Annotated in this window: 43 protein-coding genes (1 of these 43 cut by a window edge); 18 read left to right on the top strand and 25 right to left on the bottom strand. The window is 64.6% G+C overall.

The window, feature by feature from the left end:
• The 3 genes from fusA to rpsL form a co-directional block, all read right to left on the bottom strand.
• Window positions 1-1,404 (bottom strand): elongation factor G (gene fusA, locus DESPIG_RS08750; RefSeq protein ID WP_040369763.1); only part of this gene is annotated, 1,404 nt, incomplete at its 3' end.
• An 84-nt stretch (window positions 1,405-1,488) separates the two neighbouring features.
• Complete coding sequence (gene rpsG / locus DESPIG_RS08755) at window positions 1,489-1,959, bottom strand: 30S ribosomal protein S7 (RefSeq protein WP_006007647.1); 471 nt, start codon at window positions 1,957-1,959, stop codon at window positions 1,489-1,491.
• A 119-nt stretch (window positions 1,960-2,078) separates the two neighbouring features.
• Window positions 2,079-2,450, bottom strand: coding sequence for a 30S ribosomal protein S12 (rpsL, locus tag DESPIG_RS08760; RefSeq protein WP_006007654.1), 372 nt, complete (start codon window positions 2,448-2,450; stop codon window positions 2,079-2,081).
• Between the two features lie 165 nt (window positions 2,451-2,615).
• On the opposite strand from rpsL, the gene DESPIG_RS08765 reads away from it, so the two are divergent.
• Window positions 2,616-3,035: a MarR family winged helix-turn-helix transcriptional regulator gene (locus DESPIG_RS08765; protein ID WP_040369905.1), complete on the top strand. Its 420-nt coding sequence runs from the start codon at window positions 2,616-2,618 to the stop codon at window positions 3,033-3,035.
• A gap of 88 nt (window positions 3,036-3,123) precedes the next feature.
• Window positions 3,124-3,507 (top strand): cupin domain-containing protein, encoded by a 384-nt coding sequence (locus DESPIG_RS08770; RefSeq protein WP_040369765.1) that lies wholly within the window; start codon window positions 3,124-3,126, stop codon window positions 3,505-3,507.
• Between the two features lie 134 nt (window positions 3,508-3,641).
• Here the strand turns inward: DESPIG_RS08770 and htpG are convergent, their stop codons facing one another.
• The gene (gene htpG, locus DESPIG_RS08775) at window positions 3,642-5,570 is read right to left on the bottom strand and encodes a molecular chaperone HtpG (protein WP_040369906.1); all 1,929 of its coding nucleotides are present in this window, start codon (window positions 5,568-5,570) and stop codon (window positions 3,642-3,644) included.
• A 139-nt stretch (window positions 5,571-5,709) separates the two neighbouring features.
• Here htpG and DESPIG_RS08780 point away from each other — a divergent pair, with 139 nt between their 5' ends.
• The 3 genes from DESPIG_RS08780 to DESPIG_RS14110 all read left to right on the top strand — a co-directional run bounded on the left by DESPIG_RS08780 (window position 5,710) and on the right by DESPIG_RS14110 (window position 8,769).
• On the top strand, window positions 5,710-7,023 hold the full coding sequence (locus DESPIG_RS08780) for a cytochrome ubiquinol oxidase subunit I (protein ID WP_006007663.1): 1,314 nt from the start codon (window positions 5,710-5,712) through the stop codon (window positions 7,021-7,023).
• 3 nt (window positions 7,024-7,026) lie between these two features.
• Complete coding sequence (cydB, locus tag DESPIG_RS08785) at window positions 7,027-8,061, top strand: cytochrome d ubiquinol oxidase subunit II (RefSeq protein ID WP_006007665.1); 1,035 nt, start codon at window positions 7,027-7,029, stop codon at window positions 8,059-8,061.
• 270 nt (window positions 8,062-8,331) lie between these two features.
• The gene (locus tag DESPIG_RS14110; RefSeq protein ID WP_006007667.1) at window positions 8,332-8,769 is read left to right on the top strand and encodes an Lrp/AsnC family transcriptional regulator; all 438 of its coding nucleotides are present in this window, start codon (window positions 8,332-8,334) and stop codon (window positions 8,767-8,769) included.
• A gap of 206 nt (window positions 8,770-8,975) precedes the next feature.
• Here DESPIG_RS14110 and DESPIG_RS08795 read toward each other — a convergent pair whose 3' ends face one another.
• Window positions 8,976-9,761 carry an MBL fold metallo-hydrolase gene (locus DESPIG_RS08795; RefSeq protein WP_006007669.1) on the bottom strand — a complete coding sequence of 262 codons (786 nt, stop codon included), beginning with the start codon at window positions 9,759-9,761 and terminating at the stop codon, window positions 8,976-8,978.
• A gap of 489 nt (window positions 9,762-10,250) precedes the next feature.
• Here DESPIG_RS08795 and DESPIG_RS08800 point away from each other — a divergent pair, with 489 nt between their 5' ends.
• From DESPIG_RS08800 to DESPIG_RS08810, 3 genes are all read left to right on the top strand, one after another.
• Window positions 10,251-11,210 (top strand): alpha/beta hydrolase, encoded by a 960-nt coding sequence (locus DESPIG_RS08800; RefSeq protein ID WP_211204913.1) that lies wholly within the window; start codon window positions 10,251-10,253, stop codon window positions 11,208-11,210.
• Between the two features lie 500 nt (window positions 11,211-11,710).
• Window positions 11,711-12,166 carry a type III secretion system chaperone gene (locus tag DESPIG_RS08805; RefSeq protein ID WP_006007678.1) on the top strand — a complete coding sequence of 152 codons (456 nt, stop codon included), beginning with the start codon at window positions 11,711-11,713 and terminating at the stop codon, window positions 12,164-12,166.
• A 9-nt stretch (window positions 12,167-12,175) separates the two neighbouring features.
• Window positions 12,176-14,425 carry an inositol phosphate phosphatase SopB gene (locus tag DESPIG_RS08810; RefSeq protein ID WP_006007680.1) on the top strand — a complete coding sequence of 750 codons (2,250 nt, stop codon included), beginning with the start codon at window positions 12,176-12,178 and terminating at the stop codon, window positions 14,423-14,425.
• Window positions 14,426-14,729: 304 nt separating this feature from the next.
• Here DESPIG_RS08810 and asnB read toward each other — a convergent pair whose 3' ends face one another.
• The 3 genes from asnB to DESPIG_RS08825 all read right to left on the bottom strand — a co-directional run bounded on the left by asnB (window position 14,730) and on the right by DESPIG_RS08825 (window position 19,506).
• On the bottom strand, window positions 14,730-16,631 hold the full coding sequence (gene asnB / locus DESPIG_RS08815) for an asparagine synthase (glutamine-hydrolyzing) (protein ID WP_006007684.1): 1,902 nt from the start codon (window positions 16,629-16,631) through the stop codon (window positions 14,730-14,732).
• 253 nt (window positions 16,632-16,884) lie between these two features.
• Window positions 16,885-18,138, bottom strand: a complete 1,254-nt coding sequence (locus DESPIG_RS08820) for a glycosyltransferase family 4 protein (RefSeq protein WP_006007686.1) — start codon at window positions 18,136-18,138, stop codon at window positions 16,885-16,887.
• A 78-nt stretch (window positions 18,139-18,216) separates the two neighbouring features.
• The gene (locus tag DESPIG_RS08825) at window positions 18,217-19,506 is read right to left on the bottom strand and encodes an aminotransferase class I/II-fold pyridoxal phosphate-dependent enzyme (protein ID WP_006007687.1); all 1,290 of its coding nucleotides are present in this window, start codon (window positions 19,504-19,506) and stop codon (window positions 18,217-18,219) included.
• Window positions 19,507-19,803: 297 nt separating this feature from the next.
• Between DESPIG_RS08825 and DESPIG_RS08830 the strand changes: the two genes are divergently transcribed.
• The 6 genes from DESPIG_RS08830 to DESPIG_RS08855 are packed head-to-tail and all read left to right on the top strand — an operon-like array spanning window position 19,804 to window position 28,741.
• Window positions 19,804-23,481, top strand: coding sequence for an acyltransferase domain-containing protein (locus DESPIG_RS08830; protein WP_050760305.1), 3,678 nt, complete (start codon window positions 19,804-19,806; stop codon window positions 23,479-23,481).
• Between the two features lie 21 nt (window positions 23,482-23,502).
• Window positions 23,503-24,966: a TolC family protein gene (locus DESPIG_RS08835; protein ID WP_246118344.1), complete on the top strand. Its 1,464-nt coding sequence runs from the start codon at window positions 23,503-23,505 to the stop codon at window positions 24,964-24,966.
• Window positions 24,966-25,859 (top strand): HlyD family secretion protein, encoded by an 894-nt coding sequence (locus tag DESPIG_RS08840; protein WP_006007696.1) that lies wholly within the window; start codon window positions 24,966-24,968, stop codon window positions 25,857-25,859. The genes DESPIG_RS08835 and DESPIG_RS08840 overlap by 1 nt, the downstream gene beginning before the upstream one ends.
• A gap of 3 nt (window positions 25,860-25,862) precedes the next feature.
• The gene (locus tag DESPIG_RS08845; RefSeq protein ID WP_006007699.1) at window positions 25,863-27,284 is read left to right on the top strand and encodes an oligosaccharide flippase family protein; all 1,422 of its coding nucleotides are present in this window, start codon (window positions 25,863-25,865) and stop codon (window positions 27,282-27,284) included.
• Window positions 27,285-27,288: 4 nt separating this feature from the next.
• Window positions 27,289-28,263 (top strand): 4Fe-4S dicluster domain-containing protein, encoded by a 975-nt coding sequence (locus DESPIG_RS08850; RefSeq protein ID WP_006007701.1) that lies wholly within the window; start codon window positions 27,289-27,291, stop codon window positions 28,261-28,263.
• Window positions 28,253-28,741 carry a hypothetical protein gene (locus DESPIG_RS08855; RefSeq protein WP_006007703.1) on the top strand — a complete coding sequence of 163 codons (489 nt, stop codon included), beginning with the start codon at window positions 28,253-28,255 and terminating at the stop codon, window positions 28,739-28,741. The genes DESPIG_RS08850 and DESPIG_RS08855 overlap by 11 nt, the downstream gene beginning before the upstream one ends.
• Before the next feature lie 290 nt (window positions 28,742-29,031).
• Here the strand turns inward: DESPIG_RS08855 and rlmN are convergent, their stop codons facing one another.
• The 16 genes from rlmN to DESPIG_RS08935 form a co-directional block, all read right to left on the bottom strand.
• Window positions 29,032-30,105 (bottom strand): dual-specificity RNA methyltransferase RlmN, encoded by a 1,074-nt coding sequence (gene rlmN / locus DESPIG_RS08860; protein ID WP_006007713.1) that lies wholly within the window; start codon window positions 30,103-30,105, stop codon window positions 29,032-29,034.
• A 223-nt stretch (window positions 30,106-30,328) separates the two neighbouring features.
• The gene (locus DESPIG_RS08865; RefSeq protein ID WP_006007715.1) at window positions 30,329-31,663 is read right to left on the bottom strand and encodes an HD domain-containing protein; all 1,335 of its coding nucleotides are present in this window, start codon (window positions 31,661-31,663) and stop codon (window positions 30,329-30,331) included.
• Window positions 31,664-32,131: 468 nt separating this feature from the next.
• The gene (gene dsrP, locus DESPIG_RS08870; RefSeq protein WP_006007720.1) at window positions 32,132-33,298 is read right to left on the bottom strand and encodes a sulfate reduction electron transfer complex DsrMKJOP subunit DsrP; all 1,167 of its coding nucleotides are present in this window, start codon (window positions 33,296-33,298) and stop codon (window positions 32,132-32,134) included.
• 12 nt (window positions 33,299-33,310) lie between these two features.
• The gene (dsrO, locus tag DESPIG_RS08875; RefSeq protein ID WP_006007722.1) at window positions 33,311-34,093 is read right to left on the bottom strand and encodes a sulfate reduction electron transfer complex DsrMKJOP subunit DsrO; all 783 of its coding nucleotides are present in this window, start codon (window positions 34,091-34,093) and stop codon (window positions 33,311-33,313) included.
• The gene (gene dsrJ, locus DESPIG_RS08880) at window positions 34,093-34,476 is read right to left on the bottom strand and encodes a sulfate reduction electron transfer complex DsrMKJOP subunit DsrJ (RefSeq protein ID WP_006007724.1); all 384 of its coding nucleotides are present in this window, start codon (window positions 34,474-34,476) and stop codon (window positions 34,093-34,095) included. Before dsrJ ends, dsrO begins: the two co-directional genes overlap by 1 nt.
• Window positions 34,477-34,480: 4 nt before the next feature.
• Complete coding sequence (gene dsrK / locus DESPIG_RS08885; RefSeq protein ID WP_006007726.1) at window positions 34,481-36,106, bottom strand: sulfate reduction electron transfer complex DsrMKJOP subunit DsrK; 1,626 nt, start codon at window positions 36,104-36,106, stop codon at window positions 34,481-34,483.
• Between the two features lie 12 nt (window positions 36,107-36,118).
• Window positions 36,119-37,141: a sulfate reduction electron transfer complex DsrMKJOP subunit DsrM gene (dsrM, locus tag DESPIG_RS08890; RefSeq protein WP_006007728.1), complete on the bottom strand. Its 1,023-nt coding sequence runs from the start codon at window positions 37,139-37,141 to the stop codon at window positions 36,119-36,121.
• A gap of 23 nt (window positions 37,142-37,164) precedes the next feature.
• Window positions 37,165-37,692: an RsbRD N-terminal domain-containing protein gene (locus tag DESPIG_RS08895; protein WP_006007730.1), complete on the bottom strand. Its 528-nt coding sequence runs from the start codon at window positions 37,690-37,692 to the stop codon at window positions 37,165-37,167.
• A gap of 86 nt (window positions 37,693-37,778) precedes the next feature.
• Complete coding sequence (locus DESPIG_RS08900; RefSeq protein ID WP_006007731.1) at window positions 37,779-38,756, bottom strand: hypothetical protein; 978 nt, start codon at window positions 38,754-38,756, stop codon at window positions 37,779-37,781.
• A gap of 469 nt (window positions 38,757-39,225) precedes the next feature.
• Window positions 39,226-40,497: a sulfate adenylyltransferase gene (sat, locus tag DESPIG_RS08905; protein ID WP_040369768.1), complete on the bottom strand. Its 1,272-nt coding sequence runs from the start codon at window positions 40,495-40,497 to the stop codon at window positions 39,226-39,228.
• A gap of 497 nt (window positions 40,498-40,994) precedes the next feature.
• On the bottom strand, window positions 40,995-42,356 hold the full coding sequence (locus tag DESPIG_RS08910; RefSeq protein WP_006007736.1) for a cytochrome c peroxidase: 1,362 nt from the start codon (window positions 42,354-42,356) through the stop codon (window positions 40,995-40,997).
• Between the two features lie 383 nt (window positions 42,357-42,739).
• On the bottom strand, window positions 42,740-43,264 hold the full coding sequence (locus tag DESPIG_RS08915; protein WP_006007739.1) for a single-stranded DNA-binding protein: 525 nt from the start codon (window positions 43,262-43,264) through the stop codon (window positions 42,740-42,742).
• Window positions 43,265-43,301: 37 nt separating this feature from the next.
• On the bottom strand, window positions 43,302-44,087 hold the full coding sequence (locus tag DESPIG_RS08920; protein ID WP_006007741.1) for a hypothetical protein: 786 nt from the start codon (window positions 44,085-44,087) through the stop codon (window positions 43,302-43,304).
• A gap of 6 nt (window positions 44,088-44,093) precedes the next feature.
• Window positions 44,094-44,744: a biotin/lipoyl attachment domain-containing protein gene (locus tag DESPIG_RS08925; protein ID WP_006007743.1), complete on the bottom strand. Its 651-nt coding sequence runs from the start codon at window positions 44,742-44,744 to the stop codon at window positions 44,094-44,096.
• 93 nt (window positions 44,745-44,837) lie between these two features.
• Entirely contained in the window at window positions 44,838-47,081 is a 2,244-nt protein-coding gene (locus DESPIG_RS08930) for a carboxyl transferase domain-containing protein (RefSeq protein WP_006007745.1), read from the bottom strand.
• A 55-nt stretch (window positions 47,082-47,136) separates the two neighbouring features.
• Window positions 47,137-48,576, bottom strand: coding sequence for a biotin carboxylase N-terminal domain-containing protein (locus DESPIG_RS08935; RefSeq protein ID WP_006007747.1), 1,440 nt, complete (start codon window positions 48,574-48,576; stop codon window positions 47,137-47,139).
• Window positions 48,577-48,717: 141 nt separating this feature from the next.
• Here DESPIG_RS08935 and DESPIG_RS08940 point away from each other — a divergent pair, with 141 nt between their 5' ends.
• Together DESPIG_RS08940 and typA are read left to right on the top strand one after the other, a co-directional pair.
• Window positions 48,718-49,548, top strand: a complete 831-nt coding sequence (locus tag DESPIG_RS08940; RefSeq protein WP_006007749.1) for a purine-nucleoside phosphorylase — start codon at window positions 48,718-48,720, stop codon at window positions 49,546-49,548.
• Between the two features lie 67 nt (window positions 49,549-49,615).
• Complete coding sequence (typA, locus tag DESPIG_RS08945) at window positions 49,616-51,445, top strand: translational GTPase TypA (protein WP_006007751.1); 1,830 nt, start codon at window positions 49,616-49,618, stop codon at window positions 51,443-51,445.
• Between the two features lie 204 nt (window positions 51,446-51,649).
• Here the strand turns inward: typA and DESPIG_RS08950 are convergent, their stop codons facing one another.
• Entirely contained in the window at window positions 51,650-51,997 is a 348-nt protein-coding gene (locus tag DESPIG_RS08950; RefSeq protein WP_006007755.1) for a DsrE family protein, read from the bottom strand.
• Between the two features lie 91 nt (window positions 51,998-52,088).
• Here DESPIG_RS08950 and DESPIG_RS12910 point away from each other — a divergent pair, with 91 nt between their 5' ends.
• Window positions 52,089-54,233: an autotransporter assembly complex protein TamA gene (locus DESPIG_RS12910; RefSeq protein ID WP_169304822.1), complete on the top strand. Its 2,145-nt coding sequence runs from the start codon at window positions 52,089-52,091 to the stop codon at window positions 54,231-54,233.
• 80 nt (window positions 54,234-54,313) lie between these two features.
• A protein-coding gene (locus DESPIG_RS08965; RefSeq protein WP_006007759.1) for a translocation/assembly module TamB domain-containing protein crosses the window boundary here: on the top strand, window positions 54,314-57,671 show its 5' portion. It continues 824 nt past the right edge of the window; 3,358 of the gene's 4,182 nt are visible here — the first part of the coding sequence; its start codon is at window positions 54,314-54,316; its stop codon lies beyond the right edge, outside the window.

Below are 57,671 nucleotides of genomic sequence, written 5' to 3' on the forward strand. Positions count from 1 at the left end.
GCGGGTCAGGCGGTCAACGATGATTTCCAGATGCAGTTCGCCCATACCGGCGATCAGGGTCTGGTTGGTTTCTTCGTCGCCCTTGACGCGGAAGGAGGGGTCTTCCTTGGCCAGCTTGTTCAGGGCAGCGGACAGAGCATCACGGTCGGCCTTGGTCTTGGGCTCGATGGCCACTTCGATGACGGGCTCGGGGATGTTCAGGGATTCCAGGATCACCGGGCGCTTTTCGTCGCACAGGGTGTCACCGGTGGAGGCGTTCTTCAGGCCCACCAGAGCCACGATGTCACCGGCGCCGGCCCACTTGATGTCTTCACGCTTGTTGGCGTGCATCTTCAGGATACGGCCGATGCGTTCCTTCTTGCCGGTGTTGGCGTTGTACACGCTGGTACCGGATTCCAGGCAGCCGGAGTAGATGCGGAAGAAGGACAGGTGACCGATGAAGGGGTCGGAGAACAGCTTGAACACCAGGCCGGCAAGGGGTTCCTTGTCGTCGCAGGGGCATTCGATCAGGTGTTCTTCGTTGCCGGGCTCATGGCCGGTCATGACGGCGATGTCCACGGGGGAGGGCAGGTAGTCCACCACGGCGTCCAGCAGGGGCTGCACACCCATGTTGCGGAAAGCGGAACCGCAGAGCACGGGCACGATGTTGCGGGCGATGGTGGCCTTGCGGATGCAGGAAATGATCTCTTCGCGGGTCAGATCTTCGCCGCCCAGGTACTTTTCCAGCAGGGCCTCATCTTCTTCGGCCACGGCTTCGATGAGTTCGTGGCGCTTTTCTTCGTACAGGTCCTTCAGTTCGGCGGGCACGTCTTCTTCGGTGAACTGGGCGCCCTTGGAGCCCTTGTCGAAGCGGTGGGCCTTGCCTTCGATGAGGTCCACGACGCCTTCAAATTTGTCTTCAGCGCCGATGGGCAGCTGCAGGGGCACGGCCTTGGCGCCCAGGCGTTCGTGGATCATGCCCACGCAGCGGAAGAAGTTGGCACCGATGCGGTCCATCTTGTTCACGAAGCAGATGCGGGGCACGTGGTAGCGGTCGGCCTGACGCCACACGGTTTCGGACTGGGGCTCAACGCCGGCCACGGCGTCGAACACGCACACGGCACCGTCCAGCACGCGCAGGGAACGTTCCACTTCGATGGTGAAGTCCACGTGGCCGGGGGTGTCGATGATGTTGATGCGGCAGTCCTTCCAGAAGCAGGTGGTGGCGGCGGAGGTGATGGTGATGCCGCGCTCCTGTTCCTGTTCCATCCAGTCCATGGTGGACTCACCGTCGTGGGTTTCGCCGATCTTGTGGGAAACACCGGTGTAGAAAAGGATGCGTTCGGTGGTGGTGGTTTTGCCGGCGTCAATATGGGCCATGATGCCGATATTGCGCTGTTTGTCTACGGGGGTGGTGCGGGACACGTTATCCTCCAGAAAAGGGGCAGTGGGGCGGGGGGAAAAGCGCCGCGCCCTTGCGGGCGCGGCAGCAGTCACTCGGAATCGAGCTTACCAGCGGTAGTGGGCGAAAGCCTTGTTGGCTTCGGCCATACGGTGGGTATCTTCGCGCTTTTTCACCGCGCCGCCGCGACCGTTGTAGGCGTCCAGCAGTTCAGCGGAAAGCTTGGAGGTCATGCCCTTTTCGCCGCGCGAACGGGCATAGTTGATCAGCCAGCGGATGGACAGGGAAATCTGACGTTCGGGACGGACTTCCATGGGCACCTGGTAGGTGGCACCGCCCACGCGGCGGGCCTTGACTTCCAGATGGGGCTTGACGTTGTCCAGGGCCTTTTCAAAGGCGCGCATGGGTTCTTCACCGGTCTTTTCGCCCAGGGTTTCCAGCGAGCTGTAGAAAATCTTTTCAGCAGCGCCCTTCTTGCCGTCGTACATGAGACGGTTCACGAACTTGGTGACCAGACGGCTGTTGTACAGCGGATCGGGCAGCACTTCCCTCTTCGGGACAGGACCTTTACGGGGCATGATATTCTCCTTGAGAATCTCTGTGTTTCGGCGTCACCAGCCCCGCAGCGCCCCGGCGCGCCGTGAGAGGGCAGCCTGGGTGCGTTGCATGACGTACGCCGGAGTTAGCAAAAAATAACCTATTTGGGACGCTTGGCGCCGTACTTGGAACGGCTCTTGCGACGATCGGCCACACCGGAGGTATCCAGGGTGCCGCGCACGATGTGGTAACGGACACCGGGCAAGTCTTTCACACGACCGCCGCGGATGAGCACCACGGAGTGTTCCTGCAGGTTGTGGCCTTCGCCGGGGATGTAGGCCGTCACTTCGATGCCGTTGGTCAGGCGCACACGGGCGACCTTACGCAGAGCGGAGTTAGGCTTCTTGGGGGTGGTGGTGTACACACGGGTGCACACGCCGCGGCGCTGGGGGCAAGCCTGCAGGGCCGGGGTCTTCTTGCGCTTCACCACCGCAGTCCGCTCGATGCGGATGAGCTGGTTGATAGTAGGCATAGTTTCCTCCAAAGTTTCACTGCCTGCCCAAGACGGACAGGCAGCGCATGAATGCCGTAGAGCGGCAACACATACAATGCGCTGACGCGCTTGTCAAGTCCTGTCGTGCCTATTCGCAAGAGGACAGTCTTGACAATAAGTTCGATATCGAACTATATGGACGTCATGCGCTATAGATCTATCTTTTCCTATGCGAGCCGTCTGCGTGAAGAAGGCAATAAGCTCATTATCGCCGCCCTCAAGGATGCGGGACTCACGGATATCGCTCCCAGCCATGGTGATATATTGGCTCATCTGCTGGCGGAAGGCCCTTGCCATATGAGCGTGTTGGCCCGGCGTATCCGCAGGACCCGCTCCACCATAACGGCTTTGGTCGAAAAGATGGAGCGCTCCGGTTATGTGGAGCGTCGCCCCGATCCCACTGACGCTCGCGGGGTACTTGTCTGTCTGACAGCCCGGGGCAAGGCTCTGGCCCCGGTGATGGATGCCGTCTCCCGCGCTCTGGAAGAGCTGATAGCCAGTCGCCTTTCGGTGGATGAAGCCGATGAGCTGGAAAGATTGCTGTCCCGCTGCATTCGGAGATAGCGACCCTGTTCGTCTTCTGCCATTCGCATAAGGTCCGAAAGAGATTTTAGCGCCATAATGGTTCGATATCAAACAAAAGGAGAAAGTCATGTCACACTATACCTTAGTACACTTGGAAGACGCCCCTCGTCATGAATTGCATGATCTGTTGCAGCTTACCGCTGCAGAGGTGAGCCTCAATACCTTGCCGGCCGGGGGGACCGTCCCCTTCGTGCATCGGCATCAGAAAAATGAGGAAATTTATCTGGTGCTCGACGGCTGCGGTACGCTGTATATCGACGGCGAGGAGCTCCCCTTGAAGAGGGGGGACTGCTTCCGTATTGACCCGGCGGGGGCGCGTTGTCTGCGGGCTGCTGATGACAGTACGCTTTCCTTTGTTTGTGTGCAGGCCCGGGCCGGCAGCTTGGAAGGCTTCACTATGGCGGATGGTCTGTCTGTCCCGGAAGGGGAAGGAAAGCCCAGCTGGCTGTAGCAAGCTCGCCGCAGGCGCAAGGCCTGCGGCGAGCCCCACTACAGGGGAGAGGTCCGGCCCCGTTGCGGGGCCGGACCTCCTGCGAGGAGGAACGTCCGCCGGTGTCCTGCCGGCGGGCGGGGGGTGTCGGCGGGTTACAGCTTTTTCACTTCCACATACCAGGCAGCGGCCTGTTCCAGCAGATGGCTGCTGCGGCCGGCCAGCATCTGGGCATCGCGCAGGTAACCTTCCTGGAGCATGCAGGCGTCGAAGAGGTTCTCCACCATGCCGGCCAGGGTCTTGTCCTGGGGATCGGCCTTGAACATCTTGAGCAGGCTGCGCAGCAGCACGTGGTCGCGGTTGACTTCCAGCACCTTGACGGGCAGGGAGTCGTCCTTTTGCATGGCGCGCATGAGTTTTTCCATGGACGAGGTCATGCCGTCGGGCGAGACCAGCACGGCCGGGCTGTCGGCCAGGCGGTGGGAGACGCGCACGTCGGCCACGCGTTCGCCCAGGATCTCCTTGATGCGCTCCAGCAGCTTGTCGAAGCTGGCGTTGTCGTCGTCGGAAAGGGGCGCGGCGGCGGGCTTTTTGTCGGCCTTGTCGGCGAAGGCGTCCAGGGCGTCATCGGCGGCGTTCTCGATGGCCTTGAACTCCCAGTCCTTGTATTTGCCCATGCCTTCCATGACGAACTCGTCCACGGGCTCGTAGAGGAAGAGCACTTCGATGCCCTTGCGGGTGAAGCGTTCCAGGTGCGGGCTCAGGCGGGCGGCCTCACGGTTGGGCGCGGAGACGTACCAGAAGGTCTTCTGGCCTTCGGGAGCGCGGGACATGTATTCGTCCAGGCTGGAGAGGGCCTCGCCGTCGTCCAGGGCCGAGGTGTTGAAGCGCAGCAGGCCGGCGATGCGCTCGCGGTTGGCGAAGTCCTGGTAGGAGAGCTTGAAGATGCGGCCGTGCAGGCGCCAGAAGGCGGCGTACTTCTCGGCATCCTTGGCGGCCAGCTTTTCCAGGTGGCTCAGGGTCTGCTTGATGATGGTCTGGTTGATCTTGCGCAGGACCACGTTTTCCTGAAGGGTCTCGCGGGAGATGTTGAGGGGCAGGTCTTCGGTGTCCACCACGCCCTTGAGGAAGGCCAGCCAGTCGGGGATCAGTTCCTTGTTGCGGTGCTGGATGAGCACGCGGCTGGCGTAGAGGTCCAGGCCCCAGAAGTCACGGTCGAGGCCGAAGAGGTCCTGACGCACGTCGGGGATGTAGAGCAGGGCGTTGAACTGCACGGGCGCGTCCACGGAGATGTGCAGCACGTCCAGCGGCGCCTTGCTGTCGTAGGTCAGGGCCTGGTAGAAGGCATCGTACTGTTCCTTGGTGACCGAGGACTTGGGCTCGCGCCACAGGGCGGGCTGGGTGTTGACCTGTTCGCCGTCCACCAGCACGGGGAAGGGCACGAAGGCCGAATGCTTGCGGATGACGGATTCCACGCGGAACTTTTCGAGGAATTCCGCGGCGTCTTCCTTGAGGTGGGCCACGATGCGCGTGCCGCGCTGCGGGGCGTCGTCACCGGCGGGGGCCACGGTATAGGTGCCCAGGCCGTCGCTGGTCCAGGTGGCGGCGCTGTCGTCATCGCCGAAGGCCGGACGCGAGGTCACGTCCACCTTGTCGGCCACCATGAACACGGAATAGAAGCCCACGCCGAAGCGGCCGATGATGTTGGCGGCATCGGCTTTTTCGCCGTCGGCCTTGGCTTCTTCGGCAGCCAGCTGGGCGCGGAAGGCCTCGGTGCCGGATTTGGCGATGGTGCCCAGGTTCTCGGCCAGTTCGGCGGCGGTCATGCCCAGGCCGGTGTCCTCGATGGTCAGGGTCTTGGCGTCCTTGTCGAGGCTGATGCGGATCTCCAGCGGCAGGTCGTCATGGCGCGGGGTCTCGCCCCGGTTGCTGCGGAAGCGCAGCTTGTCCAGGGCGTCGGAAGCGTTGGAGATGAGTTCGCGGAGGAAGATCTCGCGATTGGTATACAGAGAGTTGGTGAGAATGCTCAGCACCTTGCGCACTTCGGCGCGAAATTCACAGGATTGAGCCGTATTTTCCGGCATGATGACAACCTCCATGGATACTTGCTGGGGAATAAGTAATCTTTCCCAATCAGGCGTCAAGGCCTTGCAGGGCCTAAACTTTGGCTTGCTTTTCGCTAAGGATAACGGTATGCAGGACGCTCCATAAGGAGGACGATCTATGGATGATGTCATTCTGCTTTCGCGGCTACAGTTCGCCGTGGCCGTCTTTTTCCACTTCATCTTCGTGCCGCTGACGCTGGGCCTGTCCCTGCTCATCGCGCTGATGGAGACCCGCTATGTGCGCACCGGGGATGAGGTCTGGCGCAAGCATGCCAAGTTCTGGGGCAAACTTTTCATCATCAACTTCACCCTGGGCGTGGTGACGGGCATCACCCTGGAATTCCAGTTCGGGACCAACTGGGCCCGCTATTCGGAATACGTGGGCGACATCTTCGGCTCCCTGCTGGCCATCGAAGCCACCGTGGCCTTCTTCCTGGAGTCCACGTTCCTGGCTGTCTGGCATTTCGGCTGGCATCGCGTGGGCAAGAAGACCCACCTGCTGGCCATCTGGCTGGTGGTGCTGGCCGGCAACCTGTCCGCCCTGTGGATCATCCTGGCCAACGGCTTCATGCAGAACCCGCTGGGCTATGTGATCCAGAACGGCCGCGCCGAACTGGCCGACTTCATGGCCGTGGTCACCAACCCCTACGCCTGGGGCATGTACGCCCACACCCTGCTCTCCGCCTGGACGCTGTCCTGCTTCTTCGTGCTGGGCGTGTCTTCCTGGCACCTGCTGCGCAAGAGCAACGTGGAATTCTTCCGCCGCTCCTTCCGCATGACCGCGCCCATCTGTCTGGTGCTGGTGCTGGCCCTCGCCCTGAGCGGCGACATCCAGGGCAAGGTGGTGTCCGAGCTGCAGCCCGCCAAGCTGGCCGCCATGGAATCCCACTGGGAGACCACCAAGAACGCTCCCTTCTATCTGGCCGTGGTGCCGGACGAAGCCAACGAGACCAACTCCGTGGAAGCCATCGGCATCCCCGGCCTGCTGAGCTGGATCTCCTACGGCGATGCCGACGCCGAAGTGAAGGGCCTCAAGGACTTCCCCAAGGAAGACCGTCCGCCGGTCACCCCCGTGTTCTGGGGCTTCCGCGCCATGATCTTCTTTGGTGTCGTCTTCCTGGCCCTGGCCGCCTGGGCCACGCTGCAGCGTAATCGCGAGAGCATCAACCCCACGCTCATGCGTGCCCTGGTGTGGTGCATCCCGCTGCCCTACATCAGCATCGCCATGGGCTGGCTGGTGGCGGAAATGGGCCGTCAGCCCTGGATCGTCTACGGTCTGATGCGCACCAGCGACGCCGTTTCGCCGGTGCCCGCCGAGCATGTGTCCACGTCGCTGCTGGCCTTCATCATCGTTTACAGCGTGCTGGGCCTTCTGGACATTTTCCTGCTGCGCAAGTACGCCATCAAGGGCCCGCAGGGGCAGGAGGACTAAGTCATGCTGGAAACCTTGCAAGTAATCTGGTTCATCCTGTGGGCGCTGCTCTGGGCCGTGTATTTCGTCCTGGACGGCTTCGACCTGGGCCTGGGCAGCCTGCTGCCCTTCATCGGCAGCAATGAAGAAGAACGCCGCATCATGTACAACGCCGCCGGTCCCTTCTGGGACGGCAACGAAGTGTGGCTGATCTCCGCCGGCGGCGTGACCTTCGCGGCCTTCCCCAAGGTCTATGCCGTGATGTTCAGCGCCCTGTACGCTCCCCTGCTGATCCTGCTGTTCGCCCTGATCTTCCGCGCCGTGTCCTTCGAGTTCCGCGGCAAGGTGGAAAGCGGCGTGTGGCGCGGCTTCTGGGATCTGGTCCACTTCCTGTCCAACCTGGTGCCCTCCCTGCTGCTGGGCGTGACCTTCGCCAACCTGTTCATGGGCATCCCCATCGACGGTGAAGGCGTGTTCCACGGCACGCTGATGGGCCTGGTCAACGGCTACGGCATCGCCGGCGCCATCTTCTTCCTGGTGATGTTCATGCTGCACGGTTCCCTGTGGCTGGCCATCAAGAGCCAGGGCGAACTGCAGACCCGTGCCGTGGCCAGCGCCACCCTGCTCTGGCCCGTGATGCTCATCCTGCTGGTGGCCTTCCTGGTGCTGACCTTCTTCAACACCGACCTGTTCAACAACTACTGGAGCAACCCGCTGCTGCTCCTGCTGCCCGTGGTGGCCCTGGCCGGCCTGCTGGGCGTGCGCTGCATGCTGCGCCGCGGCCAGCTGTGGAAGGCCTGGATGTGCAGCGCCGTGTACATCATCGGTGTGACCTTCTTCGGCGTCATGGGCATGTTCCCGCGCATGCTCATCTCGTCCATCGATCCCACCGCCACCCTGACGGCTTTCAATGCTTCCTCGTCCGAGCTGACCCTCAAGATCATGCTGGGCGTGGCTCTGGTCATGGTGCCCATCGTGCTGCTGTACCAGTTCTGGGTCTACCGCCTGTTCTCCCACAGCCTGAGCGCTGAAGACCTGAAGGACGAGCACGCTTACTAGCAGCGACGATCCGTCCGCCTCATCGAGCCCGGCAGACAGGCAGGCCCTGTCCGCCGGGCTTTTTTCATGCCCCGGGCCGGGATGCGGTGCACGAAAGACCGCCCTGTCTGCCGGGGGCGCCGTCCGTCTCCGTTCGCGGACGGGAAGCACCTGATGGACGCGGAGCAGGCGGGAAGAGGAAAAGAGGGCGGACCGAGTCCGCCATCATGGCGGAGGGGATTTGCTTTTGCCCTGCATATCCGGGAAGATGCGGGACAGAGCGGAGGCCGTATGAAGACCAAGATAGATGCAACGGATGTGAGGATCGTCGAAGAACTCAGGAAGAACGCGCGCATCACCATGAAGGAACTGGGCGCGCGGGTCTTCCTTACCGGGCAGGCCGTCAAGAACAGGGTGGAACGGCTGGAGGACATGGGCATCCTCCAGCGCTACACCATCAACGTCAATTGTCCGGTCTTCGGCTACAAGGTTCATGCCGTCATCCGGGTGCAGCTCAGGCATGGTCCGGCGGACGCCCTGAAGGCCTGCTGCCGCAAGGAGGGCAGGCGCACCATCCATTGTTACCGGACCACAGGCGACAACCTGTATTTCCTCGATATGTATTTTCTGGACATGGAGGCCCTGGACGCCTTCCTGGCCGAGGTGGAACCGCTGGGCAGCTACGAGCTGCATGTGGTCCTGAGGGAAGCGGAAGACCTGGCGGAATGAAGGCCCCCGCCGGAGGGGGAAGAGGAAGGAAGGCGTTCTGCCTGGGGACCGGCGGGGACCTGATTCGGGAAAGTGCGGGGCAGGGAGGCACCGGGCAGAGCCCGGCCCTGCCGGAGCGGCGTCACAGTGGCGGGACGGAGCCTAGCCTCCTGTCCCGCTTTGCCGTCGGTCCGTCCGTCCGCGGGCCATACGGCGTTTTCCTGTCGTTAAAAATCAGCGCTCTGGCCGTCGTCGGGCATGAAGACGGCTTCCCGGATGCCGCGACGGCGCAGGGCCTGGTCCATGCTCTGCCGGGTCAGGGAGGCATGGGCCACGGTATCCATATGGCTGACGATGATCCGCGCTTCCGGGCAGGCGGCGTGCAGGGCGGCCACATCCGCGTCGTCCATGATCAGGCGGCCTTCATCGAGCAGTTCGGCCGCGCAGGCGTTTACCATGACCACATCGGGCCGGAAGCGGCGCAGGCTTTCGGCCACGCCGTCGAACCAGATGGTGTCACCGGCCACATAGAGCGTCTTTTCGTCAGGATGGCGGAAGACCACGCCGCAGGACGGCCCGCAGGGGATGATGGTGCCGTGGCGTCCGGGCGTCTTGCTGAGGCGGATATCGCCAAAGACGGTCTCTTCTCCCAGCACCTCCACCCGGGCGAAGCCGGAGCGCCGGAGCACGGCGGCGTCTTCTTCGCTCTGCACGAACACGGGCACGTCCTTGTCCAGCGGCGCGCCCACGCTGCCGTCGGCGGCCATGTCGATATGGTCGGGATGCACATGGGTCACGATATAGGCATCCACACCGGCCAGGATGTTCGCCACCGGCATGGGCAGGTCGCACAGGGGCATGGGCAGGTCCAGCTGCTCGGGGCGGCAGCGGAACATGGGATAGTCGCGGAAGGTCCCCATGCTGCCCCTGGCCGCCAGCCAGGGGTCGGTGAGGAAGGTCTTGCCGGCGTAATGGATGCGGACCATGGCGTTGCGGATCTGCTGTATCTTCATGCTGAGTCACCTCTCTGGATTGTCGTTGCGGAGTCCCGGTATCCAGAGGAAAAGGTAACAGGGGCGCCGGGGCCGGGCCAGAATCCGGGCCAAGAAATGCGCGCCGTTTTCTTGAAAAAATCAAGTGGCGCGCACGAACGCCACGAGCCGCATCCGTCTGGGGGCGATGGCTTTTCTTACAAGGCGATGCTGGGGCCTTCCGTGCCGGAACGGTGTGCCCGGGTGGGACATATGTCGGCTTATCCATGCTTTGCTTCTATGGTAAAGTATTCGATATAGGTATTTGTCATGGATGTGTACTGCGGCTAAAGAGGAAGGAACAGCGGCAGGCTCGTTTTTGCCTGCCTGACCTCAAGCCGGAGAGACATGATGAGCATATGCAGAACACTGGCGGCGATGATCCTGGCAGGCACGATGCTGTTTGCAGGAGCGGCGGCCGCAGCGGACAAAGGCCCCTCTGGCACGACTGCTTCCAAGGATGGTGACGCTATGGAACTGGTACAGGAATGGGACAAGGTCTTTCCCCAGAGCGACAAAGTGGAACATCGTAAAGTGACCTTCCGCACCCGTTACGGCACTATGCTGGCGGGCGACCTGTACGTGCCCCGGGGCACCAAGGGCAAACTGGCGGCCCTGGCCGTGAGCGGTCCCTTTGGCGCGGTGAAGGAACAGGCGTCCGGGCTCTATGCCCAGACCATGGCCGAGCGCGGCTTCCTGACGCTGGCCTTCGACCCCTCCTATACGGGCGAGAGCAGCGGCGAGCCGCGTCACGTGGCCTCGCCGGACATCAATACCGAAGACTTCAGCGCTGCGGTGGACTTCCTCACCACGCTGGACGCGGTGGATGCGGAGCGCATCGGCATCATCGGCATCTGCGGCTTCGGCGGCATGGGCCTGAACGCCGCCGCCATGGATACCCGCATCAAGGCCACCGTGGCCGTCACCATGTACGACATGAGCCGGGTCACGGCCAACGGCTATTTTGACGCCATGGATGCCGAGGCCCGCTACGCGCTGCGCCGGCAGCTGAACGCACAGCGCACCCGGGACGCACGCTCCGGCAGCATCGCACCGTCCGCCGCGGGCCTGCCCGCGGCCCTGACGGGCGACGAGCCGCAGTTCGTCAAGGACTACTTCGACTATTACAAGACCAAGCGCGGCTTCCATCCCCGTTCCATCAATTCCAACGGGGCCTGGAATGCCACCTCGGCCCTGTCCTTCCTGAACATGCCGTTGCTGGCCTATGCGGGCGAGATCCGCAGCGCTGTCCTGCTGGTCCACGGCGAAAAGGCGCATTCCCGCTATTTCAGCGAGGATGCCTTCAAGAAGCTCAGCGGTGACAACAAGGAACTGCTGATCGTGCCCGGGGCCTCGCACACGGACCTGTACGACCAGGTGGACATCATCCCCTTCGACAGGATCGAGGCCTTTTTCAAAGCCAACCTCTGATACATCTCTCCTTTCCTTGACGCACGATGCGAAGCCCCGCTGCCGGGGCTTCGCTTTTTTTGTCCCTGCCGACGGACGGTGGCCTCGCAGCACGACCCTCCGGCCGGGATGGGCCAGATTGCCGGGCCGTCGCCGGTACGGCTTCCGCCGGGGCGTCTTGCCGGACATGCAGCCTGTTTTCGGCAAGGCCGCCGGGTGGCGGGCACATTGAAAAGTCCGCGTCCCTGGGGGATAATGACACATCCACTCCCTTCATCCCTGCCGCGGGAGTGTACGCGCTTTCCCCGTTCCTTTCGCAAAGGGCAGGGAAGGGGCCCTGTCCGGGAGCGCAGGGGAGCGGCGCCCCTGTAACGCCGCGCCGCATTGCCCTCTGGCACCTTTTTTGCTCATCCGTACATGTATCCTGTCCGCTGCCAACGCTGTCGGCAGTACCACCAACGCTGCGGGCAGGCCGAAGATATGCCCTGAACTTTTTAGACCTCTGTACGAAAGGAGGCATCATGATAAGCCGCGAGACCGCCAACACGCTTCTGGAAGAATTTTCCCGCCAGCAGGAGATCGAGCCCCTGCAGCTCGACGATGCCAACTATTGCGCCCTGGCTTCGGCCGACGACCATGTGGTGCATCTGCGTTTCGATGAAGGGCAGGGCACGTTCATCGCCTTCGGCAGCATAGGCACGCTTTCCGAGGATGAGGAAGTGGCCCTGCGGGAGCTGCGGGCCCTGCTCACCGCCAACCTCATGTGGCAGGATACCCAGGGCGCCACCATCACCCTGGCCCCGGAGAGCGACACCGTACTGTTGCAGCAGATGTGGCTGCCCGAGCAGGCCACGGCGGACAAACTGGATGCCTTCCTGCAATCCTTTGCCCTGTCGCTGGACTTCTGGACGCAGCGCTGCGCGACCCTGGGCGACACCGTGATGGAGAGCGAGCAGCCCTTTTATGTGAAGGTCTAGGAGGGAGCTATGCCTATCGATTCCATAGCCAACCTGCGCCATCTGAGCCAGGCCCAGGGCAGCTTCGTCCGCCTCGACCAGGGCACGGACAAGCTCCAGGCGACGACCGTCAAGGCCCGCTTCTGGCAGTGGTCGCAACGGAGCCAGGAAAAGGCCGGCAACAGGGCCGCGGCCGAGCGCGTGCGCGACAGCGTCTGCGCCTATTGCGGCAAGGCCGAGGGCACGCGTTTGTTCAACCAGTACATCGGCAAGAAGTCCCTGGAGGGCAAGGCCTTCACCGGCGGGAACCTGTCCAGGCTCCTGGATGCGGCGGCGGAGCGCAATCTCGCCTGCCTGGGGCGCGGCATGGTGGCCACGGGCCGGCGGGCCCTCCGGCCGGAGCTCATGGCGGAGCTGGGCCGGGCCGGTATCGACCCCGACTACTTCGTCAGCCTCGTGAGCCAGGGCGTGCGTCTGGTGGGGAGCGATGCCTGGGGGCAGCAGGCCGTCGCGGAGGGCGAGCGGGAGCTTGCCTCGGTCTCCTGGGCGGTGGACGCCATGCGCAGGGATCTGGACGCCTTCCAGGCGGGCCTGCCCGCAGGAGCGGAGGGCGTGGACGGGCTGCTCCATTGCCTGGAAGGCCTCAAGGCACAGCTGGATGCCAAGCGGGACATCATGACAGCCCAGAAGGAGCAGAGCCCCTTCACGGCCGGGAACGTGCGCCTTGCCTTCCGGCAGACCTATGCCGCCTACGAGCGGGTCATAGGGGAACATGTGCGCCGGACAGGTGAGGAGCTGGGCAATCTGGATCCCGCTTCGGACGCGGGCATGCGTCTTGCGGAACGGGCCCGGGACCTCAGCAGGCTGATGGCGGCCATGCAGGACAAGAAGACCGATCCGCCCGAACTGCGGGGGTTGGCCGACGGGGAACGCGTCCCCGATGCGGTGATGAAGTCCTTCAATGAGCTTCCCGGGGAGCTGGGCAATGAGCTGCACCGGCTGCTGCCCGACCTGTCGGCGGGGAAGCTGGCCAAAGAGATCAAGGAAGCCCATATCCAGGTGCTCAACGAGCAGGACTGGGGCGTCATCCGGCGCGATCTGCAATATCTGGGACGCGGGGGCGCGGGCGTGACCGCCACCTCCACCATCACGCCCGCCTGCCATATCGGTGCGGGCGCGCAGCCCGGCCCCATCGGCCGGAGCATGGCCCGTCACGGCATCAACGGCGTCTCCTGCGAGGACAGGGGCCAGCCAAACCATGCCCTGAACCTGGCCCGCACGGAGATCGCCGTGGGCGGCAGCACCCTGTTCCGGGGCCTTCGGCACGGCATCAACAGCGCCTATTCCATCAAGGATCCCGCGGCCAGAAGGGCGGCCAACGCCACCCGCGCCAGAGAGATCTTCACGGCGGCCCTGCAAAGCTCCCCGAAGCTGGCGGACGTCCAGCGCAGGCTGGCGGTGAAGGCCGATGCCGTCATCGACTTGCCTCTGCTCTCCACCAGTCTGGTCACGCCCGATGTGCCGCGCGAGATCTTCGGCACGTCGGAAAAGACCTATCTGGCCGAGCAGTGCGCCTCATGGAAGGATGCCTGCGGGCCTGACGGCACCTGCACGGTGGATGTGGTGCTGCCTGACGGGCAGGAAAGGTCGGTCAGGGTCCGGCCGCAGGTATTCACCTTCAATTTCGGTGTGAACACCGGCGCGCAGGGCGGGCTCCAGGGCCTGATCGGCGGCTGGGGCACGTCCGACCGGTACAACAGGGAAGCCATGGCCCAGCTTTTCGGGGATGACATGCTCGGCGGGATGGTGGAGACCTATCTTGGACGGTCGGACATCTCCGCCCGGGACAGGCAGAACGTGCAGGCCCTGCGCTACGAGATCCATGCGCTCTGGGCCACCGGGGGCTACAGGATGAGCGGGGCCGACCCCTATCGCCTGCCTGCGCGGCTGGCCATGCTGGGGCACATCATGGGCATGATGCCGCTGTTCAACTGCAAGAGCGGCAAGGACCGCACCGGGCAGATGGACGTGGCCTGCAAGACCCTGGCCCTGCAGATGCACGAGAACGGCGGCCTGCTGCCGCCCTTCAATGCCCCGCGCAGCTCCATGGACCGGCAGATCTTCCAGCAGGTGGCCATCAACGGCGGCAATCTGGAGATGCAGCGCCTGAACACCGGGCTGGCGGGCTTCAAGACCAAGGGCGTGGCCGGTCTCGATGCCCTGTTCACGGATGAGGCCCGGGAGATCCACCGGGGCCTCAGCAGCTATGTGAAGGCGTAAGGCGTCAGCGCAAACGGACGTATCTCCTCCACGCATCCCTCTTTTTCAAATCCACATCCAGGGGCGGGCTTTGCCTGCCCCTGTCGCTTTGTACGGCGTGAATGTCGCCTACCCACCGCGATGCGGCATCTTCGGGCCTGGGCTTTTGCTGTTATATTTTCCAATCCCGTATGAGCAGTTTTTGAAGGGGTGGGGGAGCGCGAGGGGGCGGGGGAACTTTTTTCCGCCAGGAAAAGTTCCCCCGCCCCCTCGTCCATCCCGGCAGGCGAGCCTGCCGTACCGGGCCTTTCTTTTTATCTGTTCGCTACATGCCCCGGGCGCGCAGCCAGAGCTGGAGCACGAGCAGCGTCCAGAGCGGCTTGCGCAGGTCGGCCTTGCCGGAGCAGTGGGCATCCACCAGGGAGCGCACGGCCTCGGGCCGGAACAGGCCCTGGGCACGCAGGCGCTCGGGAGCGAAGAGCTCTTCCATGAGCGGCCGCATGCGTCCGCGCAGCCAGGCTGCCACAGGGATCTGGAAGCCGCGCTTGTTGCGGTGCAGGATTTCGGGCGGCAGCACGTCGGTGAAGGCCTTCTTGAGCAGGTATTTGCGCTGGAAACCGCGCAGCTTGTGCCGGATGGGCAGGCGGGCCACATATTCGGCAAAGTCCTTGTCCAGGAAGGGGGCGCGCACTTCCAGCGAGTGGAGCATGGAACAGCGGTCCACCTTGACCAGGATGTCGTCCAGCATGAACTGGCGGGCATAGACGTGGAAGGCCCGGGCCAGGGGTGAGGGACCGGCGGGCCAATGCTCGAACTGCTCTCGCGTGGGCGCGAAGAGGTTCTCGCGGCGCAGGAAGTCATGATCGGGACGGGCCAGCAGCTCGGCCTGCATCTCGGGCGTGAAGGAGGTGAGCAGGGTCTGCACCCGTTCCCAGGCCGGGGCGTGGGCACCGCGCAAGAAGGTCTCCACCGCCAGACGGGGATTGATGTAGCCGGCCGAGGCGGGCAGGAGCCGGGTCAGGGGCTCGATGACGCCGCGGCGCACGATGCCGGGGATGGCGTTGTACCATTCGGCGATCTTGAAGGCGATGTAGTGCTCGTACCCGGCCCAGAGCTCGTCGGCGCCGTCGCCGCCCAGGGCCACGGTGACTTTTTCGCGGGTCACGCCCGAGAGCAGCCAGGTGGGCGCCACCGAGGCGTCGGCCATGGGCACGTCCATGCGGCTGATGATGCTGGGCAGATGCTCGGCGCAATCCTCGGCCGAGAGCACGCGCTCGTGGTGGTCGGTGTTCCAGCGCTGAGCCACTACGCGGGCGTAACGGCTCTCGTCGTAGCTGGCCTCGGTGAAGCCGATGGAAAAGGTCTTGATGGGCGTGGAGGACTGCCGGGCCATGAGACCGGCCACGATGGACGAGTCGATGCCGCCGGAGAGGAAGACCCCCAGGGGCACGTCACTGACCATGCGGCGGCCCACGGCGCGGGTGAGCAGCTCGTGCACGTCGGCGCAGATGTCGGCCTCGGAGCGGCGGTCGTCCTCATCGGCCGGGGGCAGGTCCCAGTAGCGGCGGATGCTCAGGCGTCCGTCCTCCACCAGCAGCCAGTGCGAGGGCGGCAGGCTTTTGGCCTCGCGGTACATGGTGTCCGGGGTGGGCACGTATTCGTAGGCCAGGTAGCGCATGACGGCCTGCGGATCGAGCGAGAGCTCCAGCCCCGGTACGGCGGCCAGACAGTTGAGCTCCGAGCCGAAGAACAGGCTGCCCTGCTGCAGGGTGTAGAAAAAGGGCTTTTTGCCGAAGCGGTCCCGGGCGCAGAACAGGCGGCGGCGGGGGGCATCCCAGAGGGCGAAGGCGAACATGCCGTCGAAGCGCTGGAGGCAGTCCGTGCCCCAGACGCGGTAGGCCTGGAGGATGACCTCCGTATCGGAATGGCTGCTGTGGAAACGGGCGCCCGCCTGCAGCAGTTCCTGCCGGAGCTCGGCGAAGTTGTAGATCTCGCCGTTGAAGACGATGCAGAGCTCGCCGTCCACGTCCTGCATGGGCTGGCTGCCGCCGGAAAGGTCGATGATGGACAGGCGGCGGTGTCCCAGGCTGACGGGCCCTTCCTGCCAGATGCCGCTGCCGTCGGGGCCGCGGTAAGTGATGACGTCGGTCATGGCCCGGACATGGGACCGGGCGTCCTCGTTCAGGGGCTGGCCGTCAAGACGGCAGATACCGGCTATTCCGCACATGGCATATCCACAGGGCGTACCGGAGGTTCAGGCCGCCGGCCGCCGGTTGCAGGTGTCGGGGGAGGGGCTCCGGCCGGAAGTCCGTCGCGGAGCGGAAAAAAGAGGGATCGCTGTGTCCCCGGCAGGGGCGGCTGCCGGAGGGGACGCGCTACCGGCCGCCGCAGGGCACCGTTCGAGAATCGTGCACGGGGAGAAGGGGAACGGGGAGGGCCGGCCTTCCGTGCGGAAGGGGCTCCCTCCCCGGTGGACTTCCCTAAACGTTGGGGCCGTGCGTGGCGCGCCACTGCGTGTACTGCTGGCAGTAGAGATCCTGCAGGGCCGCGATATTGGTCTCGGTATCGAACATGCGGAAGACGAGCTCGCGCCCGGTCTGGGCCATGCGCAGGGCCGCTTCGCGGTCGGAGAGCATGCGGCGGATGGCATCGGCCAGGGCGGCGGGGTCGCGCTGGGGGATGAGGTAGCCGGTCTCGCCGTCACGGATGACCTCGCCCACGCCGCAGACATCGGTGGCCACCACGGGCATGCCGCAGGAAAGGGCCTCCATGATGACGTTGGGGATGCCGTCGCGGTCGCCGTTGGTGTGCACCACGCTGGGTACCACCAGCATGTCGTGCTCTTCCATGAAGGTACGGATGCGGTCATTGGGCACGAAGCCGGGCATGTCCACCAGGTCTTCCAGATGCAGGCGCTTGCGCATCTCCACCAGCTTGCGCTTCCAGTTGCCGTCGCCCACCAGGGTCAGGCGCACGGGGAAGCCGTCGTCACGCAGACGGGCCATGGCCGTGAGCAGCTCGGGGAAGCCCTTGGTGCGGGCAAAGCGGCCGATGGCCAGCAGGCGGTAGGGCTTCTGGAAGGGCGCGCGGCAGTCCACGCGGCGGCCCAGGGTCAGGCCGTTGTAGATGACGTGCACCTTGTCCTTCTGGCCGGCGGGGCAGAAGCTCTGGAGCCAGGGCTTGTTGGCCATGTTGTTGGTGCGGATGAAGATGGCGTCGCGGGATTTTTCGGCCAGGATGCCGTCCTGCGGGTAGATGTCGCCCGCGCGGCCGGTGAAGGCGAAGGGGATGCCCGACAGGCGCGAGGCCACCCAGACGGCCGTGGCGGGGCCGTTGCCCCAGGAGGAGTGCAAAAGCTCGATGCCGTCACGCTGCGCCTCTTCGGCCAGCAGGAAACCGGCCAGGAAACACCAGAGGTTCTCGGCATAGGCTTCCAGGTTGCGCATCTTGCGGAACAGGCCGCGGCGCATCAGGGTCTTGACGGTCTCGCGGTCGCGCTTCCAGGCACGCCAGAAGGCCTTGAGCAGGCGCAGGGTCGCCACGGAGCCGAAGCGTTTGATGGGCCCGGCGTAGTTCTTCATCTCGTCGCTGCAACCGCGCAGCTTCTCGCCGTACATGGTGTAGACGCGGATATCCATGCCGCGCTGGACCAGCTGCTGGATCTCACGGAAGACGAAGGTCTCGGAGGAGAGGGGGAACCAGAGCAGGACATAGGCCATACGGGGGGACAGCATAGGGACCTCGGATGGGCAGGATGTTGGGGAAGAAAAAAAAGGCCGGGCAGGGTGCCCGGCCTCGTGCTGTGCGACAGACTAGGCGTTCTGTTCGTCCTGGTGCTCGCGGCGGAACTTCTCCACGATCTCCCGGGCCACGGGGATCTCTTCGACCACGGTGTCGATGGTCTTGCGGATCTGCTCTTCCGTGTGGGAGGCGGAAAGGAAGAAGCGCAGGCGGGCGGCGCCTTCCTTCACGGCGGGGAAGGTGATGGGCATCACATAGATGCCGCGGGCAAAGAGGCGGGTGGCCAGGAAACCGCTGACCATGGAGTCGCCCACCATGATGGGCACGATGGCGTAGCCCTGGGCGGCGCCGGTATCCAGGCCCTTTTCCTGGGCATAGTTGAGGAAGAACTGGGAGATCTTCTGCAGCTTGTGCACGCGCTCGGGCTCACGCTGCATGAGTTCCAGGGCCTTGTGGCAGGCGGCGGCCACGATGGGAGGCATGCCCACGCTGAAGACGAAGCCCGGGGAACCGTACTTGAGGTATTCCACCAGCTCCTTGCGACCGGCGATGAAACCGCCGCAACCGCACATGGCCTTGCTGAGGGTGCTCATCCACATGTCCACTTCGTTGGCGTCGATGCCGAAGTATTCGTGCACGCCGCGGCCGGTGGCACCCAGCACGCCGAAGGAGTGGGCCTCGTCCACCAGCAGCATGCAGTCGTACTTCTTCTTCAGTTCGATGATGCGCGGCAGGTCGGGGATGTTGCCGTCCATGCTGAACAGGCCTTCGGTGACGATGCAGGCGCGCTTGTGCTTGCCGCGGTGTTCCTTGAGCATCTTCTCCAGAGCGTCGCAGTCGTTGTGATCGTAGGAGTAGCGGTCGGCGCCGGAAAGGCGGGCGCCCTGCATCAGGGAGTTGTGGGCAAGGCCGTCATAGAAGATGGCGTCGCGGTGACCGAAGAGGAAACCCAGGGTGGAGACGTTGGTGGCGTGGCCGCTCACATAGGCGATGCAGTCCTCGACACCGTAGAAGTCGGCCAGGGCGCGCTCGAGCTGGCGATGGGGCGGACGTTCGCCGCCCACCAGGCGGCTGGCGCCGGCGGAGCTGCCGAAGACCTTGGCGGCTTCGGTGACGGCTTCGGTGATCTCGGGATGGGTATTGAGGTCCAGATAGTCGTAGGTGGAGAAGTTGATGTACTCCTTGCCATTGATCACAGTGGTGGCCTTAGCCGCCCGCTCGTGACACAGGAAGAGCGGGTTTTCCATGCCCATCTTGGCACCCATTTCCACCATGCGCTCAAACGACAGTTTGGAGCGTAAGCGTGTGAAACTGCTGGTGCCGCTCTCCTGGGCGTTCTGGCTGGAGTGGTTTTCTTTCATTCCGGATCCTCTCAGATATAGTATAAAAACCGTACGTTATAGGTGACGTACAGTAAACGTTCCGGGCGAACTACCCGTAAAAATTGTTTTTAACGGCTAACCATATCCCAAGAGTTTCCCCAAGGCAAGCAGGAAAGCCCTGCGGATGGCGCGGGCTGGACAAGAGCCCTAAGATGGCCTAAAATTTGCTTTTAACATTGTGATAGAATGGCCGCGGCTCCCTTGGGCAGCGGGCTTACATACCGGACCCCTCCGGGTCCCTTACCCGCCGGTGGCGGTATTCCCGGTATCCTTACGATGCAACGACCCGAATCTTGCGGAGCGTCTGCGGCTCTCGAACTCTGGCCCCTTTCCGGGCATGAGGGCGCCGACAGCGGCGCGTCCTGCCGCCTGCTCCTCGAAGAAGCTTTCCGCCTGCCCCAGCTCCGGGGCCAGGCCCCCCGTCTCGTCCTCAGTCCCTCCGAGAGCGAACAGGCTACGGCCGCCGCGCTCGACATGCTCCGCCCTCTGGCCGCCGCTCTTTGGCCCGGCCTTGAGCCCGAGGCCCTCCCGGCCGTCCCCGGTCCTGCTGATCTGGCCCGGCTGGCCGCCGAAGGCCGCCCCGTCCTGCTCCTCCAGCCCCGTCCCGAAGGCCTCTGGGAAGGCATGCTGCTCGCCCGCAAGGCCGAGGCGGCTGCTCCCGCGCCGGAAGTCCCTGCGCCGGAAGCTGCCGTGGTGAGCATGCCCGACATGCCCGCGCCCTCCTGTGACCCCGCGGAAGGGGAGATCGCCTGCGACGGCGTGCGCTTCGCCGACCTGCCGCACGGCGGGGGCATCTGGCACGCAGGCTCCGTGGTGCCTTCCTGGCGCCAGGAACTGCTGGCCCTCGGGGCCCGTCCCGATGCCGCGGCCCTGGAAGCCATGGGGCAGCGGGGCATCTGGCTGCATCCGCAGGGCGACGTGCCGCCGCTGGCCGTCATGTGCTGCGGCCAGGGGGCCGTCTGGCCCGGCATGGGCCGCGAGCTCTACGACCACTTCCCGGCGGCCCGGGCCGCCATGGACCGCATCGCCCGCGCCGCCGACTGGGACGTGCTGGCCCTGCTGGACGAGACCGATGTGGAAAAGATCGGTCTGACCCGCTGGCAGCAGCCCTATCTCTTCCTGCTGGAATACGCCCAGTGGAGCCATCTGGCCTCGCTGGGGCTGCGGCCTTCCCTCATCTGCGGGCACAGCCTGGGCGAGCTCATCGCCCTGTGCCTGGCCGGCGTCTACGAGCCGGAAGTGGCTTGGTACATCCTGGACACCCGCTCCACCCACATGGCCGAACTGGAGGCCCGCGCCACCCGCGAGACAGGCATGATGGCCGTGCCCGCCGAGGCTTCGGTCATCGAAGAGGCCCGCAAGACCTGGCCCCAGCTCTACGTCTCCAACTACAATTCCCCGCGCCAGTTCATCATCAGCGGCCCCCGCGACGTGCTGCTGGAGGCCCGCAAGAGCCTGCGCAAACGCCGCATCCCGGCCATCATGCTCAACGTGAGCCTGGCCTTCCACCATCCCAGCATGCGCGTGCTGCGCGACATGTCCCTGCGCCGCCTCAATGCCCTGGCCATGCAGGCGCCGCAGATCCCCATGCTCAGCTGCATCACCACGCGTCCCTATCCCGACGACCAGCCCGGCATCTGCGAGCATATCGGCGACCTGGACGAGAATTCCGTGCGCTGGGTGGAATGCGTGCAGGCCATGTGGCAGCGCGACGGCATCCGGCATTTCGTGGAAGTGGGCCCGCAGGATACCCTGTGCGGTCTGGTGAACGACATCGAGCCTCAGGCCCTGTGCCTGGCCGCCGGCCGCAAGGGCAAGGAAGCCGAAGGCATGCGCCAGACCTGCGCGCGCCTCTATGCCCTTGGCCATCTGACGCATGACGGCGTGGCGCGGCACCGGCAGCGCTGGCTGGACGCGGCTCCTGCTCCGGCGGCCGCATCCGCGGAGGCTCCGGCCCCGGCGGTGCGCGCGGAGGCTCCGGCCCGGGACGAGCTGCCCGAGGCCGCCCGCAAGGTGCTGGAGATCCTGGCCGCCGCCTGCGGCCGTGAGGCGGCCTCCCTGAAGCCGGAGATGGATCTGCGTTACGACCTGGCCCTGCGTTCCAGCCGCTTCCCGCTCATCGTGCAGGAAGTGGAAGAGGCGCTGGGCATCACCGTGGATTTCGAGGCCCTGCTGCATGTGGCCACCGTGGGCGACCTGCTGCGTGTGCTGGCCAGCCTTGCCCCTGCGGAGAGGGAGCCCGGGGAGGTCGCTCCCCTGAGCGCGCCGCAGCACGGCTCTGGAGAGGATCTGCCGCCCCTGTGCTGCTTCGATCTGGGCTGCTGCGACGAGGACGGGCAGCCGCTGCCTCTGGTCCTCGACCCGGCCGCCCGGGGCATGGGCGCCCATGCCGGCGACGTGCTGGCCGTCTGGGGCCCCGATGCCCATCGTCTGCCCCTGGCCGAGCTGCTGGGCTCGCTGGCGCCCCTGGGCATGACCTTTGCCCTGCCCGAGGCCGCGCTGGAGGATTGCCTGTCGCTGGAACGGCTGGGCGGACATCTGTACGGCCTGCCTGCCTTGACCGCCCTCACGGCCCTGCCCGAGAGCGTGCACCGTGCCTGCGGGCGTCTGGACGGCATCCTGCTGTGCGCGCCCGCGGACAGGGAACCGGACGCCGGCGAGATGGAAGCCCTGTGCCGTTCGGCCAAGGCCTGCGGGGTGCGCTATGTGTATGCCCTGCGCTGGCTGTATGCCGGTGATGCGGCCCATGCCGCGCCCTGGCAGGAAGCCGGAGAGGCGGCCGCCCGTGAGCTGGGCCTGCCCTGGCGGGTGGTCTGCGTGGACGACGGCGGTCGTCCGCCCATCCCCCGCGAGCTGGGCGATCTGCTGGCCCGGGCCCTGACGCACGGGACGTCCGACAGGGTGCTCTGGCGGCGTGCCTCGGCCGATGCCCCTGTCCGTGACTGGCAGTGGCTGGAGCGGCCGGAGCTCTTCCCGCGTGTTTTTTCCGCCGCTGTGGCGCACGAGGCCATGCCCTGGCCTGAAGCCGCACGGCCTTCTTCCCGCCAGATGCTCGCCTGCGCGCAGTTCTCCCGCTATGCCGATCCGCGCCTTGATGGGCACGGTGCCCTGCCGCAAGACGGACAGCCCTGGCTGCCCCTGAGCGAACTGCTCCAGACCATGCTGGAGACTGGCCGTTTGCAGTTGCCCTGGCTGGAGCCCACCGGTTTTTCCGACCTGCGCTTCGCGGCGCCCCTGCCCCTGCCCGCGGCCGTGACCCGGGAGTGCCGCATCACGGCCCGTTCCCAGTCCTGGCTGTTGCAGGACGGCGTGATGACGCGCATGTGCCATGTGCGTCTGCAAAGCCGCGATCTGGCCCCCAACCTGCGGCGCATCAACCATTTCTCTCCCCTGGCGCGGGGCATGGTCTTCCTGGCCGCTGCCGCGGGGAGCCTGCCGCCCCTGTGGGAGGGCGAGATGACCGCTACGGGGCCTGAGCTGCCTCTGGAAGGCTTCTATGCGGACTGCGGCATGGCGGAAGGATGGCACCTGGTGGAAGAGCTGGTCCCGGCGGGCAACGACCTGTGGCAGGGCCGCTTCGACGGCAGGGCGCAAGGCATTGCCCCGGCTGGAAAATCCGGCTATTGTAGCTTGCTGTCCGCTGTGGACGCCATTTTGCAGGCAGCCTGCCGCATCATGGAAGATACCGTCCCCGGGGAGGAAACTGCCGGGGGCCGCCTGCTCTGGCCGCGGGGCTGGCGTCTGAGCGGTATCGGCTTCATCCGCTTCGCTGACACGGAGCTGCTGTGCGGTGCCCGGATGCCCTGGCGCATCCAGCTGCGTCGCGGCTGGGACGATGAGCGCCTGCAGCGCTATGACGCCCAGGTCGTGGATGCGGACGGCCGGGTGCTGCTGACATTGCACCAGATGGAATTTGAAAAGGATGTCCGGCCGCAGGAAGGCGCCGGTGCCTAATATTTTCGCAAGGGAATGACCATGACGAAAAAAATGGTTCGCTGGAAACAGGGGCTGGCTGTGGCGGCCTTGTGCGCCGGGATGGCGCTTTCGGGATGCGCTTCGCAGAAAGCCGGGTCCGATGCCCCGGAACTGCCTGCCAAGCACTGGCTGGAAGACGTGCCCGGTGTTCCGGTGGAGAACAAAAGCAAGCTTGAGGCCGTGATCCCCAACCTTTATGACCCGGCCAAGAAATTCTCGTTCGAGGACTGCGTGTTCCTGACCATCCAGCAGTCACCCCTGCTGGTCAACAGCGCCGTGGAATTGGAGATCAAGCGTCTGGCCCTGACCGATGCGGTCTGGAAGTATCTGCCCGAACCCCGCATGACCGTGGAAGTGGGCAATACCCTGACCTATTACAACGAGGGCAGCAAGGACGTGCCCAGCAACTACGGTCAGGTGGTGCCGCGCATAGGCTTCTACGCGCGCTTCCCCAACCCCGTGGAATCCTATTTCAACCACCAGGCCCAGAAGATCATGGTCAACCTGGCCATCTCCACGCACCGCAAGGCCGTGGGCGAGGCCATCTACAAGGTGGCCCAGTCCTATCTGCGCCTGGAAGCCAAGGGCGAGATCCTGCGCATCCAGAAGGAGATGGCTCCCCTGGCCAAGGAAACGACCCGCTACTGGCAGCAGCTGGAGTCCGCTGACGGCCGTCGGGGCGTGGCCCTCAACGTGGCCCAGCAGCACGAACGCGAAGTGGAGCTGACCAGCGAGCGCATGAATATGGAAGAGGTCATGGAGCGCACCAGTCTCAAGATCCTGGCCGGTGTGGAACCGCAGCAGCGCCTGAACATCGACAGCAAGAGCGCCAACGACATCCTGCGCGGCTTCAACGGCAAGGATTACCGCTGGGAAGACCGCTGGCTGGTCACGGAAGACAACCTGCTGCTGCGTTCCCAGATCCGCCTGGGCGATTACAACATCATGCTGGCCTGGGCCGAATACGTGCCCGATATGACCATCCGCGTGGACAAGAACCCTCCCGCCGGCCAGTACCAGCCCGCTGACGGCCGCGAAGACTATTTCTGGCGCCTGACCTTCGACTTCCCGCTCATCGACTGGAACCGCCGTTACCGCGGTGTGCAGGCGGCCCGCATGAAGAAGGCCCAGGCCTTCCATGAGCTGTCGCGCAAGCGCACGGAGTACTCCAACACCTGGTTGCAGTGCGAACAGCGCGTGGCCCTGGCCGAGACCAACCGCCGCCTGGCCAAGGTCCATTTCGAGACGGCCGAGATGCGCTACAAGGAAGCCAGCATCTCCTTCGATACCGGTCTGGGCGATATGCCCGCCATGAGTTCCGCCCACGAGGCCATGGTCCAGAGCCGCATCAAGCTGATCGAAGCCGAGCTGGAACTCAAGCTGGCCAATCTGGAATGGATGTACGTCGCCAACCTCTTGCAGGAACGCTTCCTGGGCCTTCCTGCTACGGAGATTGAAAAATAATGAAAAGACTGACCGTTTTCTGGGCCCTGCTGGCCTGTCTGCTGCTGGCCGCCCCGGCTATGGCCGTGGAGACCACCGCCACCGGCAAGGTGGTGGCTACCGTGACGCGTGATGTGCGTCTGCCCTTCAATGCCGTCATCGACGAGGTCCTGGTCCGTCCCGGGGATGCCATCAAGGCCGGGGATCCGCTGGTGCGCTATCACCTGCAGGACGAGGCCGAACGCGTGCTGCAGCGCGAAGTGACCACCGGTGCCGCCACGGAAGGCCTGCGCGGCCAGATCCTCGATCTGGAACGCGAACTGGTGCAGACCCGTGCCGAGCGCAACCGTGCCAGCCAGCTGGCCGCTTCCGGGCTGGGCTCGCGTCAGGCCCTGGGGCGCCTGGAGGAAAGCGTGCGCTCCCTCCAGCACCGCATCGAGCTGACCCAGATCTCCATCAAGAAGAACGAAGAGAGCTTCCGGGCCCGCCTGAAGGAACTGGAAGGCTATTACGGCCAGCCCATCCGCGAAGGCGAGATGCTGCCTGACCAGCTGGTGCTGACCTCGCCCATCGACGGCTATGTGCTGCAGCTCATGCCCAACCTCAATCCCGATGTGCTGCTGCCCGCCCAGGCCACGCCCGTGACCGTGGGCCAGCTGGACCCCGTGCTGATCCAGGTGCCGGTCTATGAAGGCGACCTGGGCCGCATCAAGGAAGGCGGCCATGCCCGCGTGGAGATCCCCTCGCTGGGCGACAAGGTGTTCTCGGCCACCATCACGGAGATCTCGTGGATCTCGACCAGCATGGACGTGGCCCAGCCCTCGTATTACACGGTGAAACTGACCGTGCCCAACAGCCAGCTTGAGCTCAAGCCCGGCTTCAAGGCGCTGGTGCGCTTTGGCGCTGCCGAGTAGCCCATGAAGCTGAAAAGCCTGCCGCGCCAGCTGGGATACATCCTGGGGGCCCAGTGGACCAGGGACCTTTCCTGGACCATCTTCACCATCCTGCTGGCACGGCGCAGCCCCGAGATGCTGGGCCAGATCGCCGTGGCCCTTTCCTGCGGCTATCTGGTCAAGACGGTCTCGGATGTGGGGCTCAACGACTTTTTGCTGTCCACTTTCGCCCGTCGTGAGGAACGCCCCCGTACCCTGCTGGGCGAGGTGACGGGCCTCAAGACCTGTTTCATGATGCTGGCCCTGATCGTCACCTGGTTCGTGACGGGCTGGCTGGGATACAGCTTCGAGCTGCGGCTCATCGTCCTGTTCATCGCCACCGGCTTCGGCCTCGACGGCGTGACGGACTCCTTCTTCGCGCTCTGCCAGGCCCGCGGGCGGCAGGACGTGGAGATGCGCATCCGCGTGCCTTCGGCCCTTTTGGGCATCGGCTACGGCATCGTCTGCGTGGTGGCCGGAGCGCCCCTGATCTTCATCGCCCTCTACAAGCTCATCGAATCCGTCCTGTGCACGGGCTTTGCCTTCCGTGCCCTGGGGCGTAATCCCTTTGTAGGCTTCGGCTACGACAATGTGCGCGACCTGGCCGTGAAGATGAAGAGCGGCTTCATCTTCACCATCATGGCCGCCTGCGCCATGTTCTACAACAAGATCAATGTGTTCTTCCTCAAGAACTACGGCGGCGACGCTGCCGTGGGCGGCTACAACGTGGCCTGGGAGACCGTGGAAGGCCTGTCCGTGCTGGTCTCCAGCGCACTGCTCGGCAAGGTCATCTTCCCCCTGCTGGCCCGCTACTGGGCGCAGGACAGGGCCGCCTTCCGCCAGCTGGCGGGGCAGACGGCCCGTTCGCTCTGGGCGGCCTCCCTGCCGCTGATCTTCCTGATCTGCGTGGAGAGCGACCGTTTCCTGCCCACCATCTACGGCCCGGGCTACGAGATGGCCGCCACGGCCCAGCGCCTGCTGACCCCCTGTCTGGCCACGGCTTTCCTGCACAATCTGGCGGCCTACGCCATGATCGGCATGAGGAAGCATACCTTGCTGCTCTTTTTCTATCTGAGCGGTCTGGTGGTCAACATCGTCTGCTGCCTGACCATCATCGAGCCCATGCCTCTGGAAGGCGCCGCGCTTTCCTTGACCGCCACCAAGGTCTGGGTGGCCATCCTTACCGTGGGCTATTTCCAGTGGGTGGCCCGGCCCATGAGCCTGGGACAGTGGCTGCTGATGCTGGCCGCCATCGCCGTGGCCGTGGGCCTGTGGTGGTCGCTGGGCATGATCCTGGCCCTGCCGCGCGAAGTGGCGGAACTGGCCGGCCTGCTGCCCCTGCTGGCCCTGTTCTGGTACTGGCGCCCGCCGCCGGCTTTTGAGAAGGAGCAGCGTCAGGAGGCCTGATCATATGGAACGACGCGGCTTTCTCAAATCGCTGGCAGGCGCCGGCCTGGGAGCGGGGATGCTCTCTGCCTGGGGAGCTGCGGCCCCGGTCCAGGCGGCCGGGCTGGAGGATTGTCTTGCGGTGGTCGTGGATGTGGATGCCTGCACGGGCTGCGAAGCTTGCGTGCAGGCCTGTCACGAGCGGGCCGCCGCCCGGGTCCCCCAGCCGGTATCGCCCATCCCGGCTTCCCGCTGGGGCCGGGACAGGAAGCCCGACTGGTGGGGGCGGCGCAACGTCACGGACCGCCTGACGCCCTACAACTGGCTGTATCTGCAATCCTGTACCGTCCAGACGGCCCAGGGAGAGCGCCGGGTCTTCATGCCGCGGCGCTGCCTGCAATGCCTCAACCCGCCCTGCGTCAGCCTGTGCCCTCTGGGGGCCGCCCGGCAGCGCCCCACCGGCGCCGTCTATACGGAGACCTCCCTGTGCTTCGGCGACAGCCAGTGCATCGCCGTCTGCCCGTGGCATATCCCGCGCCTGCAGGCCGGGGTGGGGCCGTACCTGCATCTAGCGCCCGGCTATTTGGGCTACGGCCAGACCTTCAAATGCGATTTTTGTGAAGATGTCATCAGCGACGGCAAGCCCCCGCTCTGTGTGGCGGCCTGCCCGCACGGCGCGCAGTATTTCGGCCCCTATGCGGAGATGACGGCTCTGGCCCGCCGCATGGCGGAAGAACGGCACGGCGATCTGTTCGGCTTGCAGGAGAATGGCGGTACCTGTCTGATCTATGTCTCGTCCATCCCCTTCCGGGATATCGAAGCCTCCCTGCTGCGGCAGGGGCTGATCTCCGCCGGACGGCCCAGCCTGCGCCCGGTCGGGGCCAGCCTGGAACGCGAGAACGATCTCGTGGGCACGGTGCTGGCCGCTCCGCTGGCCGGGGCCGCCCTGGCCGGTCTGCGCCTGCTGCGCGACCACTGGAGGGACAAGGATGAGGACTGAGCGCCGTCCGCTGTTCGGCTTTCTGTTCCGCCTGTTGTGGCGGATCAGCGTGGTCTGGGCGGTGGTCAGCGGCTTCGCGCACCTGCCCGTGATCTACCGCTACGCCGAAGCGGCCCTTCCCTGGTTGCGGCCCGCGGCCTATTCGGGGACGGTGGCCCATTACTGGGCGGCGGCGGCCATGCTCTGCCTGACCAGCTATGCGGCCATCGTCTGGCTGGTGAGGGGCACGCGCAGCTACAGCCTGACTCCCTTCGGCAGGCTGCGCCTGGTCTTGCTGGCCTTGCTCATGCTTTCCGGTCTGGGCCTGATCCTGCATAACTGCCAGGACTTCTCTTTCTACGGCCCTGTGTACACCCTCATCAAGCATTGCCACCTGGGCTGTGCGCTGCTCTGGGCCCTGCTGGTCCTTGTCCGTCTGGCCCGCCGCGGCCTGTGGTGGGATCGTCGCCGGGGCACGGACCGACAGGCTTGCGCGTGAGCTTGTCAGCATGCTCCATGATATGGCCCAACAAGATACCCATCGTTCCAGATAACGAAAAAAAGACGCCCTCAGGGCGTCTTTTTTGTTGGCATGACTCACTTTGCGGATAGTTGTTTTCCGGCGTCCAGAGGGGCGCTGGGAGGGCGTAAGAAGGATCTCCGAGACGGTCCTTCGACCTGCTTTCCCGGTCTGTCCGGAAAAAGCGCGTTTGGGGAGGATGGGGGCCGGGGGAAGGAGGCCCTTTGGGCGCGAGCAAAGGCCTCCTTCCCCCGAAAAATACTTTCCCTCTAAACTTCTTCCCCGGCTTCGTTCTGGCGGGCGGCCTTGAGCTGGCCACAGGCGGCCTTGATGTCCTGCCCCTTGCTCTTGCGGATGATGGCCGTGATGTTGCGGTCCCAGAGGTACTGCTCGAAGGCCAGGACCCGTTCCGGCGAGGGGGCCTTGTAGGGATCGCCCTCGGAGGGATTGTAGACGATGAGGTTGAGCTTGCCCTTGACGTCGCTGACCACGCGGGCCAGCTGCCGGGCCTGTTCCAGACCGTCGTTGACGCCGCCCAGCAGCAGATATTCGAAGGTGATGCGCTCGCGGGTCTTGAGCGGATAGGACTTGAGGGCCTGGAGCAGGTCTTCGAGGGGCCAGCGGGCGGCCTTGGGCATGATGCGGGCGCGCAGCTCCTGGGTGGGGGCGTGCAGGGACACGGCCAGATAGGCCAGGCCGCTTTCGCCCAGTTCGCGCAGGCCCTTCTCAATGCCGCAGGTGGAGACCGTGATGCGGCGGGGCGAGAAGTTCAGGCCCTTGTCGTTGTTGAGGCTCTCCAGGGCGCGCATGACGTTTTTGAGGTTGAGCAGGGGCTCGCCCATGCCCATGAAGACCAGGTTGCGCAGCACGGGCCAGTCGGGGCGGGTATCGCCCAGATGCTCGCGGGCCACCAGGATCTGGCCCAGAATCTCGCCCATGGTCATATTGCGCTCGAAGCCCATGGTGCCGGTGCTGCAGAAGGTGCAGGCCATGGCGCAGCCCACCTGCGAGGACAGGCACTGGGTCCAGCGGCGCACGCCTTCGCGGGAATCGCTGGGGATGAGCACGGTCTCCACTTCGGCGCCGTCCTGGAGGCGGAGCAGGAACTTGGTGGTATCGTCGCTGCTCTGTTCCACGGTGACGATCTCGGGCCAGCGGATCTCGGCACACTGGGCCAGGCGCTCCCGGCAGGCTTTGGAAACATTGGTCATGGCGTCGAAATCACGCGCCATCTTCTGCCAGATCCATTGCCAGACCTGGACGGCCCGGAACTTGGGCTCGCCCAGCTCGTTCTGCATCCAGTCGGTGAGTTCGGGCAGGGTATAGTCGAGGAGATTGATCATGGTCTTCGGGGATGCCACGGCAGGGCTCGGCCGTGGGTTGGAGGGACAGGCAGGGCGGCGGGGCGCGCTATAGCCCCGTGTCCGGCGCAAGGGCCGCCTGCCGGAGACATGCCGGAGCGGGAATATGAGAGGGAGAGGGAGACGGCAGGGTGCCGTGCTTCCTCTCCCTTATGGTCGTGTCGGAGCGGCCCCGTTCGCGGGCGCCGCAGGATGCGGGACGCGTCTAGCCCACGGACTTGCGGGCGTATTCGCACACGAAGTGCAGGGCCGAGGCGCGGTCCGTGACTTCGCCCGCGATCTGGGCCTGGAGCAGGGCGTCGCGGATGACGCCCACCAGCGGGCCGGGGGCCAGCTTGGTCTCGCTCATGATCTCGTTGCCGTTGAGCAGGGGTTCCAGCATCTGCTCGGGGGTCTCGGCGCGTTCCAGATACTTCATATTGTGGTTGAAGTAGGTGTAGCTGCCGTCGCGGGCCTGGATGTCGGCACGGGACATGGCGATGAGGCGCGGATACTCGTCCAGGGCCTTGAAGCGGCGGATGCCGCGGTCCGTGAGCATGAAGTGGAAGCGCATGTGGTAGCGCACCAGATGGCAGAGCAGGTCTATGTCTTCGGGGCTGAAGTGCAGACGGCGCAGGATCTTGCGGGTGACCTTGGCGCCCACGCGGTGGTGCTGGTAGAAGGTCCACTGGCCGTCGAAGTATTCGCCGGTGAAGAGCTTGCCCACATCGTGGAAGAGCATGGCCATGGTGCCCAGCCAGTCGTAGTGGAAGCCTTCTTCGGGGTAGTGGCGCATGCACTCCAGGGTGTGGTCGAAGACCGTCTCCTCGGTGTCGTCATCATCGTTGCGGCGCTGGCGGATGCAGGCCAGGGCGGCCACTTCGGGGATGAGGCCCTGGAGGATATGGGCGTCGAACATGAGCTTCACGAAGCGGTACATGGATTCGGCGGCCACTTTGCGCCATTCGTCCATGATGTCGGCGGCGGGCACGTAGTCCAGCACGCGGGTGGATGAACGCACGATGGCCAGCCAGGTGTTGGGCTCGATGGGGATGTCGAAGTTGGCGGCGAAGCGCAGGGCGCGGATGGCCAGCAGATAGTTGTGGCGCAGGGTCTCGTCCGGCAGGCCGGTGAGCTGGATGAGGCCGCCCTTGACGTCCATGAAGCCGTCATAGACGTCCCCGGTGGGGGCCGGGCTGCCGAAACCGGTCATGCGCAGCTGCAGACGCTCCTGGGGGTCCATCATGTTGGCCATGGTGGGGGTGATGCGCAGCAGGGAAAGCTCGGGATGGCTGGCATCCTCCACTTCCAGGGCATAGAAACGGAAAAGCACGCCGTCTTTTTCCATCTGGGCGATGGCACGCTGATCAGGCTCGACGTGGGCTTCGGGGAAGAGCTTGAGAAGCGTCTCGAGGTCGGGCTCACAGGCGATGTCCACAGCCAGCTGTTTGCTGTGTTTCAAAAGATGTTCCTGCACGGGCGCATTGATGACGTGGGCGTCATAGCCGTTGCGCAGCAGGGTTTTGCAGATGGTGATGGCGTCTTTTAGCGCTTTTTCCATGAAAACTCCTCAAGCGGCGAAGCCGCATCCAGGGAAATCCCCGGCATACATGCGTTGTGAAGGCCTGACCGCATTGCAGGCCGCTGATTTCAGTATCGGCGGCAATGGGGGCAAAGTCAAGCAACAGTGCGCTCCGGGCGCGATGTCTTCCGGGGCCGGGAAGGGGCTGGAAGCCGTGCCCGCGCCTGCGGGGGAGCCATGCCCGGATGCCCGCATGAGCCCTGCGGGAACCACTACAATGCCCCCGGAACGTCCTGGGGAGCGGACAGGATGAGCGTACGCGGGATTCTCATCAGCGGTGCTTTTGGGGGAACGGGACACGTCCATGAGCGGGCATGACTGCCGCCCGGCGGGGCGTTGTCCCGCTGCTTTTGCGGCAAGGTGCGGCAGCCTCGCTTGCGCGGATGCCCGGGGCAACAAAAAAGGCCCCGTGCGAACACGGGGCCTTTGGAGTGCGGGATCGTGAGACTAGTCGCTGAAGTGACCGGTCTCGCGCTTCACGCCCAGGGCGATCTTCCAGAGCAGGGAGAGCACCAGGGCGCCCACGGCGTACACGCCCAGGGCCACGATGATCTCACGGCCGGTGGGGGCGTATTCGGTGACGGTCTCAAACATGTTGGGAGTGAAACCACCGATGAGCAGGCCGAGGCCCTTGTCGATCCAGGAAGCGGCAACCAGCAGCACCAGAGCCAGGGGCAGCAGGGGGCCGGTACGCCACTGCGGCGGGATCAGGATGATCAGGGAAGCGGCGGCCATGACCACAGCGGCCCACATCCAGTTGGTCACCCAGGAAACGTGGCCTTCATGACCAGCGAACAGGAAGACCAGGGGATGCTGATGACCGGGGATGCCACTGTAGAACGCGGTGAAGACTTCCAGCAGGTAGAAGAACACGTTGATGCACATGGCATAGGTGATGATGGTCGTCAGGGTCTTGATGGCGTCGCGGCCGGGATCGAAGCCGGTGAGGCGGCGCACGATGAAGATCAGCAGCAGCAGGATGGCGGGACCGGAGCAGAACGCCGAGGACAGGAAGCGGGCGGCCATGATGGCGGTCAGCCAGTAATGGCGGCCGGGGATGCCGGCGTACAGGAAGGCGGTCACGGTGTGGATGGAGAAGGCCCACAGGATCGAGAGGTAGATCAGGGGCTTGATCCACTTGGGCGGTTCCACGTCATGGCGCTCGGCTTCCAGGGTGACCCAGCCGATGACGGCGTTGAGGGTCAGGTAGCCGATGAGCACGATCATGTCATAGAACATGACCGAATTGGGCGTGGGATGCAGCAGCACGTTCATCATGCGCTGGGGCTGGCCCAGGTCCACCACGATGAAGAGGGCGCACATGACCACGGCCGAGATGGCCATGAATTCACCGAAGATGATCATGCGCTTGAACTTCTTGTAGTGGTGGAAGTAGGCGGGCAGCACCAGCATGACGGCGGAGGCGGCCACACCCACAAGATAGGTGAACTGCGAGATGTAGAGGCCCCACGAGACATCGCGGCTCATGCCGGTGATGGAGAGGCCTTCCTGCAGCTGCTGCAGGTAGACCAGGCCGCAACCGGCGATGACTGCGAGCAGGAAGAGCAGCCACAGGTAGTAGGTCTTGGGACCGGTAAGCAATTTTTCAAGCATGGCCTGTTCTCCCTAGATGAGGTAGTAAACGCCGGGCTGGGTGCCCAGATTGGGCTTGCGGCGAATGCTGTAGTTGGAGGCGAGGGCCTTGCACACATCGGACTTGGGATCGTTGAGATCGCCGAAGAGGATGCGGCCGCCGGCAGCTTCCACGCAGGCGGGCATCTGGCCCACGGCCAGGCGCTCGGCGCAGAAAGTGCATTTTTCCACCACACCGATCATGCGGGTGGGGTAGGCGGGGTTCGGCACGGGATCGCTCAGGTACTTGCGGGGATCCACAAAGTTGAAGGAGCGGGCGCCGAAGGGACAGCCGGCCATGCAGAAACGGCAGCCGATGCAGCGATGGTAGTCCATGGCGATGATGCCGTCTTCCATCTGATAGGTGGCCTGGGTGGGGCACACGCGCACGCACGGCGGGTTGGTGCAGTGGTTGCACAGCAGGGGATAGCTGGCATCCTTCACACGGGAGGTCAGGTGTTCGTTCAGGTCGTCGGGGAAGGCGTGGTCGAACTTTTCGAGCCACATCCACTTGATGTCCTGATGGCCTTCCATGGTGGGCACGTTGTGGGCCTTGTGGCAGGCTTCGATGATGGGAGCGTATTCCTTGGCGTTCTTGAAGGCGCGGGTGTCGATGACCATGGCCCAGCGCTTGGCCTTCAGGGCTTTGGCGTTGGGTTCATAGGAGCCGATGCGCGCACCGGCCTGGGCAGAGCCGGCCATGGTGGCCAGGCCGCTGCTCAGGGCAAAGACCGAGAGGCCCGCCACCTTCAGAAAGGATCTTCTGCTTTTGTTCATTACTTGTTCCCCTTGGGAAGAATGTGGCAGGTCCAGCAGTAAGGATCGACGCTGTTGGACACGTGGCACTTGTCGCAGAACTCTTCGTAGTTGCTGTGGCACTTCAGGCAGGTGTTCTGCAGGCTGATGGTCCACTTTTTGCCGGTGGACGACACATAGGTGCGGTTCTCATAGCGCAGGGCCTGATCGCGCCATTCGTTGAGCAGGTACATGTGCTCGGCGCGCATGAACTCGACGGGTTCCACGCATTCCTTTTCATTCTGGGGCAGGACGATGGCAGGACGCTTGTAGTCCTTGGTACCGCCGAAGTTGGCCCAGAAGGGGGTGGAGAACAGGACCGCGAAAACGAGGATCCCGAGAATGACAGCTTTGGCGTTGTACATGTTGTTATTCCTCCTCGGCCTCGGCGGTCACATTGGGCAGGTCTTCCTGGCGCAGGTCCATGGTGCGCTTGCACTCGCCCTTCATGACCAGGGCATTGGCCACCAGTTCGTGCACGCCGCTCACGGTCACGCCGGGGGCCCAGTAGTCGGCCAGGGGCGGCAGGGTGGCGCGGTCGATGGCGCAGACGCAGGCCATGTGGTTGACGCCGTACTTTTCCTGCACATAGCGCAGGGCGTTGCCGCGAGGCATACCGGAGCGCATGCGCAGTTCCATGATTTCTTCGGTGTTCAGACCGGAACCGGCGCCGCAGCAGAAGGTCTGCTCACGGATGGTGTTCTCGGGCATTTCCACGAAGTTGTTGCACACGGCCTTGAGCACGTAACGGGGTTCTTCCAGCAGACCCATACCGCGGGCGGGGTTACAGGAGTCGTGGAAGGTGGTGATGATATGGTCGTTACGGCTGGGATCCAGGTTCAGCTTGTTGTGCTTGATCAGGTCGGCCGTGAACTCGGTGATGTGCACCATCTTGGTGGCAGCCGCGTTGGTGAACTTGGTGCCGGTGATGGGGGAGGTGGGCACATCCATCATGCAGGACGGGGCCGGGCCGTTGTAGGTGGCCATGTACTGGTTGATGACGCGCCACATGTGGCCGCATTCGCCACCCAGGATCCACTTGGCGCCCAGACGTTCGGCTTCGGCGTACATCTTGGCGTTGAGCTTCTTGGCCATGTTGAAGGTGGTGAAGGAACCGAAGTTACCGCCTTCAGAGGCATAGGTGGAGAAGGTGTAGTCCAGATCCAGTTCGTGGAACAGCATCAGGTAGCCCATGAAGGTGTAGATGCCGGGGTCCGCGAACACGTCGCCGGAAGGCGTGATGAACAGGATCTCGTGGCCCTTTTCGTTGAAGGGGGTCTTGGGACGGATGCCGGTGATGGTTTCGCAGTCATCGGCCAGCATTTCCACGATTTCCACGAAGGAGTGGGGCTGGATGCCCAGGTGGTTGCCCGTGAAGGAGCAGTTTTTCACCGGGTCCATGATCCAGTGGATGCCCAGGCCCACTTCGTGCAGCAGTTCACGCACGATGGCCGTGATCTCGGCGGTGTCGATGCCGTAGGGGCAGAACAGGGAGCAGCGGCGGCATTCGGTGCACTGGTAGGCGTAGTAGAAGAGTTCCTTCACCACTTCCTTGTCCCAGCTGCGGGCGCCGGCGCGCTTGCCGAGGATCTTGCCCAGCTTGGTGTAGTCGCGGCGGTACAGGGAGCGCAGCAGCTCGGCACGCAGCACGGGCATGTTCTTGGGGTCGTTGGTGCCCAGGAAGAAGTGGCACTTGTCGGCGCAGGCGCCGCAGCGCACACAGATGTCCATGAACAGCTTGAGGGAGCGGTGCTTCTGCAGGCGTTCCTCGAAGGCGTCACAGAGGATCTGTTCCCAGTTCTCGGGCAGGTTCCAGTCTTCGGCCGCCGGATCCCAATCGTGGGGATTGGGCATGTGCAGCAGCTCCATGGTTTCCTTCTTGGCCGGATAGCAGTAGCTGCCCGGCGCAAACTTGGGCTTGATGTCCAGCCAGGGTTCCGAGGGAAACTCGGGACGGCTGGCGATGAGTTCTTGTGGCGTAGGTAATTTAGCCATGATGTCAGCTCCTTACTCGGCGGCCTTGGAAGAGGGCTGCTTTTCCAGCGGCAGGCCGGCTTCGGCCATGGCATCGCGGTAAACGTCCTCATATTCGGCATAGGTGAAGTACTGCTTGGGCGGGTTCCAGGGGTTCACGTGGCGCACTTCGCGGGTGTTGGTGGGAAGGTTGCGCGTGGGGCTGAAGAACACGCCAGGCATGTGCATGAGCTTGGAGAAGGGGAAGTACAGCAGCAGCACGCTGACAAAGGCCAGATGCATGAAGAAGAGCGGGCTGATGCCGTCGGGGGCCACGGGCGAGAAGTGCACCAGACCCATGATGAAGACCTTGACCTGGGCGATGTCGGTCTTATCGAAGTAGCGCATGCAGATACCGCTCAGAACGACGCCCAGGATCAGGAACAGGGGGAAGTAGTCGTTCATCAGGGAGATGTAACGCAGGCGCTGGTTGAACAGACGACGAGCCAGCAGGAAGAGCACGGCCACCAGCAGCAGGCCGCCGGTCCAGAAGAAACGGGGGGCGCCGATCTGCATGATGCCGTCGATGCTTTCCATGAAGGTCAGCCAGCCGGGCACCGGATCCATGAAGAAACGGAAGTGGCGGATGAAGACCAGCAGGAAGCAGTAATGGAACAGAAGGGCGAAGAACCACAACCACTTGGAAGAGTAGTAGATGGTGCGGGGGCCCTTGGTCACAGGGTCGAATTCACGCACGTCGGCCGCGGTGTTGCGGAACAGCGAACGGAAGAAGCAGACTTCCAGGAACATGCGGACCACCACACCGAACTTGGTGTTGGGGCAGTCCCACTTTTCATGTTTGATGAAGTCCAGCGACTTTTCCTGCCCCCCGGTCGTGGGGATGCTGAAAGGCACGGGCGATTTGGCCCAGTAAACCATGCGCCAGATGACGCCCAGGAAGAAGGTGACTACCGCCACATAGGGCAAAACCACGCCGAACAGGTACGCCAGACCCATGGCAGAACCTGCCCAGGCAATGGCCCCGATGAGCGCCACCACCAGCAATGATGCGAACATTCCCTACCTCGCTTCGAAGAGTGTTAGCTTTTGCCCGAAACCGGGCTGCCATCCACCGATTGCGCCCAGCGCACCAGCTGGGCATGCTGATTGCGTATTTCGGCGATGCGCGTTTCCGCCAGGGTCTCGCGCGCGGCCGAATACAAATCGAAGGCCAGCAGCGTGACGCTGTCCAGCCGAGATTCCGCGTCCAGATACTCCGCCAGATCTTCCTTCTCCTGGCACAGGGGAAGGATGTGTTCGCGCAGCAGGGGCTTCATGAGGAAGAAGACCCCCAGGCCCTGGCTGGGCGTGTACTGCTGCACGGCACGCAGGCGCACGAAGCGGTCCAGGGCGTGCTTGATCTTTTGCGGTGTCACATGTTCGCCGGCGATCACGTCATAGATGAGGCCGGCGGCTTCCTTGGTCATATCCCCCACCGGATTGGTGAAAGGATCGTTCTTGGTGCGCAAAAAGCCAGTCGTTTGGAGGGGATAGGTCGCGTAGACCGCATTGATCCACCCCTCGACGATGACAGCGCGCTGCTCACGGAAAATTTTTTGTACGTTCATGGCAGTACTTTGGCAAAAGGGTAAACGGGCATTCCTATAAAGTGCCCGGCTTTTCTCGTCAAGTTTTTCATCGACCGGCAACGGGGCTACGGGCAGGGCGCCGGGCCGCCGCACTGTCCCGCCACCTGGGGTTCCAGAGGCAGGGTGGCGTCCGGGAACGTCTGGCCGCCGGCCGGTGAAAATTCGATGACCGGTTCCTGTACGCGGGCAGGAGCCGGGGGCTGGGCCTGCTTTTTGAGCATGGCCGGCAGACCGTGATACTCGAAAAACGGTACCGTACGGGAACCGGCATTGAAAATATGGGCCCGGTTGCGTTGCAGGCGCAGGCGCAGGCCCCACTGCCCCGGATGCAGGAAGGCCCAGGGGCCCGGCTCATCCACGTTCTGGCAGGCAGCCACGGCTTCCTTGAGTGTCCTGCCTTCTTCCAGCAGGAGCAGCATGCGCTCCACGAGGGCCACGTCGGCATCGTTCTCCGCCACCGGGCAGAAGGCCACGTCCACGCTGCCCGACAGGATGTCGATGCCTTCGCGGCAGGCCGAGCAGGACGGCGAGAAGAACATGCGGACCGTGGCCTGGTCGGGGTCCTCGCTGATGCTCCAGACTTCGCCCTGCGAACGCACCACCTGGCCGGCATTGACCACGAACAGCACCAGCCAGACACCAAGCAGGAGCGAACGTCCCTGGGGACGCCTGTCGTCCCGGTGCAGCGCACGACCGAAGAGCCAGTAGGTCAGGGCAAAAAAACAGGCCACTACCAGACAGCTGACGCAGGGAGAGGTCAGCGCCATGAGCAGCAGCAGAAAAATATCGCCCAGCAGGGTCAGCCCCGCCAGGAAGTGCCCCGCCGGGACAGCCCCCAGCAGCGCGAGGCAGGCCAGCACACCAAAGGCGGCCGTGCCGATCCACCACATGGAGAGGCCGCCGATGACAAGGTCCTGGTACAGGGAACAGCCGGCGGTGACGCAAAAGGCCACCTCGTTGCCCAATGCCGTCCAGATGCAGAAGAGCATACCCAGAAGGGCGGCCGCCAGTGCGCCGCCGGAGATGCCGTAGGCCTGTTTCATGGCTCTCCTTGGTAAAGGAACTACGCCCGGCAGATGCAGACGCACACCCTGTATACTCCATAATCCCGGACAGGTAAAGGCATCTTGTCACGCCTGCCGGGAGTTACGTTGTGTAATATGACAAAGAAGAGGATGAGGAAAAGAAAAGCCTGTCTTGTTTTGGAAACAAACAGAGTCAAAAAGGATGTTCTTCTGCAAGGAAAAGAGGGAAAAAGAAAAAAATTTTTTCCATTGCTGAGTCAGGATGGCCTGTTGCAGTCATAACGCGTCCCTAAAAAAAGAACTGCATCATGGTGCGGGCAGCTTTCCTCACAGGTCTTGCCTGATAAAGAACGGCCGTTGCATGAGGGAACATTGTGATTCCGTGCACGATGGCCAAACTATGGAAACGACGACGGCAGGATAAAAAAAGGGGCGCCCCCGAAGGGGCGCCCGCTGTCAGGATCTCGCTGGGAAACCCCGGCGATGCTTACATGGTGGAACCGGAAGCAGCGCGCTGCATCTTGATTTCGACCTTTTCGGTCAGGCTGCCATAGTATTCGCGCAGGATGGCGAGCACTTCTTCGCGGCCGAAATGATCCGGCACTTCAGCGCCTTCGGACAGCATCTTACGCAGCTTGGTACCGGACAGGATGACGCGGTCTTCCTTGCTGTGGGGGCAGGTGCGCATGGAGGCCATGCCGTCGCACTTCTTGCAGTAGAAGGTCCAGTCGATGTTCAGAGGCTGGCAGAGCAGACGCTTGCCTTCTTCGGCGGGCACAGGGATCTTGCGGAAGATTTCCTGGGCTTCGAACATGCCGTAGAAGTCGCCCACACCGGCGTGGTCACGGCCGACCAGCAGGTTGTTGATGCCGTAGTTCTGACGGAAGGTGGCGTGCAGCAGGGCTTCGCGGGGACCGGCGTAACGCATGTCCAGAGGATAGCCGGCCTGGATGACGAAGTCTTTCACGAAGTACTTGTCGACCAGGGTGTCGATGCATTTCACGCGCACTTCGGCCGGGATGTCACCGGGTTTCAGGGCGCCCACCAGGGAGTGGATCACGACGCCGTCGCACACTTCCACGCCGATCTTGGCCAGGTATTCGTGAGAGCGGTGCATGGGGTTGCGCAGCTGCAGGGCGGCAACCTTCTGCCAGCCGCGTTCGTCCATCTTTTCGCGCAGCTGGGCGGGGGTCATGTACACGCCGGGGAACTTTTCGGGGAATTCGCCCTGAGACAGGACCTTCACGGTACCGGCCAGGTTGTATTCCTTCTGGGCCAGGACCATCTTCACGCCGGGATGGTCATTGGGGGCCACTTCCCAGAACTTTTCGGAGTCGGGGCCTTCGCCCTTGAACACCAGTTCGCATTCCCACTTTTTGTCGGCTTCGGTCATTTCATAGACTTCTTCGACCTTCAGGGTGGCCATGATTTCGCCCTTGCGGACCAGGGCCACTTCGTCACCGGCGTTCAGGCCCTTGGCATCTTCAGCGGAGATGTCCAGGGTGACGGGCACGGGCCAGAAGGTACCGTCGGCCAGGGTCATCTTTTCGCAGACGCTCTTCCAGTCGGCTTTGTTCATGAAGCCGTTCAGGGGAGAGAAGCCGCCGATGCCCATCATGATCAGGTCGCCCTTGGCGCGAGAGGAGATCTCAATCTGCTTCAGGCCGGCAGCCTTTTTCTTTTCTTCTTCCAAAGCAGCGCCTTCCAGAAGACAACACACCAGGCCCTTGCCACCATGAGGGGGAACCAGTTTGGACATTGAGAAATCCTCCATTTGATTTGTTGCTATACCGTTGCGCAAATGGCGCATCCGTTACGTCTCTTTGTGAGTTGCATCTTGTGAATAATCTAACAAAAAGTCAACCACCTTTCCGGGTTTTTCACGGAAACAACACGCGAAAGATGCCCCATGAAACGGCTATCCAATTGATTTGCCATACAAAGAGTGCTGAAAATTTTTTATTGTGAAAATTGACGCGCACTCGTGCCCCTAGCCGCCCGGCCGGGAAAGCCCGTCACGATCCTTGCCCGAGCCCCCTGCCGGAGTTTGGGTGGAACATAGCACGGCCGCCGGAGCATGAAAAGGGGGCCTGCGGGCCTGCTGCTGTATCCTTCTTCCAGCCGTGCGGAAAACAAGGACAATTTCTTCGCGTTTCCGTCGGGCGCACAGAGGGCGGGGCCCGGCCCTGTCCGCCGGACGCAAAAAGGCCCGGCACCACAAGGTGCCGGGCCGGGGATGACGCGGATCAGGTCAGGCTAGCGGGCCACGGGGGTGCCCTGCACGGGACGGCCTTCATGCTGGCCGGTCAGGGTGCGCAGGAAGCCCACGATGAGGTTGCGGTCCTTCTGGGGCACTTCCAGGCCGGAGCAGTAGATGCCCATGATGCGCACGGCTTCGTCCAGGGTGGTCACAGTGCCGTCGTGCAGATAGGGATGGGTCAGCTCCACGTTGCGCAGGTTGGGCACCTTGAAGCGGTGCATGTCCTCTTCCTTGCCGCTGGCATTGAAACGGCCCTTGTCGGAACCCAGGGGCTTGCCGCCGCGGTCGGCGAAGTAGTCCTTCTTGAGATCCAGATATTCATAAGACTGGCCGCCCATGCCCTTGCCCACGTGGCAGGAGGCGCAGCGATAGGCCTTGAAGCGCTCGTAGCCTTCCACTTCGGCAGCGGTCAGGGCGCTCTTGTCGCCGCGCAGCCAGCGGTCGAAGCGGCTGTCGGGCGAGATGAGGGTCTTTTCGTATTCGGCGATGGCGTTCGTGATGTTCTTGCCGGACCAGCCGTCAGGATAGACGGCGCGGAACTTCTCGGTCAGCTCGGCATCGGCGGCCAGACGGGCCACGATCTCGTCCCAGTCCTTGCTGCCCATCTCGATGGGGTTCAGCGGCGGACCACCGGCCTGTTCCTGCAGATCGGCCGCACGGCCGTCCCAGAACTGCACGAAGTTGAACACGGCATTGAAGGTGGTGGGAGCGTTCACATCGCCCAGCTGCTTGCGGATGCCTTCGGAGAAGCGGGCGTTGTCCGTGCCGGCCTTGTCCATGGCATGACAGGTGGCGCAGGCCACGGTGCTGTCGGCGGACAGGCGGGCATCGTTGAACAGGGTCTTGCCCAGGGCCACCTTGGCCTCGTCCACGGGCAGACGGTGGGGGATGGGCTGGATGGGCTCGTTGGCGTGCTCGGGAGCGGCATCCGTGGCGTAGTGAGCTTTGCGGGTCTGGGCCACCCAGGTCAGGATGTCCTTCTTGTCCTGGTCGGAAAGGCGGCTGCCCCAGTGGACCACGGCGAACTTGGCGGGCGGCATGGTGTCATTGAGGATGACCCATTCCATCTTGGCCAGCACGGTCTCGCCCACGGGGCGATCCTTGCGCTGCACCAGCTCCTGGTTGAGATCCATGGCACGGATGCCGTCCCTGTAATCTTTTTCGATGATGGCGCTGATGCCGGGGACCTTGGCATAGAACGGCAGATCATAGCCGCGGGAGTGACAGGCCATGCACTTGTCCTGCACGATGCCAGAGACACTGGCGAACTTGTGCTTCACCTCGTCCAGCCCCTGCGCCATGGCAGGGGTGCAGGCCAGCAGCACGAGGGCCGCGGAAGCCAGCAGTTTTTCCTTCATATCGTCCTCCTTAGGGGGCGATGCCGGGTCGGCATCACGGGTTTTGCCGGGGGGGCAGCAGGAGCTTTTTTTCACAAGTGTTGTCAAAAGTCAACAGGAATTTTTACTATTAGTAAGATAACAGGTTATTTTTTGTATATTTTTTATGAAACATTTTTGGTCATTCCTGCTGATATGCAATTATTCCAATCAAATAACTCCTATTTGTGGCCTGGAGATTTCGCAGCCTGCGCTATCCCCGCCGGGCAGAGCGGAGCGGGCGGAAGACATCGGATCGGGATCCCGGAGAGGGGCATCGTCAGGGCCTGACGCCGTCGGGCACAAAAAAAGCAGGGCGCTCCGTGAGGAACGCCCTGCCATGTCTTCAGGAGCGGCATCCGTGCCTAGAAGGGCACTTCGTCCATGTTGGAAGCTTCGGAGGGGAAGGCGGGACCCAGGTCATCGTCGCGCTGCTGGGGCGCGGGACGGCGCGGGGCCTGGCGCTGGCCGCCGCCCATGTTGCCGCCGCGGGGAGCGCGGGGAGCGGGCGCAGGCGCACCGTAATCGTCTTCATAGCCGCCCATGTCGGCACGGGGGCCGTCGCTGCGACGATCCAGGAACTGGACGCGCTGGGCCTTGATCTCGGTGGTGTAGCGGTCCTGGCCGTTCTGGTCCTGCCACTTGCGGGTCTGCAGGCTGCCTTCCACATAGACGAGGCTGCCCTTGGTCAGGAAGTTGGCGCAGTTCTCGGCCTGGCGCTGGAACACGGACACTCGGTGCCATTCGGTGCGTTCCACCTTGTTGCCGTCGCGGTCCATGTAGGATTCGTCGGTGGCCACGTTGAGGGTGGCCACAGGGGAACCGCTCTGGGTATAGCGCAGTTCGGGGTCGCGGCCAAGGCGACCGATGATCATGACTTTGTTCAGCATAGATTCTGTTCCTCGAACGGTTGTTCGTTGTACCGTCTCAGCGCAGGCCGAAAAGGCGCCGGAAGAAGGACGGTTTTTTGCGTTTGGGGCCGGAGCCTGCGGCAAGCAGGCTGTCTTCCATTTCGGTCAGGGCGTCTTCCAGGGCCTCGCTGGCGCGGTGGGCGGCCCGGGGATCATTGGCACGCAGGGCCGCATCCAGGCTGCCGCGCTGCACGAGGGCATCAGCCAGCGCCTGTTTGAAGGGGGCCTGCTGTTCGGGCCAGCGGTTCTCGGCCATGCCCCGTTCCAGGCGGTCCAGCAGGTCGCGGACACCGGCCGCGCCCACACCGGCATGCCCGAACGCCAGCAGGCTGAGCCCGGGCCAGCATTTTTCCAGCAGGCCGGAGTTCCAGGTGACGTCCACGGTGGTGATGCGGGCCACGGGCGTGGTCAGCGGGGGCCGGATGGCGGACTGCGTGAGCGTGGCCTTCAGCGTGTCCAGCAGGGCGGCCAGGGCCTGGAGGCCCGCGGCGGCGTCCTCGGCCTGCCAGCTGCCCAGGGCGTCCTCGCAGTGGCGCGTCAGGTCGCACAGGGGGCGCAGGCTGTCCAGCGTCAGGGGCGCAAGGTCGTCCACGTTGCGCATGGTCAGGCGGCTCAGGCATTGCGCCAGTTCCAGCAGGCAGGGCTCGGCCTGTGCCTCGGGCACGGCCAGCCAGGCCGCCACGTCCTCACCATAGGGGCCGGCAGCCTTGCGGGCCAGGGCCAGCAGGGCGGGCCAGCGACGGGCCGTGAGCCCCTGGGGGCTGTCGGCGGCTTTCTGGCGGATCTGCAGTGCCTTGCCCATGACGGTCTAGCCCTTTTCCGTCCACTCGGTCTGGACGCGCATGATGACGTCCTGGATGACGGGCACCTGGTCTTCGGGGCAAACGCCGATGAGGGGGGCGTCCGCGTCCATGTTCTCGTTGTAGCTGAAGTAGACGGCGTAGATGACGCCCGTGGGGCCGCTGTAGTGCAGGGGCACCTCGCGCTTCATGCGCGACATGATGAGCAGTTCCATGCCGTCGCGCACCACCACGGAGTGGGCGTCCGAGGCGCGGATCTTCTTGTCCACTTCGGGGGTGAAGTAATATTTGGCCCGCTCGGGCGCGCGGAACAGGTACAGGGCCTTCTTGAGGATCTGGTGTTCCACTTCGCTGCGGGTGAGCATGTGGCGGATGACCATCAGGGGCGTGCCGGCTTCCACGAACATGCCTTCGAGCTGGCTGTGGATCTTGCTGACGATGCCCTTTTCAGGCGAGCAGATGGGTTTGGGGTTGCGTTCGCGTTCCAGGGTGGCCAGGCGGGTGCCGGGCTTTTCCTTCCACTGGCCCTGGGGGCCGAGGACCTCGTCGCCTTCCTTGATGTCGGCAAAGGTCACCACGCCGGTGTGGGGCGTACGGATGACGATCTCGCGGTAGGGGGAGGCTTTTATCTCATCCAGCAATGCGGAAATGTTGATCATGTGGTTTTCCCGCTTTTTCGTTTGTCGTGGGTGGGGCCGCACCGTCAAGGGCGGCGAAAGGCGGGGCGGAAAATCCGCCCCGCCGTCTGCTTGCTAACGGTAGTACAGGTTGCGGCCACCCATGGTGAGCAGCGCCTGCTTGAGGTTGGCACGGATCTGGCGGCGGTCCCAGATGCCCTGGATATGGCCGCGGGACAGGGCCCGGTAGGAGCGATGGTACTTGGGCGGGATGTCCATGCCCGTGGTCTCCTTGATGACGCCGGGACCGGCAAAGCCGATGTTGGAGGAGCGCACCGCGAACTGGTAGGGCGCGCAACCCAGGAAGCTGGCCACGGGACCGGCGAAGGAGTTGGTATCGTACAGCACCAGGTACAGGCCGCCGGACTCGATGTAGCGGCGCACGGCCACGGTGCAGCGGGGCATCTGGATGACGCCGTGGGTGCCTTCCTGGATGCGGATGCCGGCGGTGCCGTGCACGTAGGCCAGGAAGGGATAGCGCTTCTTGGCGGCGCGGGCGGCGGCTTCCACGAACTTGTAGCCTTCGGCGGCACCGAAGGAACCGCCGCGGAAGGTGCCCATGAGCATGGCCACCACCAGCTTGGTGCCGTCGATGCGGGCCTCGAAGGTCATGCAGCCGCTGCGGCAGCCGGTCTTTTCCTGGGCGGCCTTGATGCGTTCCTCGAAGTTGGGGAAGTTCAGCGGGTTGCCGGCTTCGATCTCGCGGTTGAACTCAAAGACCGAGCCCTTGTCGAAGACGTTCTGCACGTACCATTCGGGCTCCATGGGGAAGTGGTAGCCGCAGTGGCTGCACACGCCCGCGAACTCGGCGAACAGGTCGGGGCCCCAAAGGTCGAGGCAGCCGTACGAGGCGCTGTTGGGGCAGGTGATGGTACGGTCGACCTTGTAGCGCGGCGAAAGGTAGTTCCACTTGCTCACGCGGTTGTCTTCCACCCAGTTGGACAGGGTGGTCAGTTCCTTGGCCGTGGCCTTCTTTTCCGCCGGGCTGGCGATGCGCTTCCAGGGGCTGAAGAGGCGGCCCTTGAACACATCCCATTCGCTGCTCAGCTCTTCCATGATGTTGTGCAGCTTGCGCTGGTGACGGCGCACGAAGTCGTACTTGAAGTGCATCCAGGGCTTGGTCACCCAGTCGCGCAGGGCGGCGGCGTTCTTGGCCAGGAAGGGACGGTTGTCGATGGCGGCCGCGCGGGAAAGGCGCAGGAACTTCTGCTGGCGGCGTTCGCGCATGCGGTTCTTGGCCGCGCCGGACATGCCCCAGCGCACGTACATCTCGTCCAGGTTGGCTTCGGGGTTGCGCAGGCGCGCCAGGGCCAGGCCGCGGATCATGGGCGGCTTGGTGTTGGTGATGACCACCTCGTCGGTGGCGCGCAGCACTTCCTGCCGCAGGGAGCGGAAGAAGTCGAAGTGGTGCGGACGGGCACCCAGGGCGGGTTCCTGCACCACGCTGTCGATGTAGCCGAAGGAGAGGTTGTCCTGGGCGGTGATGTGCAGGTTCTGGGCGCAATGCTCGATGAGCTCGGGCGCGGCGCGCTGGCCGGCCTTGAGGCGGCCTTCGATGGCGGCGCCGCCTTCGGGCGAGATGACCGAGTAGTAGCCGTGGGAGAGCATGAGGCGCTTGTCGGCCAGGCCGATGGCCTCGGCACCGCCGGAACCGCCCTCGGAGATGATGGAGATGACGGGCACGCGCAGACCGGCCATGGTGTAGATGTTGCGGGCGATCTGCTGGGCCGCGCCGGGGTAGTCCTCGATGGGATAGGAACCGGGCGTGAAGATGTAGCAGTGGATGGGGATGCCTTCGGTCTCGGCCACACGCATGTACTGCAGGGCCTTGGCGTTGCCCCAGGGCTTCACGGAGCCGCCGTTGCGGAACTCGGCGCCGTGGCCCTTTTCCTGGCCGATGACCATGACGGACTGGGTGTGCATCTTCTTGCCGCGGCGGCGGGTGATGACCGCACGGGCGATGAGCATGCTGGGGTCGAGGCTATGCTCGTCCTGGCCGCCCACTTCGGTGAAGTTGTCGTAGACGTTCTCCAGGATGTCACGCAGGCAGATACGCTGGGGATGGCGCACGATGCGCACGCGGTCCATGGGCGTGATGAGCTTTTCCAGGCGTTTTTCCACGAAGACGAAAAGGTCTTCCAGGGAAACGATCTCGGTATGGGGATCCTCGACCTCGCCGTTGCGCACACGGGTGGTGAACTCGGTCAGCTTCTCGTCCAGCAGGCGGATGCTGTCCTCGTGCTTGCCGGCGAAGATGTCGCGCGTATACGAGAGCCTGTCGTTCAGGCTTTGGATGCGTTTTTCGATAGTGTTGTCCATAATCTCTTGCGCCGTTTGACGTTGATGGAAGGGGACCGCCGGGGCGGCCCGTCAGCTAGAAGCGCAGGGTGCGGGCGGTGTTGGCCCGCAGGAAGTCCACGTTGGACTTGAGCGCTTCACCGGCGTTGTTGCGGCCTTCCAGGTGCAGGTTGTCCAGGAAGGAGACGCCGCGTTCCCGGGCCTCGGCCAGATCCTTGCCCCAGATGATGGCCAGGGCCAGGTTGGGGTCGAATTCGGTGGGGATCTCGTAAGGCGTGTCGGTGGGCACGTGGGTCAGCATGGTGAGCCAGGGCTCTTCCTTCCAGGCAAAACGCTCGATGCGGCCCACCCAGGGGGTGAAGCCGTGTTCGGGGTCCTCGGCGATGAGGCGGTATTCGATGCCCACGCCGTCGAAGGTCACGTCGTCCTGGGTGTAGCCCAGGGGCTCGCCCAGACCGATGCGGATCTGTTCGGCGATGAGGTCCACGGGGCCCTCGTGGTTGCGGATGCTGGAGATGCGGGCCGAGACGCCGTTCTCCACCTGGATGCGGGTGTTCACTTCCATGAGGAAGGGCTCGCCCTGGCGGGTGACGATCCATTCCCAGGTGCCCACGTTGTCATAGCCCACCTTGCGGGCCATGGTCAGGGAATAGTGGACGATGTCCTGCAGCACCTTGGCGGCGTCGAAGCTGTAGTCCATCTGGGCGGGCACGAAGCCGGGGGCCACTTCCACGCGCTTCTGCAGGCCGGTGGACTGGATGGAACAGTTGCGGGTGCCGAAATGCACGGGGTTCTTGCCGCTGCGGTCGGACACGATCTGGACTTCCAGGTGGTTGAAGTCCGTGATGCGCTGCTCGATGAGCACGCCCTCGTCCTTGAACTGGCGCAGGGCGTAGTTGCGGATGCGGCGGTACACGGAGCGGAAGTTGTCGATGTCGTACACTTCCTCGATGCCCATGCCGCCACCGCCGGCCGACGCCTTGACCAGCACCAGCGGGCGCTTGATGCCCTGCTGCACTTGGAACTCGAACACGCTGCGGGCGATGCGCTCGGCTTCCATCTCGTCATAGATGGGGCGGTCGGAACCGGGCACGGTGGGCACGTCCAGGCTGCGGGCCAGACGCTTGGTGTTGATCTTGTCGCCCAGCTCGCGGATGATCTTCCACGAGGGGCCGATGAAGATCATCTTGCGGTCGCGCTTGGTCACGCGGCGGGCAAAGCGGAAGTCCTCGGCAAAGAAACCGTAACCGGGATGCACGGCCGTGCAGCCGGCCTGGTCGGCCACGGACATCAGCTCGTTGGCATCATGATAGGAAGAAACCCGGAACAGGCTGCGTTCGCCGCCGTTCTCGCGGGCGTAGCGCACATGGCCCGAAGCGGCGTCTTCGGCGGTAAAGATGGCAGTAAAGGCCACACCCAGCTTGCGGCAGGCCCGCATGATGCGTATGGCGATCTCGCCGCGGTTGGCGACGAGAACCTTGTGTTGTTGCAAAGAGTCTTTCTGGCTGGTCTCCAAGGCGGTCTCCTGAGGGCGGTGCTGTGCCGCTCTTGTGGAATGGGCGTCAGCACGCTATAAAGCGGTTCGCTTTTGCGACTGAAAAACAAGAGCTACTACAGCATATCGGCTTGGTCTTCAATATCTGAGGGGGTCAATTCTATGCAAAACTGGGAAGAAGTCCAGCTTGCGGTGGCGGCGCTGCGCCGGCGTCTGGGGGCCGCGCTGCCCTCTCGGCCCGATGCGGCCATCATCCTGGGCACCGGTCTTTCGGGGCTCGTGGAGCGCATGGAGGATACGGTCAGCGTCCCCTATGCCGACCTGCCGGGGTTCCCGGTGTCCACGGTGGCCTCCCATGCCGGGGCCTTCGTGCTGGGACGCCTGGGCGGCCGCACGGTGCTGGTGCAGCAGGGCCGCTGCCATCTGTACGAAGGTTTCGGGCCGGACAAGGTCTGCATGGGCGTGCGCGTCATGGCCGGGCTGGGCGCGGACACGCTGATCCTCACCAATGCCGCGGGCGCCTTGGACCCGCAGTTCGACGCGGGCGGGCTCATGTGCATCAGCGACCAGATCAACTTCACCGGCGTCTCGCCCCTGAGCGGGCCCAACCATGAGGCCTGGGGCGAGCGCTTCCCCGACATGAGCGCCATCTACGACGCCGGCCTGCGCGACCTGGCCTGCCGGTGCGCGCTCGATCTGGGCATCCGCCTGGAGCGCGGCGTCTACATCGGCGTGCGCGGCCCGCAGATGGAAAGCCCCGCCGAGACCCGCATGTTCCGCCAGTGGGGCGCCGACGCCGTGGGCATGAGCTCCGTGCTGGAGGTCATCGCCGCCCGCCATATGGGCCTGCGCGTGCTGGGCATCTCCTGCCTCACCAACAAGAACCTGCCCGACTGCATGCGCCCCGCGCCGCTGGAAGAAGTCATCGCCGTGGCCGGCCGGGCCGGGAAGGACCTGGGCCGCCTTGTGGAAGCGGTGGTGACAAAGTTGTAAAAATCGCGTAAACCATGCGCCCCGGCAACGTTCCGGGGCGATTTTTTTACCAGAGCGAGACAGAACTATGCAGCAGAATGACAAACTTCGTAACGTGGCTATCATCGCCCACGTTGACCACGGCAAAACGACCCTGGTGGACGCCCTTTTCCGTCAGAGCGGCGTGTTTCGAGCAGACCAGCAGGTCGATGACCGCGTCATGGACAGCATGGATCTGGAACGCGAACGCGGCATCACCATCGCGGCCAAGAACTGCGCCGTGCACTGGAACGGCGTGAAGATCAACATCATCGACACCCCCGGTCACGCCGACTTCGGCGGTGAAGTGGAACGTTCGCTCTCCATGGCCAGCGGCGCCATCCTGCTGGTGGACGCCTCCGAAGGCCCGCTGCCCCAGACCCGTTTCGTACTGCGCAAGACCCTGGAAGCCGGTCTGCCCGTGGTCGTGGTCATTAACAAGATCGACCGCAAGGACGCCCGTCCCGATGAAGTGCTCAACGAGGTCTACGACCTGTTCATCGATCTGGACGCCAGCGACGAGCAGCTGGAGTTCCCCGTGCTCTACGCCATCGGCCGCGCCGGTGTGGCCATGCGCAACATCGACGACGAGCAGAAGGACCTGACCCCCCTGTTCGAGACCATCCTCGAAAAGATCCCCGGTCCTTCCTACGATCCCGAGCAGCCCTTCCAGATGCTGGTGGCCGACCTGGACTACTCCGATTACCTGGGCCGTCTGGCCGTGGGCCGCATCATGCACGGCAGCATCTACGCCAACGAGAGCCTGGCCTGCATCGGCGAGGACGGCCAGGCCCGTCCCCTGCGCGCCTCCAAGATCCAGGTCTATGAAGGCCTGCAGCTGGCCGAGGTGGACAAGGCCCAGCCCGGCGACATCGTGGTGGTGGCCGGCATCGAGGACGTGACCATCGGCGACACCATCTGCACCCGCGAGAACCCCCGCGCCCTGCCGCGCATCCGCGTGGACGAGCCCACCGTGGCCATGCGCTTCGGCATCAACACCTCGCCCCTGGCCGGCCGTGAAGGCAAGCTGGTGCAGAGCCGCATGATCCGCGACCGCCTGAATCGCGAATGCCTGCGCAACGTGGCCGTGCGCGTGGAAGACACCACCGATAAGGACGCCTTCCTGGTCAAGGGCCGCGGCGAGTTCCAGATGGCCATCCTCATCGAGACCATGCGCCGCGAGGGCTTCGAGCTTTCCGTGGGCCGTCCCGAGGTCATCCTCAAGAAGGACGAGAACGGCAAGACCCTGGAGCCCATCGAGCACCTGTACGTGGACTGCGACGAAGTCTTCATGGGCGTGGTCACCGACAAGATCAACCAGCGCAAGGGCCGTATGCTCAACTGCACCAACAACGGTACCGGCCGTGTGCGTCTGGAGTTCTCCGTGCCTTCCCGCGGCCTCATCGGCTACCGCGACGAGTTCCTCACCGATACCAAGGGCACCGGCATCATGAACTCCTATCTGGAAGGCTATGAAGAATGGCGCGGCGACTTCCCCACCCGCTATTCCGGTTCCATCGTGGCCGACCGTGCCGGCAATGCCGTGGCTTACGCCCTGTTCAACCTGGAGCCCCGCGGCACCCTGTTCGTGGAGCCCGGCGATCCGGTCTACGAAGGCATGATCGTGGGCGAGCACAACCGTGACAACGACATCGACGTCAACGCCACCAAGGAAAAGAAGCTCACCAACCTGCGCGCCGCCGGCAAGGACGAGAACGTCATCCTCACCCCCGTGAAGAAGATGACCCTGGAACACGCCCTGCACTTCGTGCGTGAGGACGAGCTGGTGGAAGTGACCCCCGTGTCCCTGCGCCTGCGCAAGGTGGAACTCTCCGCCCAGAAGCGCTACCAGATGGCCGGGGCCAAGAAGAAGGCCTAGGTCTCCTTATCCCGGATAGAGGAAGGGCCGGCAGACATGCGAACATGTCTGCCGGCCCTTTTTTGTTTTCAGGCGGACAGGCCGGGAGTGCCCTTGGCCTTTGCAACCGGCAGGCCGCACAAGGCCATGCCCTGCCGGGAAGGAGACGGTCTGCCCGGGGGGCGCTGCCCGAAACGGTGCTGCGGGCAGCGGCAAGATGGCGGGTTACGGTCTGATGTAGGCGAAGCCCTTGTTCTGCAGCTCCACGATATCCACCAGGCCGGCGGGCACCACTTCGCAACCGGGCCAGAGGTCGGCCGCGGTCATCTTGTTGGCATCCAGGGCATTCTTGCACAGATGCAGCTTGAGGCCGCGGGCCATGAGCTCCTCGGCGGTCTTCTGCAGCTCGGCCTGGGCAGGCACGAACAGTTTGACGGCCGGGCCGTTGGCCACCAGCACCAGCTGGAATTCCTTGCCGGGCAGGCCGTTCATATAGTTGCGGGCATTGACGAAGGCAAAGGCCAGCACTGCGGGATCATTGGCGTCCACATGGAGGCAGAGATCATACGACATGGGGAGACTCCTGAAAAAAGAACTGAATAAGTTCATGGTAACAAAGGGGATTTGTCTTGCCAAGCTGTCTCTCTGCGGCTATGGGATTATTATGCGCCGAACATATATCCTTTTTTCTTTTTTGCTCATGGCCTGCCTCCTGCTGGGCGGCTGCGGCCTGCTGTTCGGCGATGCCGCCGGAGAACTGCGCGATGACGGCGGGACGAAGATGCCCGACGCCCAGGACGAACGCATCCCCTACAAACTGTCCATCGAAGTGGACGGGGAGCGCCGCGCCACAGCGGGCGAAAAGCGCGCCGCGGCCACGGATCCTGACGGGGAGTCCGAGGGCGTGCCCCTGGGCGGCAGCCCGGAAGAGAGCGAGGGGGCCGGATCGGCAGCCCCACAGACGGACGCCCCCGGCCGCGAGGGCACAGGCGCCACGTCGCCTGCTCCCAAGGGGAACAGCGGCCTGTCGGACAAAATGCGGGCCCTGAGCCAGCTGGAGCAGTTGCGTTCCGATCCGCCGGACAGCCTGCTGGGCCTGGAACGCCGGGCCCGGGGGGATGTGGAGACGGCGGTCAAGCTGATGCATTCCCAGGGCTATTATGACGGCACGGCGACCTTCCGGATGGACAGTACCACCACGCCGGTCACGGTGCGTCTGCACCTGACGCCGGGCCCCCGTTATGTGCTGGGCCGGGCCTCGGTGCATTATGAGCCTGTTCCCGTGGTGCCCGCGGCCCTCAAGCACGGAAAGCGGCGTGCGCCGTACAGCGGCCTGGGGGCCCTTTGGGGCGATGAGGCCCGCGAAGCGACCCCGCCCCCGCGCTTCCCCGATACCCTGCGCGGGGTCACTCCCGGCGAACCCGTGACGGCCGACCAGATGCTGGAAGCCGTGGAAAAGCTGCCCGAGCGTCTGCGCCGCCGGGGCTATCCTCTGGCCCAGGTGAGCAAGCAGCGCTATTTCCTCGATCGTGAGGCCCGTACCCTCAATGCCGAGATCGTGGTGGATACCGGCCCTCCGGCCCTGCTGGGCGAGATCGTGGTGGAGGGCAACAAGGACGTCAGCACGACCTACATCCGCGAGCGCGCCCCCTGGAAGGCCGGGACGGAGCCCTGGAACGAGAGCCGGGTGCAGGACTATGTGGACGAGCTCCGCGGTCTGGGCCTGTTCAGCATGGTACGCCAGCGCAACATCAAGGACGTGCCCCCGCCGCGCAAGGACGGCATGGTGGTCCTGCCCGTGCAGCTGGTGGTGCGCGAAGGACCGCCGCGCTCGGTCAGCGCCGGTGCCCGTTATGAGACGGATTCCGGCATCGGCGTGGAAGGGGAGTGGGAACACCGCAACTTCTTCGGCAACGGGGAAAAGCTGGTGGTCTCCCTGCCCATCACGCCCGAAAAACAGGGCCTGAAGGCGTCGTTCGAAAAACCGGCCTTCCTGGATCGTGACCAGAAGCTGGTGGGCGAAGCCTCCCTGTTGCAGGAATTCACCGATGCCTACGACCGGCGCGGCCTGCGCGTGGGCGCCGGTATCGAGCGCCGCCTGAGCCCGTACTGGTGGGTGGGGGTGGGCGCCTCTTCCGACAGCGGTGCCCTTACCGAGGACGACCGCACCAACGAGCCCTACAGCTTCGTGGGCCCGCACCTGCGCATCGTGCGCGACAGCCGCAACAACAAGATCAATCCCAAGCGCGGCTCGGTGCTGGAGATCCATTCCAAACCCATCTTCGGCTATTACGACGGCTTCTTCACGGCCCTGGGCACGGAAGTGGAAGGCATGTTCTATTACGCCCCCTTCCGCAAGGGCCCGCGCCAGGGCGTCATCGACGACAAGCTCGTGCTGGCGGCCCGTGTGCGCGGCGGCAGCATGGCCGGGGCCGAGATGAACAACCTGCCCAGCACGCTGCGCTATTACGCCGGTGGTGCCGGTTCGGTGCGCGGCTATTCCTATCAGGCCATCGGCCCGCGCAACGACAAGGGCGATCCCAGCGGCGGCCGTTCCTACCAGATCGTCAATCTGGAGGCCCGCTACAAGATCACCGACGAGATAGGCATCGTGCCCTTCCTGGACGGCGGCATGGTCTACGAGGACGCCCTGCCGCAGATCTTCGGCGACATGCGCTGGGGCGCGGGCCTGGGCCTGCGCTACTACACGCCCATCGGTCCGGTGCGCCTGGACGTGGCCACCCCCCTCAATCCCGTGGACGGTGATCCCCCCCTGCAACTCTATATCAGCATAGGACAGAGCTTCTGATGGCCAGCGTACCCGGAACTCCCCCTGTTGTCCCTGACGGCCGGCCGTCGGGCCCTTCCCCTTCGGAAGGCGCAGCGCCCGTGCGCAGGAGCGTTTTCCGGCGCCGTGTCCTGGCGTGCCTGCTGGTGCTCGTGCTCCTGCCGCTGCTGGCCGGGGCCGGGGCGGTCTTTTGGCTGCGTACGCCCGGGGGGCAGGACTGGCTGCGGCAGGAGGTCGGCACCCTGCTGGCCCCGCCTCTGGCCGAACAGGGCCTTTCCCTGGAGCTGATCCGTCTGGAGGGCGCCCTACCGCTGGAAGTGGAAGGTGCCCTGCGCCTGCATGATGCCGACGGCCTCTGGCTGGACGTGCCCCAGGCGCGCGTGGATGTGGTCCTGTCCGTGTTCCCGCCCCGCATCTCTCTCGATCTGCGTCTGGAGCGCCCCTCCCTGTACCGTCTGCCCCAGCTGCCTCCTTCGCCCGACGAGCCCTCGCCGCCGCTGGCCGAGACGCTGGCCGGAGTGGAGGCAGGTCTGCGGAGCGCGCTGGAAATCATGGCCGACCTGCCGGGCTGGCTGCCTTCCCTGCATGTGCGTGACGTGGCGCTGGAGGGCCTGTGGCTGGGATCGGCCGTGCTGGACGGCAGTTCGTCCGGCACGATGGCGGATGCTTCCGGGCAGGCAGCGCAGGATGCCGCGGCTCCGGCCGGGACGGGCAGCGCATCCGCGGACGGGCAGACGCTCCCGGCCCCTGCCGCTGCGCCTGCTCCCGCACAAGAGGCGACGACGCCCGGGGCCACCCCGGCGCCGCCCCTGTCCGTGGCTGTGGCTGCTGCGGAGAGCGCCCTCCGCGTCGGTGAAGGGCTGGAAGTCTCGCTGTGCCTGACAGCCGAAGCCGATTTTTCCTTGAGCGGGACCACGGCACAGGCCGGTCTCCAGGCCTCGTGGCAGCTGGCGTCCGCGTCTGAGCTCGACGTGGCCGCGACCGGGACGGCTCCGGCCGCGCCCCAGGCCCAAGAAAGCGGGACGGCTCCGGCCGCGCCCCAGGCCCAAGAAAGCGGGGCGGCTCCTTCAGAGAAAAAAAATACGGATGCGCTCCCGCTCCTGACGGAAGCGGCAGGCCGGTGGCTGCCCGCGCCGCTGGCCCTGCTCCTGACGCCCGGGCAGGCTTCGTCCCTGCGGGTGGAGCTGGCCCTGCGGCCCGGTGAGCGGCCCGCGCTGGCTCTGGAGACCCTGCAGGCGGATGCCGGAGCCGTGCGGCTGCGTGGCAAGGGGACGCTGGAGCTCACGACCGCCGCGGATGTGCTGGCCTCGCCGCTGGCACTGGACTGTTCGCTTGCCTTGGCTTCCGCCGCTGATGCGGCGGCCCTGCTGCCCCAGGCGCGTGCCTTGCTGGCGCCCCTGGGCGATGCCCTGCGCCTGGACATCGGCGTGCAGGGGAGCCCCGGTGCGCCCGAGCCCCGGCTTGAGCTGGCCTGCGCCACGCTGGATCTGGGCGGTCATGTCGTCAACGATATCTCTCTGCTGGCAGGCGGCGAGCCCCTGCCGTGGCCGCAGCTGATTGCCGGGGGCAAGGTGGGACTGCCGCTTTCCCTGCAGGTGCGCACCGGGCAGGATCATATCTCCGCAAGTCTGCGTCTGCTGGCCGGGCGTGACGGCACGGCCTGGCAGCTGGGGCTGCCGCAGCTGGAGCTGCACGGTGCCGGTGCCCGGCTGGCCGGTAGTCTGCTGGCCCTGCTGCCTGATGCCCCGCAGGAAGCGCCTGTCGCCCCTCCGGCGCCTGTGGCCGCTGCAGGACAGCCCGCCGTGATACCTCCGGCGGCCCCCGATTCTTCCCCTGCATCCGCTGCGGAGGCTGCAGCAGCTGCCGTCCCCCCGGCTCCGGCCATCGTGGGCAGCGATTTCGTCCCGGCGCGGCTGCTGGCCCGGCTGTTCCCCGATCCCGGGAGCAGAGCGCGTTTGTGGACCTCGCTGTATGGCGAGATAGAAGACTGGGCCGCGCTGGGCCGGGTGCTGGACTACTGGTCGCCGGGCCTGCGTCTGGAAAAAAAGGATGGTCAGCCTGTCCGCCTCATGCTGCGTGCCGGCGGTCTGCCGTGTGCGGCGGACAGCCCGGAAGAACTGCCGCTGGCTGCTGTGGCCGGTCTGGCCGATCCGGCTTTCCTGAACAGCGCGGACTGGCGGCAATGGTTCAGCCTGGATGCCGACGTGGGCTTCCTCCGCCTGCATGACAGGGGAGGAGAGCGGCTGCTGCTGCGTGAGCTGCACCAGCATCTGCGTATCGACGATATTTTCGGTCAGGGAAAGCTGGAACAGCGCCTGGACGTGCGCCAGCTCCATGTGGCCGGTATGCGGCTGGAGCGGGTGCTCGTGGGCCTGAACGGCGAACTGGCGACCCCGCTGGAAGCGGAACTGGCCTGCGCCGGTGACGTACGGGCCAAGGTGCGCCTCCGCTGGCAGGGCGACAGGCTGGACATCCCCGTGTGCGATCTGCACCTCAAACAGGGCGTGGGCCTGCGCCTGCAGGCAGGGACGGCCCTGGTGCTGGACAAGGACGGCCTTTCCCTGCGCGGTCTGGATGCCCGCATGGCTCCTGCGGGGCGGATACGGGCCACGGCATCCCTGAAGCCCGCGGCCATGGACATGCGCCTGTCTTTGGACAGCATGGACCTGGCCCCGTGGCGGGCGGTGGTGCCGGGCCTGCCCTCGGCCGCGCTGGCCTTCCAGAGCCGTTTGTACGGCAGCCCCGCGGCCCCTGCCGGGACCTTCCGGCTGGACGTGCGCCGACTGGAGATCCCGCAAAGTTCCCTGCCGCCGCTGGATCTGGCCCTGACGGGCAAGCTGGGCGGCAGCAACGGCAAGGGCCGTCTGGACACACGGCTGGAACTGCCGCCGTCCACACGGCAGGCCCTGGGAGCGGAGCAGGCCGGCCTGGAAGCGCGCCTGCCCCTGCGATTTTCCGCCAACGGTCTGCCCCTGCCGGACATGACGGCCCCGCTTTCCGGACGTTTGGACTGGCAGGGCGAGCTGGCCCCGCTCTGGCGTCTGGTACCGGTGGCCGACCGCCGCGTGACCGGACGGCTGGACATGCATCTGGCCCTGGCCGGCAGCCTTGCCGTGCCGACGGCCAAGGGTCGGCTGGAGGTGGCGGGCGGACGCTATGAGGATCTGGCCCTGGGCATCCTGCTGACGGACATCAAGGCCTCGGTGACGGCGGGCAGCGGCAAGGGCCTGAAACTGGAGCCCGTGCGTGTGGAGGCCTCCATGAGCGATGGCCGCGGCGGTCTGGTGACGGCCGCGGGCAGTCTGCATCCCGAAGGCGGCAGGCTCGATCTGGACGCCGCCATGAAGCGTCTGCGTCCCCTGCGGCGCGCGGATATCCAGGCGACCCTGTCGGGCACGGCCTCGGTCAAGGGCACGCTTATGGCGCCCCAGGTGACGGCGGACATCACCATCGACGAGG

Origin of the sequence: Desulfovibrio piger ATCC 29098 (assembly GCF_000156375.1) — a bacterium.
GTDB classification, from domain to species: Bacteria; Desulfobacterota; Desulfovibrionia; order Desulfovibrionales; family Desulfovibrionaceae; genus Desulfovibrio; species Desulfovibrio piger.

Excerpts from the sequence above, each read along its gene's own strand:
- rpsG (WP_006007647.1), bottom strand. The coding sequence starts at position 1,959 with ATGCCCCGTAAAGGTCCTGTCCCGAAGAGGGAAGTGCTGCCCGATCCG.
- rpsL (WP_006007654.1), bottom strand. The coding sequence starts at position 2,450 with ATGCCTACTATCAACCAGCTCATCCGCATCGAGCGGACTGCGGTGGTG.
- DESPIG_RS08765 (WP_040369905.1), top strand. The coding sequence starts at position 2,616 with ATGCGCTATAGATCTATCTTTTCCTATGCGAGCCGTCTGCGTGAAGAA.
- DESPIG_RS08770 (WP_040369765.1), top strand. The coding sequence starts at position 3,124 with ATGTCACACTATACCTTAGTACACTTGGAAGACGCCCCTCGTCATGAA.
- htpG (WP_040369906.1), bottom strand. The coding sequence starts at position 5,570 with ATGCCGGAAAATACGGCTCAATCCTGTGAATTTCGCGCCGAAGTGCGC.
- DESPIG_RS08780 (WP_006007663.1), top strand. The coding sequence starts at position 5,710 with ATGGATGATGTCATTCTGCTTTCGCGGCTACAGTTCGCCGTGGCCGTC.
- cydB (WP_006007665.1), top strand. The coding sequence starts at position 7,027 with ATGCTGGAAACCTTGCAAGTAATCTGGTTCATCCTGTGGGCGCTGCTC.
- DESPIG_RS14110 (WP_006007667.1), top strand. The coding sequence starts at position 8,332 with ATGAAGACCAAGATAGATGCAACGGATGTGAGGATCGTCGAAGAACTC.
- DESPIG_RS08795 (WP_006007669.1), bottom strand. The coding sequence starts at position 9,761 with ATGAAGATACAGCAGATCCGCAACGCCATGGTCCGCATCCATTACGCC.
- DESPIG_RS08800 (WP_211204913.1), top strand. The coding sequence starts at position 10,251 with ATGGAACTGGTACAGGAATGGGACAAGGTCTTTCCCCAGAGCGACAAA.
- DESPIG_RS08805 (WP_006007678.1), top strand. The coding sequence starts at position 11,711 with ATGATAAGCCGCGAGACCGCCAACACGCTTCTGGAAGAATTTTCCCGC.
- DESPIG_RS08810 (WP_006007680.1), top strand. The coding sequence starts at position 12,176 with ATGCCTATCGATTCCATAGCCAACCTGCGCCATCTGAGCCAGGCCCAG.
- asnB (WP_006007684.1), bottom strand. The coding sequence starts at position 16,631 with ATGTGCGGAATAGCCGGTATCTGCCGTCTTGACGGCCAGCCCCTGAAC.
- DESPIG_RS08820 (WP_006007686.1), bottom strand. The coding sequence starts at position 18,138 with ATGCTGTCCCCCCGTATGGCCTATGTCCTGCTCTGGTTCCCCCTCTCC.
- DESPIG_RS08825 (WP_006007687.1), bottom strand. The coding sequence starts at position 19,506 with ATGAAAGAAAACCACTCCAGCCAGAACGCCCAGGAGAGCGGCACCAGC.
- DESPIG_RS08830 (WP_050760305.1), top strand. The coding sequence starts at position 19,804 with ATGCAACGACCCGAATCTTGCGGAGCGTCTGCGGCTCTCGAACTCTGG.
- DESPIG_RS08835 (WP_246118344.1), top strand. The coding sequence starts at position 23,503 with ATGACGAAAAAAATGGTTCGCTGGAAACAGGGGCTGGCTGTGGCGGCC.
- DESPIG_RS08840 (WP_006007696.1), top strand. The coding sequence starts at position 24,966 with ATGAAAAGACTGACCGTTTTCTGGGCCCTGCTGGCCTGTCTGCTGCTG.
- DESPIG_RS08845 (WP_006007699.1), top strand. The coding sequence starts at position 25,863 with ATGAAGCTGAAAAGCCTGCCGCGCCAGCTGGGATACATCCTGGGGGCC.
- DESPIG_RS08850 (WP_006007701.1), top strand. The coding sequence starts at position 27,289 with ATGGAACGACGCGGCTTTCTCAAATCGCTGGCAGGCGCCGGCCTGGGA.
- DESPIG_RS08855 (WP_006007703.1), top strand. The coding sequence starts at position 28,253 with ATGAGGACTGAGCGCCGTCCGCTGTTCGGCTTTCTGTTCCGCCTGTTG.
- rlmN (WP_006007713.1), bottom strand. The coding sequence starts at position 30,105 with ATGATCAATCTCCTCGACTATACCCTGCCCGAACTCACCGACTGGATG.
- DESPIG_RS08865 (WP_006007715.1), bottom strand. The coding sequence starts at position 31,663 with ATGGAAAAAGCGCTAAAAGACGCCATCACCATCTGCAAAACCCTGCTG.
- dsrP (WP_006007720.1), bottom strand. The coding sequence starts at position 33,298 with ATGCTTGAAAAATTGCTTACCGGTCCCAAGACCTACTACCTGTGGCTG.
- dsrO (WP_006007722.1), bottom strand. The coding sequence starts at position 34,093 with ATGAACAAAAGCAGAAGATCCTTTCTGAAGGTGGCGGGCCTCTCGGTC.
- dsrJ (WP_006007724.1), bottom strand. The coding sequence starts at position 34,476 with ATGTACAACGCCAAAGCTGTCATTCTCGGGATCCTCGTTTTCGCGGTC.
- dsrK (WP_006007726.1), bottom strand. The coding sequence starts at position 36,106 with ATGGCTAAATTACCTACGCCACAAGAACTCATCGCCAGCCGTCCCGAG.
- dsrM (WP_006007728.1), bottom strand. The coding sequence starts at position 37,141 with ATGTTCGCATCATTGCTGGTGGTGGCGCTCATCGGGGCCATTGCCTGG.
- DESPIG_RS08895 (WP_006007730.1), bottom strand. The coding sequence starts at position 37,692 with ATGAACGTACAAAAAATTTTCCGTGAGCAGCGCGCTGTCATCGTCGAG.
- DESPIG_RS08900 (WP_006007731.1), bottom strand. The coding sequence starts at position 38,756 with ATGAAACAGGCCTACGGCATCTCCGGCGGCGCACTGGCGGCCGCCCTT.
- sat (WP_040369768.1), bottom strand. The coding sequence starts at position 40,497 with ATGTCCAAACTGGTTCCCCCTCATGGTGGCAAGGGCCTGGTGTGTTGT.
- DESPIG_RS08910 (WP_006007736.1), bottom strand. The coding sequence starts at position 42,356 with ATGAAGGAAAAACTGCTGGCTTCCGCGGCCCTCGTGCTGCTGGCCTGC.
- DESPIG_RS08915 (WP_006007739.1), bottom strand. The coding sequence starts at position 43,264 with ATGCTGAACAAAGTCATGATCATCGGTCGCCTTGGCCGCGACCCCGAA.
- DESPIG_RS08920 (WP_006007741.1), bottom strand. The coding sequence starts at position 44,087 with ATGGGCAAGGCACTGCAGATCCGCCAGAAAGCCGCCGACAGCCCCCAG.
- DESPIG_RS08925 (WP_006007743.1), bottom strand. The coding sequence starts at position 44,744 with ATGATCAACATTTCCGCATTGCTGGATGAGATAAAAGCCTCCCCCTAC.
- DESPIG_RS08930 (WP_006007745.1), bottom strand. The coding sequence starts at position 47,081 with ATGGACAACACTATCGAAAAACGCATCCAAAGCCTGAACGACAGGCTC.
- DESPIG_RS08940 (WP_006007749.1), top strand. The coding sequence starts at position 48,718 with ATGCAAAACTGGGAAGAAGTCCAGCTTGCGGTGGCGGCGCTGCGCCGG.
- typA (WP_006007751.1), top strand. The coding sequence starts at position 49,616 with ATGCAGCAGAATGACAAACTTCGTAACGTGGCTATCATCGCCCACGTT.
- DESPIG_RS08950 (WP_006007755.1), bottom strand. The coding sequence starts at position 51,997 with ATGTCGTATGATCTCTGCCTCCATGTGGACGCCAATGATCCCGCAGTG.
- DESPIG_RS12910 (WP_169304822.1), top strand. The coding sequence starts at position 52,089 with ATGCGCCGAACATATATCCTTTTTTCTTTTTTGCTCATGGCCTGCCTC.